The organism is Mycolicibacterium austroafricanum (genome assembly GCF_000612725.1).
In the GTDB taxonomy this organism is placed as follows: domain Bacteria; phylum Actinomycetota; class Actinomycetes; order Mycobacteriales; family Mycobacteriaceae; genus Mycobacterium; species Mycobacterium austroafricanum.
In genome coordinates this window covers 358,217-400,580 of sequence record NZ_HG964456.1, presented here as the reverse complement: position 1 = coordinate 400,580, position 42,364 = coordinate 358,217, and the positions used below count along the sequence as shown (strand labels likewise).

Here is a 42,364-nt window from a genome sequence, read left to right as displayed (position 1 = left end):
GAAACTGCGCTTGCGGGCCAGGTCTTTGTCGCAGGGTTCGGGGCCGTCCTGGTCGATCATCATCAACAACCGCCCCGCTGCCTCGTCGAGTTCCTCGGGGCCCACCCCGGCGCCCTTGCGGGCCAGCTGCCGATCCGCATGGGCGCGGGTGTCGACGTCGACCCATGCCGGCAGGTCTTTGTGGAACTTCGCGATGACCGCCACGTGCTCCTCGCTGAGCAGACCCTGGGCCTGGGCGGCGGCGGTCGCCTCCCACAACGGCGCAAGCAATTCCCCGGTCATGGCGCAGCGCGGGCCCAGCGTCTTGGCCCGCGACAGCCGCCGCCCTGCCTCAGCACCGGAGACCCGCAGAGAGGTGGTCAGGACCTTCTTCCAGGAACCTTCCCCGAGCCGGTGCGGTTCGGTCTCGGCCGTCAGCCGGGCCAGGATCTGATGCTCCAGCGTCGGCACCGACCGCAACACCTGTGTCAACTGCGCCAACAGCCCGATCAACTCACGATGAGACGCCCCCTCGGCAGCCTTCGACAACACCGCCACCTGCTCAGCGATCGCCGCGACTGCTTCGGACACCACATCCATACATCGAACACTAGTTCGATGCACCGACAGCGCCGCCCGGAAATGTGACCAGAGAAACCACAGTGACCAAAGAGAATTCAGAGGCCTGGGGGCTTCACCCGCGCGGTCCCACCTCCCCTCGATGTCCCGGGTATCTGTGCGTCGTACGGTTCGGCGGTACGATCGGCGACCATGTGGACCGCGCGGGTGATGGCGTCGATCGGGTTGTCCCTTGTGACCCTCGGTTTGACCGCGGTGGCCGAAGCGCCGCGTGCCGATGCGGATGTCTGCGGATCGGTCGGCGGGCGCCATGTCTCGGTGAACGCGTGTGGCAACGTCGCCGACGCGATCGCCCCGTGGGTGCCACCACCGGCGGCGTACGCGCCGCTGCCCGAGGACTACTACGCGGCGCCACCCCCGCCCCCGCCGCCTCCCCCACCGAACGTGTCGGTGTGCGCGAACGTCGGACGGCGCATCTCCGTGAGCGGATGCATCTAGGTCCAGTCCCCTAGATGCCGTTCTCGTATGCGTCCGTAGTCGAGACCCTCCCGCTGAGCAGCCGTCTGCAACGCATCGTCCTGCACGTCGACGAACCCTCTGTCCTCGACACAGCACACGCCGGCGACTCCACCGTCGGCGTCTACTTCGGAACCGACGGATGCGTGCATCCCGAATCCGGTTGCCGCAGTTACTCGATTCGCCGTCGCGACGGCGCGCACATCACGATCGACGTCATGCTGCACACCCACGGCCCCGGCACACGGTGGGCGTCGACCGCGGCCCCCGGAGACCGCGTAGGCCTTGACCACGCCAGGTCTTGGTATCGGCCCAGCGCAGGAACCGAGTGGCAATTGCTGGTCAGCGACCTGTCCGGGATGCCGGCCGCGGCGCGCATTCTGGAGGAATTGCCCGAGGACACCGTGGCGATCCTGCTCATCGAAATCGCCGCTGACGAAGACCTCGGCTACCTTCCACAACGGTCCGGTGTCACCGTGATACCCCGCGTCGGCACGGGAAACGGCTACGCCCCAAGCACACTCGCGAGCTCGGTGCAGAACCTGGACCTGCCCACGGGCCGGGGCTACTGCTGGTTCGCCGGCGAGGCCGCAGAATCGCGCGCGGTCCGCAAGTATGTGCGCAGCCTGGGTTGGACCATCGACCAGTACGACATCACCGGGTACTGGCGCCGGGACTCGGAGGCCTGGGACGTCCGGTTCGCCCGGGCACAGCACGAGATCCTCCCTATCTACCAACGTGCGCTGGCCGAAGGCAAGGGCGACAAGCTGGCGTTCGAGGAGTTCGATGAGGCCTGTGAGCGGATCGGCCTGTAAGCCGACTCGGTGGCCGGTCACTCGTAGTTGATGTCGCCCGGATTGAAATTCCTTGTGGAGAAGTCGATCTGAGCGGCAGGATTGGCGATCGCCGTGGTTAGACCGGTGCCGAAGGGGCCAAGACTGTCGAACAGCGTCGCGGCGCCGACAGCCAGACCGGCGGCAGCGTGGTGGGAATCGGCCTGGATACCGACCCAGTCGTCGACGGGTAGTCGCGACAACGCCACCGTCAGGTCGCCGTTGATGTAGCCGACCCCCGCGGTGCCCAAATTGGTGACGAGGCTCGTCGCCTCCGCCACCATCGCCGCCCGCACGAAGGGCGAGTTGTCCTCACCGGCCACCACGGCGATGCCGTCGTTGAAGAACCGCTTCCGCGACGTGTTCTGGTGCTCGGCCGGCGAACGCGTCCAACCGGTCTCGTCGCTGCCCACGAACGGCTTGACGGATCCGTCCGGATCCGGATGCGCCGGGAACGTCGCGCCCGACTGCCACAGATCACCCGGTGGAGCCGAGGACGGCCGGTACTGGATCAGTGTCGCGCGAGCCACCACGCGCTCGTCCTGGATGACGTCGCATTCGGCGCTGCGCACCCTGCGGCCGTCGCGCACCACCCTGATCTCGAGCGTCGTCAGGGCATTGCGGGCCGCCCGAAACAGGTCGACCGTGAGCCGGGTGGGATGGAATTCGGTTGATCCGCATTCCTTTTCGAGACCACGGGCTACCAACCCGACGACCGCGGGCCCGTTGAGGTGGTCGGCACCCCAGTGGCTCTGCGCGTACCGGGTCGGCGTGAATCCCCCGCCGGCCGTCACGAAGTGCGCCGCTGCGGTGGGTTCGGTTGTCTGCTGCACGCTTTCAGTAGACCCCGCGGTCACCCGGGGGTCCGCACCGGGGTGTCGGGGTCAGCGATTCAGCTGCCAGATGCGGGTGGACAGCGCCGTCGCGAACACACACCACAGGGGGTAGGCCGCCAAGGCGGCTCCCGCCGGGGCGTTGACCTGCCCGGCGCGGCGAGCGAGGTCGGCACTGCTTACGGTCAGCCCGGCGGCGACGACGGCCGCCGGACCCAGCATGCGCCGGTTGAAGAAAACCCAGCTCCAGCCGGCGTTGAGCGCGAGGTTCAGCGCCAGCGCCCGGGTGTAGGCCCGCGCCCGGTCCGTCTCGCCGCGGTCGTTGAGCGTGTCGATCGTCGACGCCGACACCGCGGCGATGTCGGTGTACAGGACGTTCCAGGCGATGGGGAACGCGGCCCGGGGCGGCTGGAAGCCGGGCTTGCGCAGCCGCCGGTACCACTTCGAGTCGACCGCCGATCGGGTGGCCAGCCCACCGGCGGCGGCGGTGGCGAACGCGGCGCCTGCGGTTTTCGCGAGGGTCGACGGGCGCATTCTGATCCTCTCTGCGCGCGGCACCGGCGCCACTCGCATCACGATCAGTACCCCGATGCCGCCGCCGTGAATCGGCTAATCGCGCGACATCAGGCGGTAGCCGCCGTAGAGCACCGCGGCCACCGCCAGGTTGACGAAGTAGGCGATGTCGGCGCCGTGCCAGGCCATGGCGACCGGACCCTGGATCAGCGACGTGTTCATGAACGGGATGGCCGCGAGGTAGGAGACGACGAAGACGACGAGCGCGACCACCGCGTCACGCCGGCCGGTCACCTCGGCGGCCGGGTCCACCGTCGGGCGTCCCTCGGCGCGCCGCCACCAGTCGACGACGACCACGGCGACGAACGCGGGGATCCAGTAGCTGACCAGCAGCAGCACATCGGTGAAGCGCGTCGCGGTGTCCGCCGCGTGCAGCCACAGGATGAGCGCGAACGCCAGCACGGTGACGATCACCGCCGACACCGGGCGGCGCACCCTGACTCCGAGGGTCTGCAGCGCCAGCGAGCCGCTGTAGTCGTTCATCACCCCGGAACCGATGGAGGCGACGGCGATCACCAGCAGCGCCAGGCCGCCCAGCAGTCCTCCGCCCATCACCGACCGGACGCCCTCGACCGTGTGCTCACCGACGACGCCCGCCGCGGCGATACCCACCCCCTGGACGAAGACGTAGCCGAGCGCGAGACCTGCGGTGCTGAAGCCGAACACGCGCACCGGTGACACGTCGGCGGGCAGGTAGCGGCTGAAGTCGGCGGCGTAGGTGGCCCAGGAGATGGCCAGGCTGAAGGCGATCGTGACCTCGAGGACGAAGGCGCCCACCAGGTCCGGCCCGGAAACCGCGGCGGGCACCACGATCTCGTGGCCGGCGACGAGCTTGGCGGTGAACACCAGGAATGTGACGAACAGGACCACCGTCAGCACCGCCTGCAGGCGGTGGATCAACTCGTAGCCGAAGAATCCGACCACGCCCTGCACCCCGAGCACGATCAACACCGCGACCCAGAACGGGATGCCGAGCAGCACCGACAGCGCCTCGCCACCGAACAAGCCGACCAGCGCGTCCCACGCGATCGACGAAAGCCATTGCAGCGCAGCAGGAACGACGACGGTACCGCCGAAGGCCATGCGTGCGTTCGGCAGCTGGCCAGTGCCCGTGCGCGGCCCCCACGTCGACAGGTAACCCACCACGAGTGAGCCGAGCACGGTACCGATCACCATCGCCAACAGGCCCAGCCAGAAGCCGAGACCCAACACGATCGCCAACGTGCCGGTGAACACGCCCGACATGTTCACCTGCGGGGCGAACCACACCGTGAACAGCCGACCGGGACTGCCGTAACGGTGGTCACCGGAGATCGGCGCGATGCCGTGCGTCTCGACCGACAGGTCGCCCACGCCGGACGGCTGGTGTCCGCTGAACACCTCCCCGGTCAGCGCGCCGGTCGTCGACCCAGGCGAGGTTTGTGGCATGACCTATTCGACCATGCCCGGTTTCGGCTCGACCAGGCCGGCCGCGCTGACGATGATTCATCGAGTGACCGCCACCAACCTCGCCACCCACACCCCCGACGGACGGCCGCGAGCACGCGGCGCGGGCATCGGGTTCTCCGGGCAACCCGGACCGCTCAACGCGCTGACCGACGTCGCCCGCGTGCAGATCGGGGTGACGACGTTGATCGACGGCGACGGGCCGCTGATCGTCGGGCAGGGGCCGATCCGGACCGGTGTGACCGCGATCCTGCCGCGGGGACGGTCCGGTGTCGGACAACCTTGCGCCGCGGGCTGGTATTCGCTCAACGGCAACGGTGAGATGACCGGCACCACCTGGATCGACGAGGTGGGGTCGTTCAACCTGCCTGTGGTGCTGTCGAATACGCACGCCGTCGGCGCCTGCCACACCGGCGTGGTGCGGTGGGCCAATCGAGTCGCGCCGCGGCTGGCCCGTCAGTGGCTGCTGCCGGTGTGCGCCGAGACGTGGGACGGCTACCTCAACGACATCAACGGCGGGCATGTCCGTCCCGAGCACGTCGAGGCCGCACTCGACGCCGCCACCGCAGGGCCCGTCGCCGAAGGCTCGGTCGGCGGCGGCACCGGCATGAATTGTTACGAGTTCAAGGGCGGCAACGGCACCGCCTCGCGGCTGGTTCCCTACGGGCGGCGCACGTACACCGTCGCCGCGTTCGTCCAGGCCAACTTCGGTTCCCGCGCGGAGCTGACCATTGCGGGCAGCCACATCGGCCCGCAGCTGATGGACGACAACCCGCTCGACGGTGACTGGTTCGCCCGCGATCTCGCGGCCGCACCCCCACCCGGCGCCGGATCCGTCATCGCGGTCGTGGCCACGGACGCACCGCTGCTGCCCGGGCAGTGCAAGGCCCTCGCACGCAGGGTTCCGCTGGGGTTGGCCAGGACCGGCACCACCGGAAGCCACTTCTCCGGCGACATCTTCCTGGCCTTCTCCACCGCGGAGGTCCCCGATCTGGCGAGCACATTCCCGCTCGGGCCGGTCGGTGACGACGAGCTCGGGTCGATCACGTTCCTGCCGTGGGGCCGGATGGACGACCTGTACGCCGCTGTGGTGCAGTGCGTCGAGGAGGCGGTCCTCAACGCGCTGGTGGTCAACACCGACATGGTGGGTCGCGACGGCCACCGCTCGCCGCGGCTGCCGCTCGACCGGTTGCCCGCACTGCTGAGCCGAAGGCCATAATCGGCAAGGCATGAAGATCGGCTAACGAACGGAGCGGACGTGCCCCAGACCAGCACCGGCATCCCCGGCGCTGCGGTCGACGCCCCGGTCAGGCGGCCGCGTCTGCTCATCGCGGGACTCAGCGTGGTCGTGCTCACCGTCGCCGTCCTGCAAGACCGCGGTGGTGCCGGTGCTCGGCGTGATCGCCGAACAGCTCGACGCCTCCATGGTGGCGGTCAGTTGGGCCGTCACCGCCAATCTGCTTGCCGCCGCGGCGGCGACACCGCTCATCGGCCGGATCGCCGACCTGTACCGCAAGAAGCGGGTGCTGCTGGGCGTGCTCGCGGTCGTGCTGGCCGGTTCGGTGCTGGCCGCGGCGACGTCGTCGCTGGCTCTGCTGATCGTCGCCCGGGTCCTGCAGGCCGCGTCGTTCGCGCTGTACCCGATCTGCATCGCGATTCTGCGCGAAGAACTACCCCCCGAGCGGATGGTGTCGGCGATGGCGGTGCTGTCCGGAACGCTCGGCTTCGGTGGCGGCACCGGGCTGGTCGTGGTGGGCCTGCTGATGAACGGCGACGCCGGCTATCACCGGGTGTTCTGGCTGACCACCGTGTTCACCCTGCTGGTCATCGCGATCGTCGTCACCCTGGTGCCCGACCGCAGACGCAGCGCGTCGGGATCCATCGACTGGCTCGGCGCGGCCGGTCTGGCGGTGGGGCTGACATCGGTGTTGCTGGCCATCACCCAGGCCGACAGCTGGGGCTGGGGCTCACCGCGCACGGTCGGCAGCGCGGGCGGTGGGGTGGCCGTACTGATCGCGTGGTGGTTCTGGGAGCGTCGGGCCGCGCGCCCGCTGGTGTCGACGCGGATGCTGGCGCGGCGGTCCATGCTGTTCACCAACCTCGCGACGGTGTTCGTCGGGATGGGGCTGTATTTCGCTTTCCTGGGGCTCACGCAGTTCGTCCAGATCGACCGTGACACCGCCGGTTACGGCTTCGGCGCGACCGTGCTCGAGGCGAGCGTGGTGTATCTGCTCCCCGGTGCGTTGGCGGGGTTTCTGATCGCGCTGGTCAGCGGACGGTTCATCGACCGGTTCGGGGCCAGGCCGGTGCTGGTGGTCGCGGCACTGGCGGGGATCGCCGGCTTCCTGTTCATCGCGTTCGCGCATTCGGCGCCGTGGCAGGTCGTCACGGCCAGCATCCTGGCCAACGCCTACATCAGCCTCGGCTACGGTGCGTTACCCGCGCTGGTGGTCGGCGACAGCGAGCCGGGCGAGACCGGCGTGGCCACGAGCATGAACGCGATCGCCCGCACCGTCGGGAGTTCGACCGCGGCCGCGGTGGTCGCCGTGCTGATCGGTCGGACCACCGCGGCGGGCGCGCCGAGCGAAAGCAGCTTCACGGCGATCTTCCTGGGCGGAGCGGTGACGGCGTTCCTGGCGATGGCGCTCATCGCCGTGTCCCATCCACGCTCGGCGAAATCCGCGGAAGCGCGGCTCGAATCCCAGGCGATGAACCACGAGTGGGGCTGACGGGCGACGATCAAGCGGCGAGGTACGAGCCGCGTTGAGGAGCCCGTCCAGATCGCCCTGACGGCGTCAGCGCAGCTCGGCGAGGTTGCACACCGAGCGGTAGACATCGCCTTTGATGACCTTGGCGACGACGTGCCCGACCGGGGTGGACAGCAGCCCGCCGAACAGGTCGGCGCACACGCTGAACGACGAACCGCCGCTTTCCGCGGGTTCGACCCGAAGTGACAGTGCGATGCAGACGCCGCCCCGGCCGGTGCCGACCAGCTCGATCTCCTTGGGCTCGTCGTAGCGGGTGACCCGCCAGTGGATGACGTTGCGGAAGCCCTTGACCTTGATCAGCGACGCCACCTGAGTGTCGACGTCGATCTCCGAGGGCACTGCGCTCTTCCATCCGCCGAAGATCGTCAACCACTCGTCGAAACGCTTGAGGTCGGACGCCAGCACCCAGGCGCGTTCGGGAGTCAGATCGGACGTCACGGAAACATCGACTGTCGCCATGAGTGTTCGACTACCCCGCTGGATCGTGGCGGTAAACGGTGCCGAACCGTGACGTTGAGCTGCGAGACTCAACTCGACGACGACAGCGCTGCCGGCCAGGCTTGGTCACGCATCACACGATCGCGGCTCCGCACGCGGATTCTCTCGCCTGAAGGCGGGTCAAACGAAGGATTCCATTGTGGAAATGTAAATTCGTTGCGGAATCGCTTGCGAAGGTCCGTTCTATCCGCGAAGGTTTATCCACGGCCACGACGGCTGTACCAGAGGAGGACCTGCACTGACCGGCACACATACCGCTGCTGAACAGGCGGAGGGCGCACAGGGATCGGCGGCTGCTCGCACCAAGGGCGGTCCGGTGATCGAGATCGACCATGTCACGAAGAGCTTCGGCGACTACGTCGCCGTCGCCGACGCCGACTTCTCCATCGCGTCGGGAGAGTTCTTCTCCATGCTCGGCCCGTCCGGATGCGGAAAGACGACCACGCTGCGGATGATCGCGGGTTTCGAGACCCCCACCGAAGGGGCGATCCGCCTCGAGGGTGCGGATGTCTCGAGGACCCCGCCGAACAAGCGCAACGTCAACACGGTGTTCCAGCACTACGCACTGTTCCCGCACATGACGGTCTGGGACAACGTCGCCTACGGGCCGCGCAGCAAGAAGCTGGGCAAAGGCGAGATCCGCAAGCGTGTCGACGAACTGCTGGAAATCGTGCGGCTGACGGACTTCGCCGAACGCAAACCCGCGCAGCTGTCCGGCGGCCAGCAGCAGCGGGTGGCGCTGGCTCGTGCGCTGGTCAACTACCCGAGCGCGCTGCTGCTCGACGAGCCGCTGGGCGCGCTGGACCTCAAGCTGCGCCACGTCATGCAGTTCGAGCTCAAGCGCATCCAGCGCGAGGTCGGGATCACGTTCATCTACGTGACCCACGATCAGGAGGAAGCGCTGACGATGAGTGACCGCATCGCGGTCATGAATGCGGGCAATGTCGAGCAGATCGGCACGCCGACCGAGATCTACGACCGGCCGGCCACCGTGTTCGTCGCCAGCTTCATCGGGCAGGCCAACCTGTGGGCCGGCCGCCAGACCGGCCGCGCCAATCGCGACTTCGTCGAGGTCGACGTGCTCGGTTCGACACTGAAGGCACGTCCGGGCGAGACCACGATCGAACCGGGCGGGCACGCCACGTTGATGGTGCGACCGGAACGGATCCGGGTCTCGATGGACGCCCCCACCGGGGACGTCGCCGCCGTGCGCGCCACGGTCTCCGACCTGACCTTCCAGGGTCCGGTGGTGCGGTTGTCACTGGCCGCCCCGGACGACTCCACCGTCATCGCCCACGTCGGCCCCGAACAGGATCTGCCGCTGCTGCGGCCCGGCGACGAGGTGTTCGTCAGCTGGGCCCCCGAGGCGTCGCTGGTGTTGCCCGGCGCCGACATACCCACCACGGAGGATCTCGAGGAGATGCTCGACGATTCCTGAGTCATCCCCCGATCTGCCGACCCCATCCACCTCCCAGGAGCCGACGAAAGGCACCACGCCATGTCCCGTGAGATCGACCCGCAACTGTTGGCCCGACTGAACGCGCGCCGGACCTCCCGCCGCCGGTTCATCGGTGGCGGCGCCGCAGCCGCCGCGGGCCTGGCCCTCGGTTCGTCGTTCCTGGCGGCGTGCGGGTCCGACAGTGGAACGTCGAGCACCACCTCGGAGGCCAGTGGCCCCGCCAGCGGCACCCTGCGCATCTCGAACTGGCCGTTGTACATGGCCGACGGTTTCGTCGCCGCATTCCAGACCGCCTCCGGCATCACCGTCGACTACAAAGAGGACTTCAACGACAACGAGCAGTGGTTCGCCAAGGTCAAGGAGCCGTTGTCGCGCAAGCAGGACATCGGCGCCGACCTGGCCGTTCCGACGTCGTTCCTCGCGGTGCGGCTGCATCAGCTCGGCTGGCTCAACGACATCAGCGACGAAGGTGTGCCGAACAAGAAGAACATCCGTCCGGACCTGCTCGAGGCCAGCGTCGACCCGGGCCGCAAGTTCAGCGCCCCGTACATGTCGGGCCTGGTCGGCCTTGCCTACAACCGCGCCGCCACCGGCCGCGACATCAAGACGATCGACGACCTGTGGGATCCGGCGTTCAAGGGCCGGGTCAGCCTGTTCTCCGACGCCCAGGACGGCCTCGGCATGATCATGCTCTCGCAGGGCAACTCGCCGGAGAACCCCTCCATGGAGTCGGTCCAGAAGGCGGTCGATCTGGTCCGTGAGCAGAACGACAAGGGCCAGATCCGCAGGTTCACCGGCAACGACTACGCGGACGACCTTGCTGCGGGCAACGTCGCCGTGGCACAGGCGTATTCGGGTGACGTGGTCCAGCTTCAGGCGGACAACCCCGATCTGCAGTTCATCGTTCCGGAGTCCGGTGCGACGACATTCGTCGACACGATGGTGATCCCGTACACGACGCAGAACCAGAAGGCCGCCGAGGCGTGGATCAACTACGTATACGACAGGGCCAATTACGCGAAGCTGGTGTCGTACGTCCAGTACGTTCCGGTGCTGTCGGACATGACCGAGGAACTGGAGAAGATCGATCCGGCCGCTGCGGCCAACCCACTGATCAACCCGCCCGCCGACGTCCTGGCGAAGTCCAAGGGCTGGGCCGCACTCACCGACGAGCAGACGCAGGAGTACAACACCGCGTACGCCGCCGTCACCGGCGGCTGACGCGATGGCAGGTGTCGCCACCAGCAGTCGTCAGCGGAGCAAGGTCGCTCCGTATCTGATGATCCTGCCGGCGCTCGCGTATCTCGCGATCTTCTTCGTGGTGCCGTTCTACTCGCTGGCGCGCACGTCGCTGTCGGAGACCGCAGGTTCGGTGTTCATGCCGACGTTGACGTTCGCGTGGGACTTCGGCAACTACACCGAAGCGTTCACCCTCTACCGCGAGCAGATCTTCCGGTCGTTCGGCTACGCGTTCGCCGCCACGGTGCTGTGCCTACTGCTGGCGTTTCCGCTGGCCTACGTCATCGCGTTCAAGGCAGGCCGGTTCAAGAACCTGATCCTCGGCCTGGTGATCCTGCCGTTCTTCGTCACGTTCCTGATCCGCACCATCGCGTGGAAGACGATCCTGGCCGACGAGGGCTGGGTGGTCAGCGCGCTGGGCACCATCGGACTGCTCCCCGAGGAGGGACGGCTGCTGTCCACCAGTTGGGCGGTGATCGGTGGCCTGACCTACAACTGGATCATTTTCATGATCCTGCCGCTGTACGTCAGCCTGGAGAAGATCGACCCGCGCCTGATCGAGGCGTCCAAGGATCTGTACTCGTCGACGCCCCGGGCGTTCGGCAAGGTGATCCTGCCGCTGTCGATGCCCGGCGTGCTCGCCGGCAGCATGCTGGTGTTCATCCCGGCGGTCGGCGATTTCATCAACGCCGACTACCTGGGTAGTACGCAGACCACGATGATCGGCAACGTCATCCAGAAGCAGTTCCTCGTCGTCAAGGACTACCCGGCCGCGGCGGCACTGAGCCTGGGCTTGATGTTGCTGATCCTGATCGGGGTGTTGCTGTACACGCGGGCGCTCGGCACGGAGGACTTGGTATGACCACCCAGGCCGGGGCCGCGATCGCCACCGCCGCCCAACACGATCCCAAGCCCAAAAAGGTACGCGGCCGCACCAATTGGGGCGACCTGGCGCTGAAGATGGTCGCCGGGCTGGTGCTGCTCTACCTGTTCCTGCCGATCTTCGTCATCGTGCTGTTCTCCTTCAACAAACCCGCGGGCAAGTTCAACTACACCTGGCAGGGCTTCACGCTGGAGAACTGGCTCGACCCGTTCAAGTACCCGCCGCTGACCGAGGCGCTAAAGCTCAGCCTCAACGTGGCCGCGGTGTCGACGGCGGTCGCGTTGGTGCTGGGCACCCTGGTGGCGATCGCGCTGGTGCGTCAGCGCTGGCGTGGGCAGCGCGCGGTCGACACCTTCCTGGTGATTCCGCTGACGGCGCCCGAGGTGGTGATGGGTGCGGCGCTGCTGACGCTCTTCCTTGACCTCAGCTGGCCCGCCGGTTATACGACGATCCTGTTGTCGCACATCGCTTTCGAGGTCAGCTTCATCGCGATGACGGTCCGCGCCCGGGTGCGCGGGTTCGACTGGACGCTGGAGGACGCGTCGCTGGATCTGGGCGCCGGCCCGGCCCGCACGTTCTTCAAGGTGACGCTGCCGCTGATCGTGCCCGGCATCGTGGCGGCGGCGATGCTGTCGTTCGCGCTGTCGCTGGACGACTTCATCATCACCTACTTCGTCAGCGGGGCGGAGGTCACGTATCCGCTCTACGTCAACGCGGCGGTGAAGGCCGCGGTGCCGCCACAGATCAACGTGCTGGCGACGGCGATCCTCGTGGTGAGCCTGGTCCTGTTGGCGGTAAGTACCCTCTACCGCCGCAAGAGGTTCGCGGGCTGACCGGTCGCGGTCAGGCGTCGAGCGTGACGGTCACGGTGACCCGGCCGCGCTCGTCCCGTTCCGCGACGGCGTGTCCGGTGCGGTCGGCACCGTCGAAGTTCATCAGCGTGATGGGTCCCCCGTCGCCGGTGAAGTTGCGCCACCACGTCTTCTTGTCCGGCGTCATCACCCGGATGGCGATGACCTCACCCGATTTCCGGTAACTCACCGGAGTCTGGAACGTCTGACCGGACCGTCTACCGGTGTACCGGATCACCACCGTGCTGCGGCGGATCAGCGGTCCGACGACGGGTGCGTCGATCAGACGTTCCGCGCCGGCGTTGAACATCCCCACCAGGGGCGTGTCGAAGATGCCTCTGCCCATGCCGTCCACGCTAACCGGGCTCAGCCCACTTCGAGGGGCACCGGGGCAGCGCGGGCGCCCGACCTGGCGGCGCCAACCCCCGCCGCCACCACGAACAGGATGCCGATCACCCCGGCGGCGCCGGGCGCCTGGTTCAGGATCAGGAATCCGAGAAGCATCGCGAAGGCGGGCTCCAGAGCCATCAGGGTGCCGAACGCCGCCGCGGTGAGCCGGCGCAGGGCCAGCAGCTCCAACGCGAACGGCACCACCGGGAGCAGGATCGCCAGACCGATGCCGATCAGCAGTATCTGCGGGGTCATCCTCTCGATGACCGCGGGGCCGACGGTCACGGTGGCCACCAGTCCCGCGACGGGCATCGACACCGCCAGCCCGTTGATCCCGGCGACCTCGTCGCCCACCTTCTGGGTGAGCAGGATGTAGCCCGCCCAGCAGGCCGCCGCGCACAGCGCGTACCCGACTCCGACCGGGTCCACCGCTGCGCTCCACGGCTGGGTCAGCGACAGCACGCCGACGGCGGCGAGGCCGGGCCATATCCACCGGCCCTGCCCGCGGCCGCGGGCCACCGCCACCCCGAGCGGGCCGAGGAACTCCAGCGCGCTCGCGGTGCCGAGCGGGATGCGGGCCAAGGCGGCCATGAACAGCAAGGTGATTGCGGCGGTGACCACACCGAGCAGCACACACATCAGAAAGCTGTTGCGGGTGAACGCTTTCCGGCGTGGGCGGACAATGACCAGGAACAGGATGCCCGCCCACGCCAATCGCAACCACGCGGCGCCTTCGACCCCGATGTCCTCGATCAACGTGACGGCGATCGCCAGCCCGAGCTGTACGCACACCATCGACCCCACAGCCATGAGGGCACCGGTGCGCGCCTGATCTGTCGCCATGACTGGCATTGAACGGCATTCAGACCGTTGCGGTCCACGTGATTTTCCAGGACATACCATTCATGAATCGCGGACAATCCGACGCCCGCTGCTCAGCCGCGGCGGACGCCATCCCCTGCAGCTTCCAGGGCATAACCGGCGGTCAGCCGATACACGGTGCGGTCGATCGCGGGCAGGATGTCGGTGATCGTGATCTCACCCGCGGCGAACCGCCCGAGCAGGCCGTAGATGACATTGGCGATGACGGTGTCCATGTCGGCGATGAACTCTTCGTCCACGCCCGCGAGCACGTCGAGGGCCGCGGGCACCACGACGTCGAGACCCCTTCGCAGCAGCCGCTTTCCGCTCGGGCCGGTGCGCGCGCGGAAGTAGGCGGCCAGCATCGCAGGATGACGCTCCCACGGCTCGAAGAGCACACGGAACAGCCTCATCAACGCGTCGTGCAGCGTCTCGCCGGGCTCGCGCCGCTGCTCGACCACCGCGGCGTACCGGTGGGTGTCGGTCCAGGCCTCGAGCGCGGCGAGAATCAGCTCGTCGCGATTCGAGTACCGCTTGTAGATGGTGGTCAGCGAGGTGCGGGAACGGCGGGCGACCTCGCGCAGCTGTACCGCGTCGTAGCCCTCGTTCTCCAAGAGGTCGACGACCACGGTCAGGATCGGATCCTCTGCACCCATTTCTCGAATGTCCTTGCCGCTCGTGAGTAACGCCGTTACTGTACCGGAGTAACGCAGTTACTCAGACAGTGAGGTTTCATGGGTTCTCTCGACGGCAGGGTCGCGTTCATCACCGGGGTCGCGCGCGGACAGGGCCGCAGTCACGCGGTGCGCCTGGCCGCCGACGGCGCCGACATCATCGGTGTCGACATCTGTTCCGACATCGCATCGAACGGCTATCCGATGGCCACGCCCGCGGAGCTGGAGGAGACCGTCGCCCTGGTGGAGGCACAGGGCGCCAAGATGCTCGGTTCGGTCGCCGACGTGCGTGACTTCTCGGCGGTCAAGGGTGCACTCGACGCCGGGGTCGAGCACTTCGGCCGCCTCGACATCGTGTGCGCGAACGCCGGGATCGCCGCGATGTCGTTCCGCGAGCTCACCGACGCCGAGGACCTCGAGATGTGGACCGACGTGCTCGACGTGAACCTCGTCGGGACGTTCCACACCGCCAAGGCCGCGATCCCCCACCTGATCGCCGGCGGGCGGGGTGGGTCGATGGTATTCACCAGCTCGACGGCCGGCCTGCGCGGCTTCGGCGGCATGCAGGGCGGGGGGCTGGGCTACGCCGCCTCCAAGCACGGCATTGTCGGGCTGATGCGGGCCCTGGCCAATGCGCTTGCCCCGCACAGTATCCGGGTCAACACCGTGCATCCCACCGCGGTCAACACGATGATGGCCGTCAATCCCGCCATGACCGAGTTCCTCGAGCACTATCCCGACGGTGGTCCACACCTGCAGAACCCGATGCCGGTCGACCTGCTGGAACCCGAGGACATCAGCGCCGCGGTCGCCTACCTGGTCTCCGACGCCGCCAGATACGTCACCGGGGTCACGTTCCCGGTCGACGCCGGCTTCTGCAACAAGCTATGAGCGCCGGGCGCGTCGCGGGCAAGCGGGTACTGATCACCGGCGCCGCCCGCGGGATGGGCCGCAGTCACGCCGTCCGCTTGGCCGGGGAAGGCGCCGACCTGATCCTCGTCGACATCTGCGAGTCGTTGCCCGAGATCGAGTACCCGCTCGCCTCCCCCGACGATCTGGCCGAAACCGCAAGGCTGGTCGAAGATATCGGCAGGCGAGCGGTGACGCACGTCGTCGACGTGCGCGACGGCGCCGCGCTGGCGACCGCCGTCGACGACGGTGTCGCCCGGCTGGGCGGCCTGGACGCCGCGGTGGCCAACGCCGGAGTGCTGACCGCGGGAACCTGGGACACCACCACCGCCGAACAGTGGCGAACGGTCGTCGACGTCAACCTGATCGGGACCTGGAACACCTGCGCCGCGGCGCTGCCGCACCTGGTCGACCGCGGCGGCAGCCTGGTCAACATCAGCTCGGCGGCCGGGATCAAGGGCACGCCGCTGCACACGCCCTACACGGCGTCCAAACACGGCGTGGTCGGCATGAGCAAGGCGCTGGCCAATGAGGTTGCCGCCCAGAGCGTGCGGGTCAACACCGTGCATCCGACCGGGGTGGAAACCGGGATGCGCCCGGAATCGCTGCGCGATCTGATCGCACAACAGCGGCCCGACCTCGGACCGCTGTTCCTCAACGCGATGCCGATCCAGATGGCCGAGGCCGTCGACGTCAGCAACGCGGTGCTGTTCCTGGTCTCCGACGAGTCCCGCTACGTGACGGGTCTGGAGTTCAAGGTCGACGCCGGCGTCACCCTGCGGTGAGCGGTTACGAAAGGGCGATGCCATGACCTCCACTGCCCGCGCCGAGGCGGCGTTCACCGACATCATGACCTTTCCACCACCCGAGGTGACCAGCCCCGCCGCGGCACACATACTCGCCTTCGTCTTCGCCGACGTGTGGCAACGCCCCGGGCTGAGCCGCCGGGACCGGCACTTCGTCACGCTCCCCTGTGTCGCCGCCGCCGATGCAGAAGGACCGTTGCGCGACCACGTCTACGCCGCGCTCAACAGCGGGGAGGTGACGATCACCGAGATGCGGGAAGCAGTACTGCATTTCGCGGTCTACGGCGGATGGCCCAAGGCGTCCCGGTTCAACATGATCGTCGCCGAACAGTGGCACCGCATCCACGGCGAGCGCGGTGTGGAGGTACCTCCGCCGCCTCCGCTGCTTCCGCTGACCACACCGAGCGATCCCGAAGCCCGGCTGGCCGCCGGGGAGCAGTCGTTCAAGGACGTCAACTGCCTGCCCTTCGCGCCGGCCCGGGACGACCCCTTCCACGGCGCGGGCATCCTGAACTTCGTCTTCGGTGAGATGTGGTTGCGTCCCGGGCTTGGTATGCGGGAACGACGGCTGATCACCGTGGCCTGCGTGGCCTTCCAGGACGCGCCATACCCGATCATCAGCCACGTCTACGCCGCGCTGAAGAGCCGTGATCTGTCGTTCACCGAAATGGACGAGCTGACACTGCATTTCGCTGCCTACTACGGCTGGCCGAAAGCTGCCCACCTGAGTCAGGTGGCGGCAGAGCAGAAGGCGCGCGTGACCGAGGAGTGGGCCGCCGAGGGCCACGGTCAGTCGGCCTGAGCCAGCACCGCCTCGATGCGGTCCTCCCGCGGCATCACGGGGCCGTCCGCGGGCTTGTCGTCGATGCCCATTTCCGTGAGACCGATCGCGGTGAGCATCGCGGTCCCGTAGGCGGCCAGCACCAGCTTCTTGTCGTCGCTGTGACCCGAGTCCACGAGCATCGCGCCGATCAGACAGATGACCGCCATCTTGTAGGCGTTGAACGCGCGGTACCAGGAGCGGTTCGCCACCGTGATGCCGCTGACGGCCTCATAGTGCGCGACCAGGTCGTCGACGCCGAGCGCACCCGGGTGGCTGGTGATCCCGACCGGCTGCATCCACAGCAGCTCCAGCCAGCCGATATCGGTCAGTGGATCGCCGATCGTGGTCATCTCCCAGTCGAAGACCGCGCTGACGGCGCCGCCTGCGAACGCGAAGTTGCCGGGCTTGGCATCCCCGTGCACCAGCGTGACCGTCGGGCAGCCGGCCGGCATACTGTCGCGCAACGCCGCGTGCAGACGTTCCAGCGCGGGGAGGGGGCCGCGCTGGACCCGCGCCATCTCGCCGGCCCAATGGTCGAGTTCCCGGACCAGGTGGGTGGGGCCGTCGTCGAGCGCCTTCAAGCCCGTGGTGTCGAGGTCCACCGAGTGGATCGCAGCGATTTGTTCGGCAAGGCTCCTGCACATTTCGGCGACGGTGTCGTCGGAAACGCCTGCAGGCGCGTCCATCTCATAGACCACCCCGTCGACGCGCTCCATCACCAGGAACGGACGGCCCAGCACGTCTCCGGTGTGTTCCCACCACAACGCCCTCGGCGCCCGTACCGTGGTGGGCTCCAGGGCGCGCAGGATGGTGAACTGCCGTCCGAGGTCGTAGGGCTCCAGCAGCGCCGGCGGCTTCGGGCGCATCCGAACCACCACATCCCGGCAACTGTCATGGCCGCCACGAGATGTGACCACCGTCAGGACCATCATCTCGGCCGAATGACCGAAGGTGACCCGGTCCAGCCCCTCGACCCGGACGTCGTCGGCGTCGGGAATCTGCTTGCGCAGCCAACCGGTGAGCCGGTCGGCGATGTCTTCGGTGGTCACGACTGCAGCCGATCGACGGGCGTCTTGTCCTGGGTGAACGACGTCATGTCCATGGCCGGCCAGTTCGGGTAGCGCCGGTACCCCGCCCCGCCCATGAGCAGTTCGAAGACACCCCAGCCGGTTCGACCGTCGAAATCGAAGCGCATCAGCTGGTCCAACGCCATCGACTTGTCCTCGGTCTCGGCGAGTTGACCGGCGTCGTCACTGTCCCAACGGAAGTGGATGAAGTAGCCGCCGTCGCCGAGATCCTGGTAGCGGCAGTGCGACATCGGAAGGCCGTAGTAGGCGTTGACGTGCCGGTGCGGACTGTCCGCGGTGACCCGGTAGGTCTGGCCGTCCTCGTCGGTGAACACCAGCACCGCCCCGGCCGGACGCTTGCGGCCGGCGTCGAACGTGACGTCGTGGTCGATCTTGACGAACCGCTTCGACAGCGTGCCGTCGGTGCGGGTGATGCCACCGTCGACGTAATGGACGGTGCCATCGGATGATTCGATGACCCAGGCCTCGATGGCCTGGTCCTCGAAGCCCGCGTCCAGCCACAGCCAGAAATCGATCTTGTCCGACACCCGGACGCCGAAGGTCCTGTCCCGCCCGCCGTGGAAGCCGTCGACGCTGGTGCGTTCACCGTCGATCTTGACCCATCCGGTCCAGCGGCCCGGCTCCTTCATGTGGTACATGTCGGCCAGAACTCGTCCGTCGTTGTCGCGCACCTTCATCGGCAGCAGTTCCCACATCGGTGCGGTCGGCTCGTAGTAGAGCTCCCATTCGATCCCGGAGTCGTTGGGCGCGACGTCGAGTCGCCATTTCTTCAGCGGTTCCACGCAGGTCCAGCGCATCGGGCCGGCGGCGAGATCGTCACGATCGCCACCGGTCACCGGACGGCCCGCAAGAAGATCCCAGTGCCGGCCGTCGGCGAGGCTGACCTTGACATAGCCCAGCCCGGTGGCGGTGTTCGGGTTGTTGCCGTAGCCGCTGGCCAGCAGCATCGTGCCGTCGGGCGACGCGGCGAAGAAGTAGCAGCGGTCCGACCACGTCGGATCGGGGTCGTGCACCTGATCGAATGTCGTGGGCAGCTGATGGGTGAACGACTCGTCGGCGGCGGAGTACCCCATGATCGTGACGTTATCGGACAGTTTTCAGATTTTGTCTGTTATCGGGGCAATCCGCAGGATATGTCCGAGTCAGCGGATCAACGCGCGCAACAGGTATCGATCCACGAAGCGCCGCTTGGCGGCCGGCGAACGGTGCCGCCAGGTGGGCGTCAACAGGAACGACGACGTCGCCGACATCCACTGCACCGTCTCGTTCAGGTCGAGGTCGGGATAGATCTGCCCCTCGTCCTTCCACGCCTTGAACAGCGGCTTGAGATTTCCCGCCACGATCTCGGTGACGGACTGCGCCCCCGCCTCCAGAACCGTTGCCAGACCGGTACTTTCGCCGGCATACAGCGCGAGGTTGACCGGGTCCCCGCTGTCCACGGAAGCGGCGGGCAGAAGTACGAGTTCGCGGATGCTGGCCGCCGCGTCCTGTGGCCGTCGCAGCTCGCGGATCCAGCGGGTGCATGCCCTGTCGACCCGCCGCAGGACCAGGCCGAGCAGCAGATCGTCCCGGCTCGGGTAGTAGCGGTAGACCGTCGACCGCACCACGTTCGCCGCGTCGGCGACCTCGGACATCCGGATCTGGGTGTCGCCGCGCCGCGCCACGCATCGCTCGGCCGCATCCAGCAGTCGGTCCCGGGCTTCCTCGTCGTTGAGCAGCGCCCGGTCGTCGCCCCAGTTCCGCCGCGCCCGTGAAGTCGGCATGTAGCCGATGGTGCCACGCGCGGCGCCCCCGGGGCCCCTAGATCTCGCGCAGCGGCTCCCACTCCTTCGACACCGACGAACTCCACCGGGGGGTGCGGCGCTCGAGAAACGCCGCGACACCCTCCCGGGCGTCCGCACCGCCCATCACGCGGTGGTGCGCCGCGGTCTCCAGCGTCGCCACCTGGCGGGGGCCGTATCCCCTGGCCATGGTGTCCCAGAGCAGCCGCTTGCTCAGCGCCGCCGACATCGGTGCGACGTTGGTCGCGATGTCGCGCGCGATCACCATGGCTTCGTCGAGCACCCGCGCGGCGGGCACACAACGCGAGGCGACGCCCATCGCGGCCGCCTCCGCGCCGTCGAAGGTGCGGCCGGTCAGCAGCAGATCCGCGGCGACGGCGCCACCGACCAGGTGCGGCAGGGTCCAGTGCGACATGCAGTCCCCGATGACCCCGCGGCGCGCCTGAGCCACAGCGTATTTGGCATCGGCGGCCATGATGCGAATGTCGGACTGCAGCGCCAGGGTCAGTCCGATGCCGATCGCGTGTCCGTTGACGGCGGCTATCACGGGGGTCCGGAGTTCGAACGCGGCGGGGTCGACGGGTGATGCGGTGAACGCGGCGGTGGTGGACGCGAACGGGTCTCCCTGCGCACCGAAATCGGCGCCGACGCAGAACGCGTCGCCCGCCCCGGTGAGCACGATGGCACGGACTCCGTCGTCCTCGTCACAGTCCCGGTAGGCGGCGCTGAGCAGCTCTCCCATCCGGGCGGTATAGGCGTTGCGCCGGTCCGGCCGGTCGAGGGTGAGTACCGCGACACCGTCGCCGACGGTGACGGTCAGGTCGGTCATGCGGCGAACTTACCGACCGCGCAGGCGTTCACTGGAGACAATCCGGGGATGGACACTCGGCGTCTCGAACTGTTACTGGCCCTGTCCCGGCTCGGCTCGATGCGCGCCGTGGCCGATGCGCACCACCTGACCACGTCGACGGTGTCCCAGCAGATCGCCGCGCTGGCCCGTGACACCGGGGCAGCGCTCATCGAGCCCGAGGGCCGCCGGGTGCGCTTGACCCCGGCAGGCAAGAGGCTGGCCGATCACGCCGTCACGATTCTTGCGGCCGTCGACAGGGCCCGGCTCGACCTGGATCCCGACGCGGAGCCCGCGGGCACGGTCCGGGTCGGCGGCTTCGCCACCGGCATCCGGGTGTCACTGCTGCCCATCGTCGCCGACCTGGCGGTGCGCTACCCCGAGGTCGACGTCGTGATCAGCGAGTACGAACCGTTGGAGGCGTTCAAGTTGCTCACCGCCGACGACCTCGACCTCGCGCTGACCTACGACTACAACCTGGCACCGGCGTCGCCGGGCGCCGACCTGGACGCGGTACCGCTGTGGTCGATCGGGTGGGGCCTCGGAGTGCCCTCGGGCACCGCGGCCGACAGGGGGCTCATGACGTTCGCGGACTCCACCTGGATCGTCAACTCCCGCAACACCGCTGACGAGACCGCGGTGCGCACGCTGGCGTCGCTGGCGGGTTTCACCCCGACGATCGCGCACCAGATCGACAGCCTCGACCTGGTCGAGGACCTCATCGTGGCCGGCTTCGGAGTGGGTCTGCTACCCCTGGGCAGGCCGACCAGCCCGGGGGTCACCGTCCTGCCGCTGCAGAATCCCGACGTCACGCTGACGGCGTATGCCGTGACGCGACGAGGTCGCTCAGCGTGGTCCCCGCTGCGCGCCATCCTCGACCGGATGCGCCCTCCTGCCGGGTTGCTTCAGCACCCTACCTGGCCCCGCCCCGAGGCCGCGGTCGCCAACCAGTCCGCTTGACGCCGCAAGAACGACGCGTCGACCAGCGCACCGTGCCCGGGCACGTAGACCGCGCTCTCACCTCCCGCAGCCAACACCCGCCGCAGAGTCCCAGGCCAGGCGTCGAGGTCGGACTGCGCGTCGATGCAGGGGTCACCGGACTCCTCGACCAGATCTCCGCAGAACACCACGGTGCGGGGACCACCCTCGACGACGACGATCAGGTCGTGCGCGGTGTGCCCGCGGCCCGGGTGGGCGATGGTCACGACGACGTCACCGAGCTCGACCACCCCGTCGCACACCGCACCGACCGGCGGTCTCAGCGCCGCCAGCGCGTCGTCGACCTCGCACGGGTCGGCACCGTGCCGTATCGCATCGGCGCGCAGCGACTCCCCGGCATCGGCCATGGTCGCGACGACCTCGGCCGAGCAGAACGTCTGCGCGCCGCCGAACGCCGAGTGCCCGAGAACGTGATCGAAGTGGTTGTGCGTCACCACGACATGACGGACCACACAATCGGTCAGCGCCGCCACATCGCGCACCACGGCGCGGGCCTCCGCCAGCGTGGTGCCGGTGTCGACGACCAGGGCCTCGCCGCCGGCGTGGACGACGCCCACGGTGACATCACAGAAGGGCAATCTGCAGCGCATCACCTGCGCGGTGATCCGTTCCCATTCCAGCGAAGGTCCAGCGGCCATAGCTCTGCGACGGTACTCCGGCAACGTGTGCAGAGAGGGTTTGCCGCTCGGGGCGCCGGGGAACACCGCCCGCATGTTGATCCGACGTGTTGCACGCCCGATGCTGTCCGCAGTGTTCATCTCGCGTGGGGTCGAGGCACTGCGTAGTCCGAAACCGGCCGCCGACGCCACCCGCCACACCCTGGAGGGTCTGAGCAAGTTGCCCGATCCCGTGGGCACCAACGTCCCGTCCAACGCCGAGACCGTGGCAAAGGTGGCCGCCGCGGTGCAGATCGGTGGCGGCCTGCTGCTGGCCACCGGCCGTCTGCCCCGGGTCGCCTCGGCAGCACTCGCACTGAGTGTGGTTCCGAGTTCGCTTGGCGGGCACGCATTCTGGAACGAAGCCGATCCACAGCGCAAGGCCGACGAGAGGCGCGCGTTCGTCACCGACATCAGCCTGATCGGCGGGTTGATCATCGCCGCGGTCGACACCGAGGGCAAACCCTCGCTCGGCTGGCGGGGGCGCCGCGCCGCGCACAAGGTCTCGGAAGCGGTCGCCGCGGCGCTGCCCGCCGGCGCGGCTGCCGGGGGTTCACTGGCCGACAGCGAGTTCGTCGAGAAGGTCGAACACGGCCTGCAGGTCGGCGCCGAACGCGGACGCGAGCTCGCCCACGTGGCCCGCGAACGCGGCGGCGAGCTGGCACATGTGGCCCGCGAACGCGCCCCTGTGCTGGCCGAGGCGGCGCGCGAACGCGCCGAGACCGCCCGCGAACGCGCCGCGGTGCTGGCCGAACTCGCCCGCGAACGCGGACCCGAGCTCGCCGAGGCGGCGCGGGAACGCGCCGAGGCCGCCCGCGAACGTGCGGCCATGCTGGCCGACACCGCGGGCACAGAGGTCAAGAAGCAGAAGCGCCGCCTGCGCTGACCCGGCGCCGGAGAGACGCCGCGGCCACCTCAGCCGCGGGGCGCGTAGCTGTAGTCGATGCGGTCCCCGTCGACCGCCGTGACGGTCAGGATGAACGCCGCACTCTCGGGTCCGTCGGTGACCGCGCAGTCGACGCTGTTCCCCGGACGTCCCTCCAGATCACCGGAGCAGGTCGCCGAATCGGGCCGCCTGCCCAGATGCCGTGCTAGCTCCTCCAGCAGCGAGCGCTCGACCTCCGCCTTCGTCAGCATCGGCACCAGGTCGAAATTCATCATCAGACCGTCCACGCCCGTCACCTCCGCGGTCCGCCGCAACGTCACGCCCCCGGCGGTGACGTCGCAGCGCGCCACCTCGCCCGGCCGACCGAGCAGACCGGCCTGGCAGGTCACCGTCGAGTCGGGCGGCCCGCCGTCCTCGGCCACCAGCCGGGCCACGGCGCGCTCGAGCTGCTCGACGGACAGAGCGGGCAACAACTCGTAATCGACCGTCTCCCCGTCCACACCGGTCACGGTGACGATCGGCTCGAAACTGTTGGTCGGACTCATGGTCACGTCACACCGCGCGGTCTGCCCCACCTCGCCGACGAGGGGATCCTTACAGGTCACCGACTGCGGACGTGCTCCCGCCTCGGCGAACCGCTCGGCGATGTCACGCTGCAGGTCTGCGGTGGAGACCGCGGGAACCCCATCCGCCGCGTCCGTGCCGCAGCCGACCATGGGAGCAACCGCCGCCACCACTCCGACGAGTGGACCGGCGAGTCGACCAAAGGCCTTCCGCATGCATGCTGTCCCGTCACAGGTGGGGAATTGGCAGGACCCTAGCAGACCCCGATCGGGGTGGTGGTTGACTGCCGGGGTGCCCCGCAACCACACCATCGCCCGCCGCCTGCACGACCGAATCGAGCCGGTCCACGCCGTCACCTACTTCGCACCGGAAGCCAGGGCCGCCCTGGACGACCTCGGTTACCGGGGTTTCTGGATGGGCTACGTCGCGGCCCGTTCGGCCCCGCTCGGCGCGGTGCCCGCCGAGGTCGTCACCGCCGCGTTCTACAACTTCGCACCCGAACGGGTGGCCAAGGCACTGCCCGCCGCCTGGGATGTCGCGCCACCGGCCGCTGCGCTGCGGGCCCGGCAGGAATCGGCGGTGGCGGCGCTGCGCCGCTGCGGGGTGACCGACGACGAGGCCGGCGCCGTGGCCGACCTCGGGGCGAAGGCACTCGCCGGCGCCGACGTCGGCGGGCGTCCGCTGTTCGCCGCCAATCGGGCCCTGGACTGGCCCGACGAGCCGCTGGCCCGGCTGTGGCACACCACCACCCTGCTGCGCGAACACCGCGGCGACGGGCATGTCGCGGTCCTGGTCGCCGAGGGCGTGTCCGGGCGGGAGTGCAACGTGCTGCACGCCGCCGCCGGCGGAGTCTCCGAAGAGATGATCAAACGCTCGCGCGACTACGACGATGCCCAGTGGGCACACCATCAGAGCGCGCTGCGGCGACGCGGACTGCTCGACGACCGCGGCGAGCTGACGGTGTCCGGGCGGGAACTCAAGCAACGCATCGAGGAACGCACCGATGCGGTGGCGCTTCCCGCCCTCGACGCGCTCGCCGACGACGAGGTCGAGGCGCTGTTCGCCGCGCTGACGCCGATCACCCGCAAGGTCGTCGCCGCCGGCGACATCCCGGCGGTGACACCGATGGGCCTCAACCGCGACTACCTGGACGACGAAGGCGTGCAGCCGGCCTGATCCGCGCTCAGCGCTCCGGCCTGATCCGCGCTCAGCGCTCCGGCCTGATCCGCGCTCAGCGCTCCGGCCTGATCCGCGCTCAGCGCGGGGCGTACATGATCAGGCCGACGCCCGCCAGGCACACCGCGGCGCCGGTGATGTCCCACCGGTCCGGCCGGAACCCGTCGGCGACGACGCCCCACAACAGAGAACCGGCGACGAACACTCCGCCGTAGGCGGCCAGCACCCGGCCGAAATGCGCGTCGGGCTGGAACGCCGCGACGAACCCGTACGCCCCGAGTGCGATCACCCCGGCCCCGACCCATGTGAGGCCACGATGTTCGCGGACGCCCTGCCAGACCAGCCAGGCGCCGCCGATCTCGAGGATCGCGGCCAGGACGAACAGCAATGCCGACTTGACGACCACACCCCTCAGCCTGCCATCAATGGTGCACGCTGGTGGCCGACGTGTGACAGGCGTCGGGGGGTGTGCCGACGACGTCCAGGGCCGGATTCCGGTCGAAGAACCCAAACGGCTTGAGCCAGAAGGACACAATGTCGACGGGCATCACCGGCCAGTCCTCCGGCCTGGTGATGTGGTGGATGCCGAACACGTACCACAGCACGACGTCGGTGTTCTCGATACCGCGGTCTGCCGCCGTCCACCGCGCCAGCCCGGTGTCCTGCGCCGACTGGTTGACGAATTCGCCTGCCGGCCAACGCTCGTCGGGCCGGTTCGGGGTGACCCACAGGGTGTGGCCGATCACACTGGCACGTTGCAGCACCGGCGATCCCGGATCGAACATCGGTGGGATCGCGCCCGTGGGCACCAGCTTGTACGCCGGATGCGCCCCGATGCCCGTCACGACGTTGGGGTTCACCACCTTCCATGCGCGCTGGGTGGCGAAGTTGACGTCCTGCCTGGCTTCCCCCTCAGTACGCAGTGGAGTGTTGCGCTGCACCAGCGACAGGCCGTGCGGGTTGTCGGGACCGACCGGTTCGGCGAAGGATTCGGTCATGTAGACGGTGTTGTCGCTGCCGTCGACGTCCATGTCCAGCCTGGCGACCAGGAAGTGTTGGTGGAAGGGCGCATAGGTGCGTTCGTCGACAATGGTGCCGTTGGGATTGTCCGCACCGGTCGGCAGCGGCGTGGTGACCATGATGCCGGTGGCACGCACCTCGCATTCGATGTTGCCGTCCTGATAGAGCCGCCAGTACACCAGGTACTCATAGTTGGCGACGGTCACATGGAACGACAGCGTCAGCCGCCGCATCCTTCGCACCTCGGCGCCGATCTCGTGGTCGACATGCTTCCACAGCACCGCGTTGTCTTCCTCGTGGATGCAGATCGCGTTGCGGATGGCGTACGGCTCGCCCTTGCTGTTGTGCAGCACCGCGTCGAGATAGCGGATCTCACCGAGGCAGTCACACCCGAGTTCCAGCGATGTGGTCATGAAACCCAGACCCCACTCGCCGATGTCGAAGGCGGTGCGGCGGTAGTGATCCGGCGACGGATCGCGATAGGGCACCACCATCTCCGCGAAGGACATCCGGTGCGCAATCGACCGCTGCCGTTCGCCGTCGCGGTAGCGCACGGTGTGCAGCGTCATCCCCTCGCGATGGTTGAACCCGACCCGAAGCGACCAGTTCTGCCACTGCACCAGGTTGCCGTCGAGGGTGAACGACGGGCCCTCTGGCTGTGTGACGTGCAGAGGCTTGAGGGGTTCACGGCGCATGGCCGACAGGATCCGTTCGGGGATGTGCCGTGGCACGTATTCACCCATCACCTCCGGCGGAGAGGCGCCCGCGCCGGTACCGTCTGGGGCGCCCGCGCCCGTGCCGAACGGGCCCTCGTCCTCCACCCTCAACAACTCCATGCTGTTGAGGTCGATCACGCAGTGCAGCCCGCTGAGCAGGCGGGCGTAGGGGTTGGCTCCCGGCGCGGCTTTGACCCAACTGTCCGACCACCCGATACGCCGGTCACGGAACTCCGGCGGCGCAACCGCGTCGCCGTAGGTCCAGGTGTCGAAGAAGACCAGATCGATGTCGGTGACGCCGCGGCCGCGCAGTGCGGCGATGACATCGGGATGCGTCCGCAGCAACTGATCGCATTCGGTGAACTCGTCGACGGTGAAGTTGGCCTGCACCCCCGGAATGTGCTCGAACTCCTCGACGCGGTCGCCGGTCAGCGACACCACGCACTTGTAGGTCGCGTTGGCGCCCCGATCGAAACAGACCACCGCGGCGCGCCGGTCCGGCCACGGCCCACCGTCGTCGAAGGCCGCCAACTCGGCCTTCGACGGTTCGATCAACTCGATCGACGCGAAGCGCCAGCCCGATCCCCCGCCGGGTTCAGCCTGCACCCCGTGATCGCGTCGCAGAATCGCAGCGGCCGCGGCGAACTCGTCGGCACGAAGCGGGTCGAGAGGATGGTCCACCGGCTCACGCAACCACATCGTCACCCTCGGCGCGCGGGGATTCGTCATGATCCCGTCCGACGACCCGTCTCACGCCAGCGAGAAGCCTTCCCAGGCCTGACGGCGGTGGGCATGCGGGTCGTACTCGAGGCGCGGATGACGGTCGAACACCATCACCGGGCGGTCCTCGGCGGAGTAGCGGGGCCAGTCGGCGCCGGGGACCCCGGTGCGACTGAACGAGCTCCACCGCCGCTGGACGTCCTTGCTGACCCGTCGCGCCGACCGCCAGTCGCCGGCCAGCGTGAGGAGCGCGCCCGGCATGGTGCGGTAGATGTCGAACACCGCCAGCAATTCGGTGGCGTGGGTGGCGCCCATTCCGCTCCAGTGCAGGGGCCGGGGGGCGTAGTCGTAGCGGTACACGAAGGTCGGCGCGTGTCGGCTGTGCGCCTCACCGATCTGCCAGGCGGCGGTGCTGAAGGTGAAATCCCCGCCGATCTGCACGCACGCGTCGGGTTTCGGGTAATCGGGGTAGGCGCTCATGATGCGGTTGCGCACCTCGGCGTCGGTGTCACCGAGCATGATCTCGATGGTCTGCTCGGTGGTCGGCAGCAGCGGCAGGAACCGGGTGAACAGCCGCCCCTCTTCGGCGTTGGTGCCGACGATGAGCGGGACGCGGTGAGCGGTGCCGTCGCGCATCGCCTCCACCGGGTCCTTCGGCAGGTATTCGGTGCCGTACGTGGGTCCTACCGGAAACGCGCCGGGCATGTCCTTGAATCCGTTGGCGACGAGGTCGTCGAGCGCGGCGATCAGCGCGTGCGGCGACGCGGACATCAGCGCGGCCGCGGCGTCACCGCCGTCGTTGGCCACCAGGTCGGCGAACCGGCTCGCGAACTTCGCCGCCATCTCCGTCGAGCGCACCATGCCGCTGGCCGGGCTCTCCGAAATAGCCTGCGCGAAAAGCCCTTTGGCCTGCGGTGTGGCCAGCAGCGTGGCGACCGCGTGGGCGCCCGCACTTTCCCCGAAGATCGTGACCTTGTCCGGATCCCCACCGAACGCCGCGACGTTGTCGCGCACCCAGCGCAATGCCATGACCAGATCCCGCAGGAACAGGTTGTCGTCGATCGGGTTCTCCGGGGTCGACAGCGACGACAGGTCCATGCAGCCCAGGGGCCCCAGGCGGTAGTTGACCGACACGTAGACGCACCCGCGGCGGGCGAGCGCGGCCCCGTCGTAGAGCGGGGTCGCCGAGCTGCCGAGGATGTATCCGCCGCCGTGGATGAAGAACATCACCGGCAGCGGCTCCCCCGCCGACGCCGCACCCTCCGGCGCGACGACGTTGAGCGTCAGACAATCCTCGCTGGTCGGCTGGTACTTGCGGACGCCGATCAGCGTGTAGCGACGGTGCTGGGGCGCGCAGGACAAGAACCCGTGGCAGTGGCGCACCCCGGACCACGGCTGCACCGGCTCCGGCGCCCGGTACCGCAACCGGCCCACCGGGGGCCGGGCGTACGGAATCGACCGCCAGCGGTGCACGCCATCGCGGGTGAAGCCCTCCACGGTGCCCGACGCGGTCCTGACCCGCACGGTGTGCTCATGCATTCACCGACGGTAGCGAACTCCCCCGCGGCCTGCCTCGCCACGTCTTGCGTGTCGGGTCGCTAGCCTGGCCGAATGCGGATAGCGGCCTTGATCGCGATGAGCGCCCTGGTGGCGGCCTGCTCCCAGTCGGTGGGCGGCGAGGCCGAATCCTCGCGGCCGTCCGCCGCCACGCCCCCGGTCACCACGTCGCCTGCGCCCACACCGCCTGTGTCGCAGCAGCCCACCGCAGCTCCGGCCCAGGGCGCGTCGATCGACGACGTCATCAGCTGGATCGGAGCAGGCACACCCACGGATCCGGCCGGCTACCACGTCGCATTCCGCGACGGTGTGACCACCCGGCTCGGTGAGGACATCGCGTTCACGGCCCCGTCGGGGGCGCCGCACTCCAGCACCCAGTGCATCACCTCCGGCGGTGCGTTGACCTGTCTGCTCGACCTCACCGCGCCGCCGCCTCGACCCGCGCAGGCCGAGGGCGCGTGGAAGCCGGGCTGGGTGGAGTTCACGGGCACCGGGCTGTCGGTCGGCTCGCTGCGCGGCGACCCCGGCCCGTTCCTCAACGGGGCGGGAGCCCAGCTGCCCCCCGGGCAGTCGTTGACGTTCGGCGACAACCGCTGCCGCGGCGACGCGACCGGCCTGCTCTGCGTCAACTATGCGCATCGGTCGGCGGTCCGTCTGGCCGCCGACGGCGTGGTGGCGTACGGCTGCCTGGCCGAGGTGACCCCGCCACCGGAGTCGGCGGCGGCGTACAGCTGCTGACCCGCACGTCATCCCGCGTTCTGACGCGCCTTCTCCCTGGCCCTGACCGGATAGGTCTGAGTCATGCCGATAGCCCCGATGATGACGACCACGGGGATGACCGCCTTGGTGACATGCACGGTCGACGGCGACGTCGCGGCCAGGAAGCCCAGCACCGCGATCAGGGCGAAGACCAACGCCCACATCAGCGTCAGCACCTGGTTGGTGCGCCGAAAGGCGGCCTCCTCCCAGTCCTTTCGCGCAGCACCGGCCGGGGCGTACTGCGCGGTGAACGGTTCGAACGCCAGCGAGGCCAGTGCCATCACCGCCAGCACCCCGCTGGACAGGGTGGTCGCGTAGGTGTCCATCCAGTCGCGGTCGTCGGCGCCCAGGATCAGCCCGGCCACGGTGACTCCGGCGAAGAACACGACGGTGACCACGTCGAGCAGGCGCAGGCCGGCGAAACCGGCCGACACCCCCATGATCAGCGTGGCGATCACCGCGCAGACCGCCCCGAACATCCAGGTGCTCGGTCCGTCGGCCACCACCCAGTAGATGATCCAGGGAACGAACCCGATGAACGGACTGCGCTCGAACCATTCGTCCACGCCCGTCAGCTTGTCCTAGATCGGGCGGTCAGGCGACTCCTTTGCGTCTCAAGATCGGCAGCACGCCCCCGGCGAACCAGTACGCCACCTCCAGATGCGGGTGGCCGGACAGGATGAACTCGTCGAAGTCCAGCGAGTGGTACTCGAGGATCAGATCGGCGCGCCTGTCGCCGGCGGTGGGCAGGAACCAGTGGAACTTCGCCCGCGGAGCGGGCAATTGGGGCGTCGGCGTCGACATCGATTCCTAGTTGGTCGAGATCAGCAGCGGCCGCAGCACGTCGTTGTACCTTCGGTCCACCCACTTGTCGAATTCAGGTGCAGGAGAGGCGATCTGACCGGCATCGGCGAACAGGTCGGCGATCTTCTGTTCAGATGCCACCACCTCGTCGTCGAGCTCGGTGGGCAGCCGCAGACTGCGCGACTGCGACACCTCGGCGATGTTGAGATCCAGTCCGACCGCCTCGGAGTAGCTCCTTGCCCACTGCTGCGGGTTGTCCTGCGCCCACCGGGCGGCCTTCTCGAAGCGGACGAGCAGGTCGGCCAGCGCGGTGTTGCGCTTCGGATCTGCCAGCGCCTGATCGGAGGCCACCCCGAACCAGTACCCGTTGGTGACGTCCTTGGCCTGCCCGATGCTGCGCACCGGGAGCTGCGACGCGGTCTGCGCGGTGTAGGGATCCCAGATGGCCCAGGCGTCGGCCTCGCGTTGGGTGAAGGCCGACAACGCATCGGCGGGTTGCAGAAAGACCAGGGTCACGTCGTTCGGCGTCAACCCGACGCTCTTCAGCTGCGCCAGGATGTGCCCATGGGCCGAACTCCCCTTGCCCACGGCGATGCGTTTACCGCGCAACTCGGCGATCTCGGTGATCGGCGAATCGGTGTGGACCAGGATCTGGTCACCCCCGCCGCCGCCGTCGTAGGCCGCCACCACCTTGACCTTCGCCCCGGAGGCGGCGCCGAAGATCGGCGGCGTGTTGCCGGTGATCGCGAAGTCGATCTTGCCCGCCGTCGCGGCCTCGACCTGCGGAGGGCCCGAGGTGAACGTCGAGAACGCAATCTTGTACGGAAGATCGTCGAGGACGCCGGCGGCTCGCAGCAGCGATTCGGTGCCGCCCTTCTGGTCTCCGATCTGCAGGGTGAGGTCGGCCAGCTCGGTCAACGGCACCGTCTCGGGTGCCTCCTGAGGTCCGGACGCCTCGTCGCGCGACACGCAGCCGGTGAGCAGCAGGCTCAGCACCGCGAGCACGGCAACGGATCGTGCCACCAGGGTGGTTTTTGCGGACATCAAAGCCCTTCCTCAGAGTGGGGTTTCAGATCTGCACGCCGAGCTTGTCGAGCAACTCGGCGCGGTAGCGGTCGGTGTAGCCCTCCCCGGTCGCACGGCGCGGGTCCGGGATGTCGAGCGTGTGGACGACCGCGCCGTCCTCCAGGACCACCACCCGGTCGGCGAGGGCGACGGCCTCGTCCACATCGTGGGTGACCAGGAGAACCCCGAATCCGTGTTCGCGCCACAGGTCGAGCAGCAGTGTGCGCATCGACAACCGGGTCAGTGCATCCAGCGCGCCGAACGGCTCATCCAGCAGAAGCAGGGTCGGTTCGGCGACCAGCGCCCGCGCGAGCGAAACACGTTGCGCCTGATCGCCGGACAACGTCAACGGCCACGCGGACGCGCGATCGGACAGCCCGACATCGGCCAGCGCCCGGTCGGCGCGCGCGACGGCCTCCGCCCTGGTCAGCCGGGCGCGCGTGAGCCCGTAGACCACATTGGTGCGGACGTCACGCCACGGGAAGAGCCGCGGCTCCTGGAAGGCCAGCGCCGGCGCTCCGGCTACCGCCCGGTCGCCGGTGTGGTCGGTCGACAGGCCCGCCAATACCCGCAACACCGTCGACTTGCCCGAGCCGCTGCGTCCGATGAGCGCGACGATCTCGCCGCGCGCGACCCGCACGGAGACGTCGGTGAGCACGTGGTGCACGCCGTACCACTTGTTCACGTTGCGAAGTTCGCCGGCCGCCGTGGTGTGCGCAGCGGTGCCGCGTTCGGCGGCGTGAGACGTGGTGGTCATGAGCGGTACCTCAAGGCCCGTCGCTCGAGCGCGCGCACGACGGCGTCGGTGCCGATACCGAGCAGCGCGTACACGATGAGCCCGAAGATGATGATGTCGATGCGCAGAAAGTCCCGGGCGTTCATGATGAGGAAGCCGATTCCCTTGTCCGCGTTGATCTGTTCGGCGACGATCAAGGTGAGCCAGGCGATCGCCAGCGACTGACGGAGGCCGACGAGGACCTGCGGTGCGGCGCTGGGAACGATGATCGACCGGAACCGCTGCCGGAAGGAAAAGCCGAGAACCTGAGCGGTTTCGAAGAGTTTGGGGTCCACCTGGCGGATGGCCGAGAAGGTGTTCAGGTACAGCGGGAAGCTCACACCGAGCGCGACGAGCAGCACCTTGGGCAGTTCACCGATCCCGAACCAGATGATGAACAGCGGGATCAGCCCGAGGTGCGGCAGCGCACGGACCATCTGCATCGGCGGATCGACGGTGGCCTCGAACCACTTCGACAGGCCGACCGCGGTCCCCAGCGCGATACCGATGACGCCGCCGAGGATCAACCCCTCGACCACCCGAAGTCCCGACACCGCAAGCGCATCGACGAGCTGGCCGTTTCCGATGAGCTCGATGCCGGCCTCGGCGATCAGCGACGGAGCGGGCAGCACGTCCTGCGGGATCAGTCCGACGGCGCTGCCGAGCTGCCACACGGCGAGCAGGATGAAGGGTGACGCGAGCCGGATGAGAGCCCACTTGCGGTCGGCGCGGCGCCCCACCCGCCCGGAATTCGCTTGGGCGAGTGGAGCTGTCGGGTCGGCGGGACGTGTCATGGTGAGGCGACGCTACGCCCCGCCGGTCCGGGGTGGGAGGGTTAGATTCTGCGTGAGGCGAAGATCGACCGGCTCAGTTCAGCCGGAAGGTGCCCGTCACCAGTGTGGGTGTCACGCTGACACCGTTGATGCTGGCGCGCGGACCGCTGTCGGGCGGGAACTCGATGGGGCCTGCGGGTCCCAGTTTGCGTTTGTTGCGGACATCGTTGCGGACGTCGAAATCGCTGAGCCCGTCCAGGTTGAACACATCGAAGTTGCGGTCGCCCTGCACGAAACCGCTGAACTGCACGCCGGTCGCCGAACCGTCGGGGCGCACCACCCATGAGGCGCGCACCCCCTCCGATTCCGCCGTGTACATGCCCGCGACCCCGGAGACCGGCGCCGCCGTGAAGGCGTACTCGACGCCGTTCATCGTGACCTCTCCTGTCACGTCTTTGCCGTTGAACTCGGCGGCAAGCGTGTCACGGAAGCGGGACTTGAGGTCGATGCCACCGTCGGTCTGGTTGCCGAAGAACCATGCCTCGTCGTCGGTTCCGTTGCACGCATACGCCGCAACCTCGGCGCCGTCGACGCTGATGCCGATGGTCATCGTCTTTCCGTCGGCAGCCGACATGTCGGCCATGTAGCGCGCCGATCCGGGGAACGGCGCGACGGTCGTGGTTTCCGGCGCCGGCTGCGAGGGTGACGTGGCGTCGGTGGTGGTCGAGCCGCTCGTGCAGGCCGGAACCGTGGCCAGCGCGACGAGCGCGCTGATTCCCACCAGCAGGGCGCGAGTGTGTTTTCTCATGCGATCAGCATGATCGCCGGCGCGGGCGCGCACATGGAGATTGTGTGGAGATCGCGTGGAGATCTGCGCGCTCAGACGGCCAGGAAGGTTTCCACCTCGTCGCAGAACACCCGCCATGCCGGCTCGGCACCGGTCAGCAGGTGGTTGTTGCTGGAGAGTGCGACCAGGCGCGCGTCGGGTATCAGCGCGGCCAACTCCTCGCCGTAGCGCATCGGGACACGGTGATCGTCACGGGAGTGCAGGATCAACGTCGGGCACCGGACCTGACCGCACTGGTCGCGCACGTCGATGTGCGCGAACTCCTCCAGGAAGCGCACGGCGTTCTCCGGTGAGGTGGTGCGCCGCTGCAGTTGGTCGAAGGCAGCCCAGTCCGCGCGGGTTCCGTCCGGCAGGAACTGCGCAGCGAACACCTGCCGGAACGCCGGATCGTCGCGCCCCCAGCCGACCCGGGCGAGGTCGAGATCCAGTGCAGCAGCACGCTTTTCATCGTCGTTCATGGCCCGGACCACGCGCCCTCGCGCGTAGGCGCCGCACAGCACCAGTCGGGTGACCCGGTCGGGATGGCGGGCCGCGTAGGCGACGGCCACCGCACCGCCCTGCGACACCCCGAGAAGTGGGAAGCGCTCCAGCCCGACGGCCTCCACCACCGACTCCAGGTCGGTCACCCAGTCGTCGAAGGTGAACGCGCCCACCTCCCAGTCGGACAGCCCGCAGCCGCGCTCGTCGTAGCGGATAAATTTGTGCCGCAGCGACATGTCCCGTACCCAGTGCCGCCACACCGGGCTTTCGATGTCATAGCCCAGATGCGTCATCCAGTTCGCCGCCCGAACCAGCGGTCGACCTTCACCGGAGACGGCGTACGCCAGCCGTACACCGTCGGCGGCGCGGGTGAACGCGATGTGCTGACGGGGTGGCTCGGGCACCGGCTCCGGCGCCGGCTCAGGCGCCGCGGTGGGAGCCGGCGCGGTCCCGTCGTCGAGCAGCCGACCGACGAACTGATAGCCGCGGCCACGCACCGTGCGGATGTATCGCTGTGCCTCTCCGTCGTCTCCGAGCGCCCGCCGGACCGCCTTGATCCGGCTGGTCAACGCCGCCTCACCGACGAAACGTCCGCCCCACACCGTGTCGAAGAGCTCTTCCTTGCTGACGAAGCGCCCGTGGTTGCTGACCAGTTGGGCCAGCACGTCGAACACCTGCGGTTCGACCCGGATCATCGTGTCGCCGCGGCGCAGTTCGTAGCAGCCGACGTCGAGGACGAAATCATCCCAGCGCCACACGCGCCTGGGCGGGGAGAGCGCGGAATCTGCGCTGGTCACGCGACAACAGTACCGGTGGCGGCACCCTCTCGTGGCGGCTAGATCAGCGCCAGCCGTCGGCGGCACGCGCGGCCTGCATCACCGCGTCGCACAGTGCCCGCAACTCGGCCGGGTCCGCCCCCTCCTGCAGCGCAGTCGCCATGTCCTCGGCAGCGCACCGCACCTGGTACACCCGGTCGGACAGTTCGGAAGCCTCCTCCGCGGACAGCACCACGGCGTCGGGCGGCACCGATGTGCCCTTGACCAGCGAGCGCTGCTCGTAGGCGCGTTGCCGACAGGACTGCCTGCAATATTGGCGGCGCCGCCCCATACCGGCGTCGGCGACTTCACGTCCGCACCAGCGACAGCTCTGCGGACGTCGTCGGGTGCCCGTCGGGGCGGTCATCGACGTCATCAGCCAGACTGTAGACGGGCGTACTCCGGAATCCCGGTATCATCGTCGGTCGAGTCGGGAACTCTACGAGGCGTAACTTCGTTGAACAGCGGTACCCGGTTCGCCTCCGGCGATGTCCGGGACCACATGCCTTCACAGAGGAGTTGACGATGGCTGATCGTGTTTTGAGGGGCAGCCGCCTCGGAGCTGTGAGCTACGAGACGGACCGCAACCACGACTTGGCGCCGCGTCAGGTCGCCCGCTACCGCACAGACAACGGCGAGGAGTTCGACGTCCCGTTCGCCGACGACGCCGAGATCCCCGGCACCTGGCTGTGCCGCAACGGCCTCGAGGGCACCCTCATCGAGGGTGACGTGCCGGAGCCGAAGAAGGTGAAGCCGCCGCGCACCCACTGGGACATGCTGCTGGAGCGCCGGTCGGTGGAGGAGCTCGAGGAGCTGCTCAAGGAGCGCCTCGAAATCGTCAAGACTCGGCGCCGCGGCTGAGCCGCGAAACAGCAGAAGCGGCTGAGCCGCGAAACAGCAGAAGCGGCTGAGCCGCGAAACAGAAGAAGCGGCTGAGCCGGAGCTCAATCCGAGCTGAGCCGCGTCAGCGGGTGATGCCGCGCGCCCTGTCGAGCCGGGCGCGCAGACCCCACTGCGCCACCTTGATGATCGCCTCGCGGATCGTCGAACCGTCCATCTTGGATACGCCGTGCTCACGCTCGGTGAACGTGATGGGCACCTCGATGACCGTGAAACCGGCGTTGATCGAGCGCCACGTCAGATCGACCTGGAATCCGTAGCCCTTCGTGTCGACGGCGGCCAGGTCGATCTTCTCCAGCACTTCCCGGCGGTAGGCCCGGTAGCCCGCGGTGATGTCGTGGATGTCGACCCCGAGCAGGATCCGCGAATAGCCGTTCGCGGTGCGTGACAGCACCAGCCGGCGGCGCGGCCAGTTGACGACCTCTCCGCCGCTGACGTAACGCGAACCGATCACCACGTCCGCCCCGGCGTCGACCGCGTCCAGCAGCCGGGCCAGCTGCTCGGGCGGATGGCTGCCGTCGGCGTCCATCTCCACAAGCACGGTGTACTGCCGTCCCAGACCCCACGCAAACCCGGCGAGGTAGGCCGCCCCCAGGCCCTCCTTGGCGGTGCGGTGCATGACGTGGATGCGGTCGGGATCGGCGACGGACAGTTCGTCGGCCAGCTGACCCGTGCCGTCGGGACTGTCGTCGTCGACGATGAGGATGTCGACGTCGGGCCGCGCCTGATGCACGCGCCCGACGATCAACGGAAGGTTCTGCCGCTCGTTGTAGGTGGGGATGATGACCAGGGTGCGGTCGCTGGGACGCGTTCCGGGTCCGGGGCCGTCGGTCATGCCACCGGGGACGCTCATGTGGCTCCTTCGTCGTCGTCGGTGGTCGGTCGCCGACCTCTGAATCTTGCGGGCACGAATGAACCATTGTGCAGCATCGCCCCGAGAACACCCGAAACGCCGATGGCCACCAGCACGGCCTCGATGTAGGGGCCGAACCGGGTTGCGGGTGTCAACCTGGTCTTCAACCGGATCTGCTGATCGAGATATGCGGGCTCGAACCATCCGGTACGGGCGATCTCACGGCCGTCCGGTGCGATCACGGCACTGATTCCGGTGGTGCCGGAGACCACGACGAAACGGTCGTGCTCGACTGCCCGCAGCCTGCCGAAGGCCAACTGCTGTTCGCTCATCGCCTGGTCGAAGGTGGCGTTGTTGCTCGGCACGGCGAGGAACTGCGCGCCGGAGAGAACCGATTGGCGCGCCGCACGGTCGAAGATGACCTCCCAGCAGGTGGTGATGCCGACCGGCACTCCCGCGGCCTGCACGACGCCGTCGCCGTCACCGGGCACGAAGTAGCCGGCCCGGTCGGCGTACGGCGACAACTTGGAGAAGAAGTCTCGCCACGGCAGATATTCGCCGAACGGCTGGACGATCCGCTTGTCGTGGCGGTCCCCCGGGCCCGTCTCCGGGTTCCACACGATGACGGTGTTGTTCGACACCGGGTTGGTCCGGCTGTAGCCGGGCGCGGCGACGACACCGCCGACCAGGATCGGCGCGTTGATGGCGTCGGCAGCCGTCGAGATCTCCCGCGACGCGTCGGCGTTGGCCAGCGGATCGATGTCCGACGAGTTCTCCGGCCACACCACGAGCATCGGTTGCGGCGCCCGCCCGGCGCGGACATCCTCGGCGAGGCGCAGGGTTTCGCGCACATGGTTGTCCAGCACCGCGCGGCGCTGGGCGTTGAAGTCCAGGCCCAGCCGGGGCACATTGCCCTGGACGGCCGCCACGGTGACCGGCGGCTCGTCGCCGGCGCCCAGACCGGACTTGCGGACGTTCGGCCATGCGAGCGTCGCGGCCAGCAGAACCAGCGTGATGCACAGCCCCGGCAGCACCACGGCGGGCGGCGCGGCGGCGCGGGCGGCGGCGTCGCGCCGCCACCAGTCGGCCACCGCGAACACCAACGCGGCGAGGCTGAACGCCAACAGCACCACGGCGAAGGACACCAGCGGGGCGCCGCCGACGTAGGCCAGTGGCAGCAGCGGGCTCTCGGTCTGCGAGAAGGCGACCGTCCCCCAGGGGAAACCCCCGAACGGCACCGCCGACTTCAGCCATTCCTGGGCCGACCACAGTCCGGCGAACCATAACGGCCAGCCGGGAAGCCTGCGGATGGCGACCGCGGCCATGCCGAACAGCGCCGGGAACAACGCCTCGGCGAAGCTGAGCGCCAACCACGGCACGGCCCCGACCAGGCCGCTGATCCACGGCAACAGCGGGACATAGAACGCCACTCCGAAGAGCAGGCCGTAACCGGCTCCACCGGCCACGGTGGTGGAGTTGCGGGTCAGCACCCAGCCGAACACGGCGAAGGCGAGAATCGCGGTGAACCACCAGCCGATGGGCGGAAAGCTTGCGCACAGAAGGAGGCCTGCGGCGATCGTCAGGCTCAGGACATGCCAGCGGTCGGCGACGGCCCTAACCAACCGCGTGACCCGGCCGGGTGTGTCAGCCATGGAGGACGAGACCCCGGTGCACGGTCTGCCTGCACCGCGGGAGTTCGCCATCCAGCCGGGGCAGTACCGGCACGCGCGACCGCGGATCGGTCGACCAGCGTTGCACCGCGTCCGCGGGCGCGCTGACCTCGAACTCGTCGGCCTCCCAGATCGCGTAGGTGGCCGGCGCCCCCGGCACGAGCGTGCCCGTCACGCCGTCCCGGGTTCCGCCCGCGCGCCAGGCGCCACGGGTCACCGCGGCGAATGCGGCCCGCGCAGAGATGGCGCTGCCCGGAGTGTGGTGGGTCGTCGCCGCGCGGATTGTGGCCCACGGGTTCATGTCGGTCACCGGGGTGTCGGAACCGAAGGCAAGTGGCACGCCTCGGGATGCTAACAGCGCGAACCGATTCAGCTGCGACGCCCGCTCGACACCCAGACGCTGTGCATACATACCGGTCTCACCGCCCCACAGCGCATCGAAGTTCGGCTGCATGCTGGCGATCACACCCCAGCCGCCGAGCATCTCGGCCTGCTCGGGGGTGACCATCTCGACGTGTTCCAGACGGTGGCCGCAGCGCGCCACCGCCGCGACACCGAACCGCTCGACGACCGTCTGCAGCGCCGAGGTGACGGCCGCGACGGCGGCATCGCCGATGACGTGGAAACCCGCGGTGACGCCGGCTTCGGTGCAGGCGCCCAGATGGGCGGCGATCTCGTCCACGCCGAGATAGCTGTTGCCCGTTGGCGCCGGGCAGCCCTCGGGCGCGTCGGTGTAGGGCTCGCGCAGCCATGCGGTGCGCGAGCCGAGTGCGCCGTCGACGAACAGGTCGCCCGCCAGACCGCGGGCCTGTGTCGTCTCCATCAGTTCGCGGGCGCGGGCCGCAGTGGCCACGTGTTCGCCCCAGTAGCCGACGACTTCGACGCCGTGCGGGTGCGCGCGGAGTTCCTGCCAGTCGTCCAGACCGGCGATCTCCGGGCCTGCGCATTCGTGGACCGCGGCGATGCCGAGACCAGCAGCGGCGTCGAGCGCGGCCTGCCTGGCCCGGGCGCGCTGCGCGGCGGTCAGGCCTGCGCGCGCCGCGCGCCGCACCTTGTGGTGCGCGTCGGCCGTCAGCGGTGCCGCGTCGTCGACACCGGCCGTTCGGCGCAGCAGTGTCGATGCCACCGCCGAATGCACGTCGACACGCGCCAGATAGGCGGCCCGGCCGCCGACGGCGGCGTCGACCTCGGCGGTGCTGGGGGCGCGACGCTCCGGCCAGCGGGTTTCGTCCCAGCCGTGGCCCCAGATGACCCCGTCGGCATGGGTCCCCGCGAAGTCGACGAGAAGGTCGAGGCAGTGCCGCAACGAGGTCGCGGGCCGCAGATCCAGGCCGGTCAGCACCAGGCCGGTCGCGGTGGTGTGGACGTGGGTGTCGACGAATGCGGGCGCGACGAAGGCGCCGTCGAGATCGGTGACCGCCGCGTCGGGGAACTGCTTACGTCCGATGTCGTCGGCGCCTACCCAGGCCACGATGCCGTCGCGGACCGCCATCGCCGTCGCATCGGGCATGGCGGGGCTGTGCACCCGCCCGTTCAGCAGCAGGGTGGTCGTCACTCCGGCAGGCGGGGCTGGTCCGTGCTGACCGGCGGCACATCGACGACCTCGACGACCTCGCCGTCGATGTAGTCACGTCGACGTGCGCGCCCCGCCGCGGAGCCGACGGTGGTGACGCCGACGATCAGCGGAGCGCGGCGGGCCGCCATCGCGGTGATCATGGGGCGCGCTGCAGCGCGGGTCGGGGGCAGCAGCAGAAGCGCGCCGAGAACGGAACTGGCCAGGCCGGGAATCACGACGAGCACCGTACCGAGCGCGACCAGCACGCTGTCGGTGACCGCCCCCTGCGCGTCGGCGAGGGTGAGCCCGGACTGCAGGCGGCGCAGGTGACGGCGCAGCTGTGAGCCGGCCAGCGCGAGGCCGAGCAGGAATGCGCCCGCCAGCAGCAGCACAGTCCAGCCGAAACCGATCGTCGAGGCCAGCGCGACCACGACGGCCATCTCGACCACGACATAGATCAGGAACAGCCTCATCGCCATAGTGTGCCAACGCTCGAGTAGCGCCGCGGGTTCCTGGTCAGGTCGGCGCCGCGGGTTCCTGATCAGGTCGGCGCCGCCTCGACCTCGATGGCCGCATGCACCTTCTCGACCCCTCCCCGCAGGATGGCCTGCGGAACCCACCACCACGCGTGCCACCAGTAGCGCCGTGTCACCATGTCGAACACCCGCCTGGTCTCGGACTTCGGCAGATTGCGGGCCACCGCCTCGACCGGTTCACCCTTGGGCTTTCCGAGTACTCCGCACTTCTGGATGGTGACCCGCGGCGTGTTGTTGATGCGCTTGGTCTTCCACGAGCCGTCGTCCGTGCTGATCAGCAGCTTGTCGCCGTGGGGCACGCCCCACACCGGGGTGGGCTTGGGTCGGCCGTCCTTGGTGAACGTTGTCAGCAGCAGGTACTTCTCGCGGTAGACGTCAGTGAACGTCGGCTTGGTCATGGGCGCACTAATTGACCGGTCTGAGCTCGATCGAAACGTTCTTCTCCATGCCGCCGCGCAGCTTGGAGAAGAAGTTGAAGGTCTTGCCGAGCAGCCCGTAGCGCCTGCCGAGGGCGTCATAGGTGGTCGCGTTGGCCGACTTGTCCAGAATCCGCGCCGTCGCCTCGACGGGCTCGCCCTTCGGGTTGCCACGGCGATCGCACTTGGCGATGGTCACCCGCGGGGTATTGCGGATCCGCTTGACCTTCCAGGAACCCTCCTGCGTGATGGCTACCAGTCCTTCACCGGACGGCACCGCCCAGATCGCGGTCGGCTTGGGCCGCCCGTCCTTGGTGAACGTGGTGAGCAGGATGTACTCGGACTCGGCGACGTCTGCGAAGGAGGCGGTCATGTCGCCAATGTAATGGTCGGCTGCCGGTAGACGCCCGGCCGTCAGGCGGCGTCGAAGGTGACGAGGTCGATGCTGAGTCGGCCTTCGAGCAGGCTGAGTCTGCGCCGGACGGGTGGTCCGGGCAGGGGTGGTGCGGTGGAGCGGTAGACCGCCCCGGTCGGGGTTTCGAAGTCGGCGGCGTGTGCGCCGTCGACGTCGCCGGTGGTCACCGTCCAGCCCGGGGCTTCCTTGGCGTAGTTGCACGCCTCGCACTCACCCAGGCCGTTGAGCGCGCTGGTCGGCCCACCCTGGCGGTCGGGGGTGGCGTGATCATGGTGACGGATCGGCGCATCACAGTACGGCGTGCGGCAGGTGCGATCCCGCCGCTGCAACAACATGCCCAGCCCTTTCGGGAAGATCCGCGCCTTCGACTCCATCGCCACCAACTGCCCACTCGTTGGGTGCCGGTACAGCCGCCGCAGCGTGGCCTTGACCTCAGCCTCAGCCTCGGCGTCGGCGTCGGCGTCGGCATCGGCGTCGGCGACCGCGTCCCCGATCAGCGCCCGGCAGAACCCGGCCGGGACCGGGCCGTAGCCGTCGAGCCAGCCCAGCTCGTCATCATCACCGGCCAGGGTGGTGTCGGCCATCACCAGGTTCAACGCCACCGGCACCGGCGTGTCCGCCGCCCGCCCGGTGACCCGTTCATAGACGGTGTCGGTCATCACCTGCCCGCGTGGGCGCCCGTCGAAGGTGGTGTCGGCGGCCCGTTTACAGGCGGCGTAGATCCCGACCCCGCGGGTCAGCGGCAACCGCAGCGTGACATAGACCATGTTG

The 42,364-nt window shown here is 68.7% G+C and carries 45 protein-coding genes and 3 pseudogenes; 16 read left to right on the top strand and 32 right to left on the bottom strand.

Annotated elements, in window-relative coordinates; genetic code table 11:
• Positions 1–579, bottom strand: a 579-nt coding sequence (locus BN976_RS24465; protein WP_122973970.1) for a DUF222 domain-containing protein, incomplete at its 3' end; no start/stop codon positions are given.
• A 171-nt stretch (positions 580–750) separates the two neighbouring features.
• Here BN976_RS24465 and BN976_RS24460 point away from each other — a divergent pair.
• Positions 751–1,056 (top strand): hypothetical protein, encoded by a 306-nt coding sequence (locus BN976_RS24460; protein WP_036374769.1) that lies wholly within the window; start codon positions 751–753, stop codon positions 1,054–1,056.
• 14 nt (positions 1,057–1,070) lie between these two features.
• Positions 1,071–1,889 (top strand): siderophore-interacting protein, encoded by an 819-nt coding sequence (locus tag BN976_RS24455; protein WP_036374767.1) that lies wholly within the window; start codon positions 1,071–1,073, stop codon positions 1,887–1,889.
• Positions 1,890–1,906: 17 nt separating this feature from the next.
• Here the strand turns inward: BN976_RS24455 and BN976_RS24450 are convergent, their stop codons facing one another.
• The 3 genes from BN976_RS24450 to BN976_RS24440 all read right to left on the bottom strand — a co-directional run bounded on the left by BN976_RS24450 (position 1,907) and on the right by BN976_RS24440 (position 4,741).
• Positions 1,907–2,740 (bottom strand): acyl-CoA thioesterase domain-containing protein, encoded by an 834-nt coding sequence (locus BN976_RS24450; protein ID WP_011780583.1) that lies wholly within the window; start codon positions 2,738–2,740, stop codon positions 1,907–1,909.
• Positions 2,741–2,791: 51 nt separating this feature from the next.
• Positions 2,792–3,274, bottom strand: a complete 483-nt coding sequence (locus BN976_RS24445) for a TspO/MBR family protein (protein WP_036374998.1) — start codon at positions 3,272–3,274, stop codon at positions 2,792–2,794.
• A 75-nt stretch (positions 3,275–3,349) separates the two neighbouring features.
• The gene (locus tag BN976_RS24440; RefSeq protein WP_011780585.1) at positions 3,350–4,741 is read right to left on the bottom strand and encodes a purine-cytosine permease family protein; all 1,392 of its coding nucleotides are present in this window, start codon (positions 4,739–4,741) and stop codon (positions 3,350–3,352) included.
• Between the two features lie 52 nt (positions 4,742–4,793).
• On the opposite strand from BN976_RS24440, the gene BN976_RS24435 reads away from it, so the two are divergent.
• The gene (locus BN976_RS24435) at positions 4,794–5,978 is read left to right on the top strand and encodes a DmpA family aminopeptidase (RefSeq protein ID WP_036374992.1); all 1,185 of its coding nucleotides are present in this window, start codon (positions 4,794–4,796) and stop codon (positions 5,976–5,978) included.
• 39 nt (positions 5,979–6,017) lie between these two features.
• Positions 6,018–7,488, top strand: a pseudogene (locus BN976_RS24430) (MFS transporter).
• 66 nt (positions 7,489–7,554) lie between these two features.
• Here the strand turns inward: BN976_RS24430 and BN976_RS24425 are convergent.
• Positions 7,555–7,986, bottom strand: a complete 432-nt coding sequence (locus BN976_RS24425; protein WP_011780588.1) for a type II toxin-antitoxin system Rv0910 family toxin — start codon at positions 7,984–7,986, stop codon at positions 7,555–7,557.
• A gap of 355 nt (positions 7,987–8,341) precedes the next feature.
• On the opposite strand from BN976_RS24425, the gene BN976_RS24420 reads away from it, so the two are divergent.
• From BN976_RS24420 to BN976_RS24405, 4 genes are read left to right on the top strand one after another with little or no spacing between them, the layout of a single operon-like run.
• Positions 8,342–9,463 carry an ABC transporter ATP-binding protein gene (locus tag BN976_RS24420; protein ID WP_036374765.1) on the top strand — a complete coding sequence of 374 codons (1,122 nt, stop codon included), beginning with the start codon at positions 8,342–8,344 and terminating at the stop codon, positions 9,461–9,463.
• A 60-nt stretch (positions 9,464–9,523) separates the two neighbouring features.
• Complete coding sequence (locus BN976_RS24415; protein ID WP_011780590.1) at positions 9,524–10,705, top strand: polyamine ABC transporter substrate-binding protein; 1,182 nt, start codon at positions 9,524–9,526, stop codon at positions 10,703–10,705.
• A gap of 4 nt (positions 10,706–10,709) precedes the next feature.
• Complete coding sequence (locus BN976_RS24410) at positions 10,710–11,585, top strand: ABC transporter permease (RefSeq protein WP_036374763.1); 876 nt, start codon at positions 10,710–10,712, stop codon at positions 11,583–11,585.
• Entirely contained in the window at positions 11,582–12,439 is an 858-nt protein-coding gene (locus tag BN976_RS24405; RefSeq protein ID WP_011780592.1) for an ABC transporter permease, read from the top strand. Before BN976_RS24410 ends, BN976_RS24405 begins: the two co-directional genes overlap by 4 nt.
• A gap of 10 nt (positions 12,440–12,449) precedes the next feature.
• On the opposite strand, the gene BN976_RS24400 is transcribed toward BN976_RS24405, so the two are convergent.
• From BN976_RS24400 to BN976_RS24390, 3 genes are all read right to left on the bottom strand, one after another.
• A complete protein-coding gene (locus BN976_RS24400; RefSeq protein WP_049778233.1) occupies positions 12,450–12,803 on the bottom strand; it encodes a hypothetical protein in 354 nt (117 codons plus the stop codon).
• Between the two features lie 20 nt (positions 12,804–12,823).
• Positions 12,824–13,690, bottom strand: coding sequence for an EamA family transporter (locus BN976_RS24395; RefSeq protein ID WP_036374761.1), 867 nt, complete (start codon positions 13,688–13,690; stop codon positions 12,824–12,826).
• Positions 13,691–13,782: 92 nt separating this feature from the next.
• Positions 13,783–14,364 (bottom strand): TetR/AcrR family transcriptional regulator, encoded by a 582-nt coding sequence (locus BN976_RS24390; RefSeq protein ID WP_084182377.1) that lies wholly within the window; start codon positions 14,362–14,364, stop codon positions 13,783–13,785.
• Positions 14,365–14,442: 78 nt separating this feature from the next.
• Here BN976_RS24390 and BN976_RS24385 point away from each other — a divergent pair, with 78 nt between their 5' ends.
• From BN976_RS24385 to BN976_RS24375, 3 genes are read left to right on the top strand one after another with little or no spacing between them, the layout of a single operon-like run.
• A complete protein-coding gene (locus BN976_RS24385; protein WP_036374755.1) occupies positions 14,443–15,273 on the top strand; it encodes a mycofactocin-coupled SDR family oxidoreductase in 831 nt (276 codons plus the stop codon).
• Entirely contained in the window at positions 15,270–16,076 is an 807-nt protein-coding gene (locus tag BN976_RS24380; RefSeq protein WP_011780597.1) for a mycofactocin-coupled SDR family oxidoreductase, read from the top strand. Before BN976_RS24385 ends, BN976_RS24380 begins: the two co-directional genes overlap by 4 nt.
• Positions 16,077–16,098: 22 nt before the next feature.
• Entirely contained in the window at positions 16,099–16,899 is an 801-nt protein-coding gene (locus BN976_RS24375; protein WP_036374752.1) for a carboxymuconolactone decarboxylase family protein, read from the top strand.
• On the opposite strand, the gene BN976_RS24370 is transcribed toward BN976_RS24375, so the two are convergent.
• The 4 genes from BN976_RS24370 to BN976_RS24355 all read right to left on the bottom strand — a co-directional run bounded on the left by BN976_RS24370 (position 16,887) and on the right by BN976_RS24355 (position 20,618).
• A complete protein-coding gene (locus BN976_RS24370) occupies positions 16,887–17,969 on the bottom strand; it encodes a phosphotransferase family protein (RefSeq protein ID WP_036374746.1) in 1,083 nt (360 codons plus the stop codon). The genes BN976_RS24375 and BN976_RS24370 overlap by 13 nt on opposite strands.
• Entirely contained in the window at positions 17,966–19,081 is a 1,116-nt protein-coding gene (locus tag BN976_RS24365) for an Rv3169 family protein (RefSeq protein ID WP_036374743.1), read from the bottom strand. Before BN976_RS24365 ends, BN976_RS24370 begins: the two co-directional genes overlap by 4 nt.
• Before the next feature lie 69 nt (positions 19,082–19,150).
• Positions 19,151–19,771, bottom strand: a complete 621-nt coding sequence (locus BN976_RS24360) for a TetR/AcrR family transcriptional regulator (protein ID WP_011780600.1) — start codon at positions 19,769–19,771, stop codon at positions 19,151–19,153.
• A 37-nt stretch (positions 19,772–19,808) separates the two neighbouring features.
• Positions 19,809–20,618 (bottom strand): enoyl-CoA hydratase-related protein, encoded by an 810-nt coding sequence (locus tag BN976_RS24355; RefSeq protein WP_036374741.1) that lies wholly within the window; start codon positions 20,616–20,618, stop codon positions 19,809–19,811.
• Positions 20,619–20,666: 48 nt separating this feature from the next.
• Between BN976_RS24355 and BN976_RS24350 the strand changes: the two genes are divergently transcribed.
• Positions 20,667–21,596: a LysR family transcriptional regulator gene (locus BN976_RS24350; protein WP_036374739.1), complete on the top strand. Its 930-nt coding sequence runs from the start codon at positions 20,667–20,669 to the stop codon at positions 21,594–21,596.
• Here the strand turns inward: BN976_RS24350 and BN976_RS24345 are convergent.
• Complete coding sequence (locus BN976_RS24345) at positions 21,542–22,273, bottom strand: MBL fold metallo-hydrolase (RefSeq protein ID WP_036374737.1); 732 nt, start codon at positions 22,271–22,273, stop codon at positions 21,542–21,544. The two genes, BN976_RS24350 and BN976_RS24345, sit on opposite strands and share 55 nt — an antisense overlap.
• Positions 22,274–22,346: 73 nt before the next feature.
• Between BN976_RS24345 and BN976_RS24340 the strand changes: the two genes are divergently transcribed.
• Positions 22,347–23,177 carry a DoxX family protein gene (locus BN976_RS24340; RefSeq protein ID WP_011780604.1) on the top strand — a complete coding sequence of 277 codons (831 nt, stop codon included), beginning with the start codon at positions 22,347–22,349 and terminating at the stop codon, positions 23,175–23,177.
• Positions 23,178–23,206: 29 nt separating this feature from the next.
• On the opposite strand, the gene BN976_RS24335 is transcribed toward BN976_RS24340, so the two are convergent.
• Positions 23,207–23,956: a DUF4333 domain-containing protein gene (locus tag BN976_RS24335; RefSeq protein WP_036374734.1), complete on the bottom strand. Its 750-nt coding sequence runs from the start codon at positions 23,954–23,956 to the stop codon at positions 23,207–23,209.
• Between the two features lie 76 nt (positions 23,957–24,032).
• Between BN976_RS24335 and BN976_RS24330 the strand changes: the two genes are divergently transcribed.
• Positions 24,033–24,917 carry an SCO6745 family protein gene (locus tag BN976_RS24330; protein ID WP_011780606.1) on the top strand — a complete coding sequence of 295 codons (885 nt, stop codon included), beginning with the start codon at positions 24,033–24,035 and terminating at the stop codon, positions 24,915–24,917.
• A gap of 79 nt (positions 24,918–24,996) precedes the next feature.
• On the opposite strand, the gene BN976_RS24325 is transcribed toward BN976_RS24330, so the two are convergent.
• From BN976_RS24325 to BN976_RS24315, 3 genes are read right to left on the bottom strand one after another with little or no spacing between them, the layout of a single operon-like run.
• Entirely contained in the window at positions 24,997–25,323 is a 327-nt protein-coding gene (locus BN976_RS24325) for a YnfA family protein (protein ID WP_011780607.1), read from the bottom strand.
• A 16-nt stretch (positions 25,324–25,339) separates the two neighbouring features.
• Positions 25,340–27,352 carry a primary-amine oxidase gene (locus BN976_RS24320; protein WP_036374987.1) on the bottom strand — a complete coding sequence of 671 codons (2,013 nt, stop codon included), beginning with the start codon at positions 27,350–27,352 and terminating at the stop codon, positions 25,340–25,342.
• 51 nt (positions 27,353–27,403) lie between these two features.
• Complete coding sequence (locus tag BN976_RS24315) at positions 27,404–28,912, bottom strand: carboxylesterase/lipase family protein (protein WP_011780609.1); 1,509 nt, start codon at positions 28,910–28,912, stop codon at positions 27,404–27,406.
• 72 nt (positions 28,913–28,984) lie between these two features.
• On the opposite strand from BN976_RS24315, the gene BN976_RS24310 reads away from it, so the two are divergent.
• Positions 28,985–29,668 carry a hypothetical protein gene (locus BN976_RS24310; protein WP_036374731.1) on the top strand — a complete coding sequence of 228 codons (684 nt, stop codon included), beginning with the start codon at positions 28,985–28,987 and terminating at the stop codon, positions 29,666–29,668.
• Positions 29,669–29,676: 8 nt separating this feature from the next.
• Here the strand turns inward: BN976_RS24310 and BN976_RS24305 are convergent, their stop codons facing one another.
• The 8 genes and pseudogenes from BN976_RS24305 to BN976_RS24270 form a co-directional block, all read right to left on the bottom strand.
• Positions 29,677–30,255: a DUF3159 domain-containing protein gene (locus BN976_RS24305; RefSeq protein WP_199559004.1), complete on the bottom strand. Its 579-nt coding sequence runs from the start codon at positions 30,253–30,255 to the stop codon at positions 29,677–29,679.
• A gap of 28 nt (positions 30,256–30,283) precedes the next feature.
• Positions 30,284–30,415 (bottom strand): annotated as a pseudogene (locus tag BN976_RS33310) (LLM class flavin-dependent oxidoreductase); the annotation flags it as partial.
• A gap of 84 nt (positions 30,416–30,499) precedes the next feature.
• Entirely contained in the window at positions 30,500–31,537 is a 1,038-nt protein-coding gene (locus BN976_RS24295) for an ABC transporter substrate-binding protein (protein WP_036374723.1), read from the bottom strand.
• Positions 31,538–31,562: 25 nt separating this feature from the next.
• Positions 31,563–32,315, bottom strand: coding sequence for an ABC transporter ATP-binding protein (locus BN976_RS24290; protein WP_036374721.1), 753 nt, complete (start codon positions 32,313–32,315; stop codon positions 31,563–31,565).
• The gene (locus BN976_RS24285) at positions 32,312–33,127 is read right to left on the bottom strand and encodes an ABC transporter permease (RefSeq protein ID WP_051558548.1); all 816 of its coding nucleotides are present in this window, start codon (positions 33,125–33,127) and stop codon (positions 32,312–32,314) included. Before BN976_RS24285 ends, BN976_RS24290 begins: the two co-directional genes overlap by 4 nt.
• Positions 33,128–33,200: 73 nt before the next feature.
• A complete protein-coding gene (locus BN976_RS24280; protein ID WP_011780615.1) occupies positions 33,201–33,914 on the bottom strand; it encodes a ricin-type beta-trefoil lectin domain protein in 714 nt (237 codons plus the stop codon).
• Positions 33,915–33,985: 71 nt separating this feature from the next.
• Positions 33,986–35,230, bottom strand: coding sequence for an alpha/beta hydrolase (locus tag BN976_RS24275; RefSeq protein ID WP_036374718.1), 1,245 nt, complete (start codon positions 35,228–35,230; stop codon positions 33,986–33,988).
• Positions 35,231–35,273: 43 nt separating this feature from the next.
• The gene (locus BN976_RS24270; RefSeq protein ID WP_011780617.1) at positions 35,274–35,624 is read right to left on the bottom strand and encodes a hypothetical protein; all 351 of its coding nucleotides are present in this window, start codon (positions 35,622–35,624) and stop codon (positions 35,274–35,276) included.
• Between the two features lie 149 nt (positions 35,625–35,773).
• Between BN976_RS24270 and rbpA the strand changes: the two genes are divergently transcribed.
• Complete coding sequence (rbpA, locus tag BN976_RS24265) at positions 35,774–36,109, top strand: RNA polymerase-binding protein RbpA (RefSeq protein ID WP_011780618.1); 336 nt, start codon at positions 35,774–35,776, stop codon at positions 36,107–36,109.
• A 103-nt stretch (positions 36,110–36,212) separates the two neighbouring features.
• On the opposite strand, the gene BN976_RS24260 is transcribed toward rbpA, so the two are convergent.
• The 7 genes and pseudogenes from BN976_RS24260 to BN976_RS24230 all read right to left on the bottom strand — a co-directional run.
• Positions 36,213–37,001 carry a polyprenol monophosphomannose synthase gene (locus tag BN976_RS24260; RefSeq protein WP_036374717.1) on the bottom strand — a complete coding sequence of 263 codons (789 nt, stop codon included), beginning with the start codon at positions 36,999–37,001 and terminating at the stop codon, positions 36,213–36,215.
• Positions 36,998–38,653, bottom strand: coding sequence for an apolipoprotein N-acyltransferase (gene lnt, locus BN976_RS24255; RefSeq protein ID WP_036374984.1), 1,656 nt, complete (start codon positions 38,651–38,653; stop codon positions 36,998–37,000). The genes BN976_RS24260 and lnt overlap by 4 nt, the downstream gene beginning before the upstream one ends.
• The gene (locus tag BN976_RS24250; protein ID WP_036374716.1) at positions 38,646–40,226 is read right to left on the bottom strand and encodes an amidohydrolase; all 1,581 of its coding nucleotides are present in this window, start codon (positions 40,224–40,226) and stop codon (positions 38,646–38,648) included. The genes lnt and BN976_RS24250 overlap by 8 nt, the downstream gene beginning before the upstream one ends.
• Positions 40,223–40,705, bottom strand: coding sequence for an FxsA family protein (locus BN976_RS24245; RefSeq protein ID WP_036374715.1), 483 nt, complete (start codon positions 40,703–40,705; stop codon positions 40,223–40,225). The genes BN976_RS24250 and BN976_RS24245 overlap by 4 nt, the downstream gene beginning before the upstream one ends.
• Before the next feature lie 62 nt (positions 40,706–40,767).
• The gene (locus BN976_RS24240) at positions 40,768–41,160 is read right to left on the bottom strand and encodes a PPOX class F420-dependent oxidoreductase (RefSeq protein WP_011780623.1); all 393 of its coding nucleotides are present in this window, start codon (positions 41,158–41,160) and stop codon (positions 40,768–40,770) included.
• 7 nt (positions 41,161–41,167) lie between these two features.
• Positions 41,168–41,551 (bottom strand): PPOX class F420-dependent oxidoreductase, encoded by a 384-nt coding sequence (locus BN976_RS24235; RefSeq protein ID WP_011780624.1) that lies wholly within the window; start codon positions 41,549–41,551, stop codon positions 41,168–41,170.
• Positions 41,552–41,592: 41 nt separating this feature from the next.
• Positions 41,593–42,364: pseudogene (locus BN976_RS24230) on the bottom strand (HNH endonuclease); the annotation flags it as partial.

Excerpts from the sequence above, each read along its gene's own strand:
- BN976_RS24400 (WP_049778233.1), bottom strand. The coding sequence starts at position 12,803 with ATGGGCAGAGGCATCTTCGACACGCCCCTGGTGGGGATGTTCAACGCC.
- BN976_RS24280 (WP_011780615.1), bottom strand. The coding sequence starts at position 33,914 with ATGAGAAAACACACTCGCGCCCTGCTGGTGGGAATCAGCGCGCTCGTC.
- BN976_RS24385 (WP_036374755.1), top strand. The coding sequence starts at position 14,443 with ATGGGTTCTCTCGACGGCAGGGTCGCGTTCATCACCGGGGTCGCGCGC.
- BN976_RS24405 (WP_011780592.1), top strand. The coding sequence starts at position 11,582 with ATGACCACCCAGGCCGGGGCCGCGATCGCCACCGCCGCCCAACACGAT.
- BN976_RS24245 (WP_036374715.1), bottom strand. The coding sequence starts at position 40,705 with ATGGCGATGAGGCTGTTCCTGATCTATGTCGTGGTCGAGATGGCCGTC.
- BN976_RS24445 (WP_036374998.1), bottom strand. The coding sequence starts at position 3,274 with ATGCGCCCGTCGACCCTCGCGAAAACCGCAGGCGCCGCGTTCGCCACC.
- BN976_RS24380 (WP_011780597.1), top strand. The coding sequence starts at position 15,270 with ATGAGCGCCGGGCGCGTCGCGGGCAAGCGGGTACTGATCACCGGCGCC.
- BN976_RS24335 (WP_036374734.1), bottom strand. The coding sequence starts at position 23,956 with ATGCGGAAGGCCTTTGGTCGACTCGCCGGTCCACTCGTCGGAGTGGTG.
- BN976_RS24235 (WP_011780624.1), bottom strand. The coding sequence starts at position 41,551 with ATGACCGCCTCCTTCGCAGACGTCGCCGAGTCCGAGTACATCCTGCTC.
- BN976_RS24350 (WP_036374739.1), top strand. The coding sequence starts at position 20,667 with ATGGACACTCGGCGTCTCGAACTGTTACTGGCCCTGTCCCGGCTCGGC.
- BN976_RS24360 (WP_011780600.1), bottom strand. The coding sequence starts at position 19,771 with ATGCCGACTTCACGGGCGCGGCGGAACTGGGGCGACGACCGGGCGCTG.
- BN976_RS24425 (WP_011780588.1), bottom strand. The coding sequence starts at position 7,986 with ATGGCGACAGTCGATGTTTCCGTGACGTCCGATCTGACTCCCGAACGC.
- BN976_RS24415 (WP_011780590.1), top strand. The coding sequence starts at position 9,524 with ATGTCCCGTGAGATCGACCCGCAACTGTTGGCCCGACTGAACGCGCGC.
- rbpA (WP_011780618.1), top strand. The coding sequence starts at position 35,774 with ATGGCTGATCGTGTTTTGAGGGGCAGCCGCCTCGGAGCTGTGAGCTAC.
- BN976_RS24270 (WP_011780617.1), bottom strand. The coding sequence starts at position 35,624 with ATGACGTCGATGACCGCCCCGACGGGCACCCGACGACGTCCGCAGAGC.
- BN976_RS24345 (WP_036374737.1), bottom strand. The coding sequence starts at position 22,273 with ATGGCCGCTGGACCTTCGCTGGAATGGGAACGGATCACCGCGCAGGTG.
- BN976_RS24410 (WP_036374763.1), top strand. The coding sequence starts at position 10,710 with ATGGCAGGTGTCGCCACCAGCAGTCGTCAGCGGAGCAAGGTCGCTCCG.
- BN976_RS24340 (WP_011780604.1), top strand. The coding sequence starts at position 22,347 with ATGTTGATCCGACGTGTTGCACGCCCGATGCTGTCCGCAGTGTTCATC.
- BN976_RS24260 (WP_036374717.1), bottom strand. The coding sequence starts at position 37,001 with ATGAGCGTCCCCGGTGGCATGACCGACGGCCCCGGACCCGGAACGCGT.
- BN976_RS24310 (WP_036374731.1), top strand. The coding sequence starts at position 28,985 with ATGCGGATAGCGGCCTTGATCGCGATGAGCGCCCTGGTGGCGGCCTGC.
- BN976_RS24455 (WP_036374767.1), top strand. The coding sequence starts at position 1,071 with ATGCCGTTCTCGTATGCGTCCGTAGTCGAGACCCTCCCGCTGAGCAGC.
- BN976_RS24390 (WP_084182377.1), bottom strand. The coding sequence starts at position 14,364 with ATGGGTGCAGAGGATCCGATCCTGACCGTGGTCGTCGACCTCTTGGAG.
- BN976_RS24365 (WP_036374743.1), bottom strand. The coding sequence starts at position 19,081 with ATGGGGTACTCCGCCGCCGACGAGTCGTTCACCCATCAGCTGCCCACG.
- BN976_RS24460 (WP_036374769.1), top strand. The coding sequence starts at position 751 with ATGTGGACCGCGCGGGTGATGGCGTCGATCGGGTTGTCCCTTGTGACC.
- BN976_RS24315 (WP_011780609.1), bottom strand. The coding sequence starts at position 28,912 with ATGCATGAGCACACCGTGCGGGTCAGGACCGCGTCGGGCACCGTGGAG.
- BN976_RS24285 (WP_051558548.1), bottom strand. The coding sequence starts at position 33,127 with ATGACACGTCCCGCCGACCCGACAGCTCCACTCGCCCAAGCGAATTCC.
- BN976_RS24355 (WP_036374741.1), bottom strand. The coding sequence starts at position 20,618 with ATGACCGACCTGACCGTCACCGTCGGCGACGGTGTCGCGGTACTCACC.
- BN976_RS24295 (WP_036374723.1), bottom strand. The coding sequence starts at position 31,537 with ATGTCCGCAAAAACCACCCTGGTGGCACGATCCGTTGCCGTGCTCGCG.
- BN976_RS24395 (WP_036374761.1), bottom strand. The coding sequence starts at position 13,690 with ATGGCGACAGATCAGGCGCGCACCGGTGCCCTCATGGCTGTGGGGTCG.
- BN976_RS24240 (WP_011780623.1), bottom strand. The coding sequence starts at position 41,160 with ATGACCAAGCCGACGTTCACTGACGTCTACCGCGAGAAGTACCTGCTG.
- lnt (WP_036374984.1), bottom strand. The coding sequence starts at position 38,653 with ATGGCTGACACACCCGGCCGGGTCACGCGGTTGGTTAGGGCCGTCGCC.
- BN976_RS24290 (WP_036374721.1), bottom strand. The coding sequence starts at position 32,315 with ATGACCACCACGTCTCACGCCGCCGAACGCGGCACCGCTGCGCACACC.
- BN976_RS24440 (WP_011780585.1), bottom strand. The coding sequence starts at position 4,741 with ATGCCACAAACCTCGCCTGGGTCGACGACCGGCGCGCTGACCGGGGAG.
- BN976_RS24320 (WP_036374987.1), bottom strand. The coding sequence starts at position 27,352 with ATGTGGTTGCGTGAGCCGGTGGACCATCCTCTCGACCCGCTTCGTGCC.
- BN976_RS24375 (WP_036374752.1), top strand. The coding sequence starts at position 16,099 with ATGACCTCCACTGCCCGCGCCGAGGCGGCGTTCACCGACATCATGACC.
- BN976_RS24435 (WP_036374992.1), top strand. The coding sequence starts at position 4,794 with ATGATTCATCGAGTGACCGCCACCAACCTCGCCACCCACACCCCCGAC.